Raw genomic sequence first — 57,139 nt, 5'->3', positions numbered from 1 at the left:
GGCGGGCGCCGTGGAGTTCGGCAGCGCCCGCGGGCGCCGCGTCGTCAACGTCGTGGCGACCGACGCGCAGTGACGCACCGCTGAGCCGCGCAGCGCTCAGCACCAGGAGCACCGACCGGGGAGGGTGGGCCGACGGCCCGCCCTCCCCGTTCGCGTACCACCCCGAGGAGGACCTGTGACCACGTTCGTCGACCGCGTCGTGCTGCACGTGGCGGCCGGTGACGGCGGTCCCGGCGTCGCGTCCGTGCACCGCGAGAAGTTCAAGCCGCTCGGCGGCCCCGACGGCGGCAACGGCGGGCGCGGCGGCGACGTCGTGCTCGTCGTCGACCCCAGCACCACGAGCCTGCTCGACTACCACCACGCCCCGCACCGGCGCGCGACGTCCGGTCGGCCGGGGCAGGGCTCGCACCGCAACGGCGCCGACGGCGCCGACGTCGTGCTGCCGGTGCCCAACGGCACCGTCGTCAAGGCGCCCGACGGCGAGGTCCTCGCCGACCTCGTCGGGCCGGGCACCCGCTTCACCGTCGCCCAGGGCGGGCGCGGCGGGCTCGGCAACGCCGCGCTGGCCTCGGCCAAGCGCAAGGCGCCCGGCTTCGCCCTGCTCGGCGAGCCCGGGGACAGCGGGGACGTCGTCCTCGAGCTCAAGACCGTCGCCGACGTGGCGCTCGTCGGCTTCCCGAGCGCGGGCAAGTCGAGCCTCGTGGCCGCCCTGTCCGCCGCGCGGCCCAAGATCGCCGACTACCCCTTCACCACGCTCGTGCCGAACCTCGGCGTCGTCGACGCCGAGGGGGTGCGCTTCACCGTGGCCGACGTGCCCGGGCTCATCCCGGGCGCGAGCCAGGGCAAGGGCCTGGGCCTGGAGTTCCTGCGCCACGTGGAGCGCTGCTCGGTGCTCGTGCACGTCCTGGACTGCGCGACGCTGGAGCCGGGACGCGACCCGCTGACCGACCTCGACGTCATCGAGGCCGAGCTGGCGGCGTACGGCGGCCTGCAGGACCGTCCCCGGCTCGTCGTGCTCAACAAGGTGGACGTGCCGGAGGCCCGCGACCTCGCCGACCTGGTGACGCCCGACCTCGAGGCCCGGGGCCTGCGCGTCATCCCGATCAGCGCCGCGAGCCACGAGGGCCTGCGGACGCTGCGCTTCGCGCTGTCCGAGGTCGTCAGCGCCGCGCGCGCCGCCGCCCCCGCGCCGGAGGCCACGCGGATCGTGCTGCGGCCGCGGGCCGTCGACGACGCCGGCTTCGAGGTGGTGCGCGAGGGCGAGGCGTTCCGGATCCTCGGCGAGAAGCCGCTGCGCTGGGTGCGCCAGACCGACTTCACCAACGACGAGGCCGTCGGCTACCTCGCCGACCGGCTGCACCGCCTGGGGGTCGAGGAGGCGCTGCTCAAGGCCGGGGCGGTCGAGGGCTCCGAGGTGCTCATCGGGCCGGGCGAGGACGCCGTGGTGTTCGACTGGGAGCCGACGGTGCAGGCCGGTGCCGAGCTGCTGCACGGCCGCCGCGGCACGGACCTGCGCCTCGAGGGCCGGTGAGCGGCGCCGCCGGGCTGCGCGACGACGTCGTCGCGGCCCGCCGGGTCGTGGTCAAGGTCGGCTCGTCCTCGCTGACCACCGCCGAGGGCGGCATCGACGACGCCCGGGTCGTCGCGCTCGTCGACGCCCTGGCCGAGCGCCGCGCCGCCGGCGCCGAGGTCGTGCTGGTGTCCTCCGGGGCCATCGCGGCCGGGCTGGCCCCGCTCGGGCTGGCCCGCCGCCCGCGCGACCTCGCCACGCAGCAGGCCGCGGCGAGCGTCGGGCAGGGCCTGCTGGTGCACCGCTACACCGAGGCGCTCGCCCGGCACGGGCTGACCGTCGGGCAGGTGCTCCTCACCGCCACCGACGTCGTGCGGCGCACGCACTACCGCAACGCCCAGCGCACCCTCTACCGCCTGCTCGCGATGGGCGCGCTGCCCGTCGTCAACGAGAACGACACCGTCGCCACCGACGAGATCCGCTTCGGCGACAACGACCGGCTCGCCGCGCTCGTCGCGCACCTCGTCGACGCCGACCTGCTCGTGCTGCTCTCCGACGTCGACGCGCTCTACGACGGCGACCCCCGGCGGCCGGGCACCCGGGCCCTCGACGAGGTGCGCGGCCCCGAGGACCTCGAGGGCGTGCAGGTGGGGCGGGCCGGCCGCTCCGGCGTCGGCACCGGCGGCATGGCGACCAAGGTCGAGGCCGCCTCCATCGCGACCGCCGCGGGTGTCCCGGTGGTCCTGACCTCCGCGGACCGGGCCGGGGCCGCCCTGACCGGCGCCCCCGTCGGCACGTACTTCCACGCCCGCGGCCGCCGCTCGTCGACCCGGCTGCTGTGGCTGGCGCACGCCACCTCCGCGCAGGGGCGCCTGCACCTGGACGCCGGCGCCGTCGCGGCGGTCGTCGGCCGGCGCACCTCGCTGCTGCCCGCGGGCGTGACCGGCGTCGACGGCGACTTCGTGGCGGGCGACCCGGTGGACCTCCTCGACGAAAACGGCCACGCCGTGGCCCGCGGGCTGGTCAACTACGACTCGGCAGAACTCCCCGGCCTGCTCGGCCGGTCCACCCGGGAGCTCGCCCGCGAGCTCGGCCCCTCGTACGAGCGCGAGGTCGTCCACCGCGACGACCTCGCCCTGCTCGGGACGCGCTGAGCCGCGGCGGGGCCCGCCCCGTCGAGGAGGACCCCGTGCCCGACCCGCGCCTCGTCCTCCTGCCGGAGGGCGAGCGGCCGCTGCTGTGGCACGTCACGCTCGTGGTCGGCGGGGCGCGCACGGGCGTCGAGGAGGTGCGCGCCGCGCTGGGCCGCCTCGCCGAGGAGCGGGCCTTCCTCATCTCCGCCCGCTACACCGACGAGCGCGCGGAGCTGCGGTACTGGGAGGAGGCGTCCTGCCTCGACGACGCCGCGGCGCTCGCGCTGCGGCTGTGGGGGGAGCACCGGCGCACCGCCGGCCTGCCCGCGTGGGCGGTGACCGGCCTCGAGGTGCTCGACCGGGGGACGTTCCACTGGCGGGCCGAGCAGGGCAGCGGCGCCGCGGCGCTCGTGGGCAGCGGGGGCATCCGGCCGTTCTGAGCCACGCCGGCGGCACCGGCGCCCGTACGATCGGGGCCATGGACGAGCGCACGACCGTGACCGACGACGCCGACGCGGTGCTCGAGGCCGCCCGACGCGCCCGGGAGGCCGCCGTCGCCCTCGCGCCCCTCACCCGGGCGCAGAAGGACGCCGCGCTCCTCGCGGCCGCCGACGCCCTCGAGGGCGCGGTCGACCGGGTCCTCGCGGCCAACGCGCAGGACGTCGAGCGGGCGCTCGCGGCGGGCACCTCGGCGGCGCTCGTCGACCGGCTGCGGCTCGACGCCGGCCGCGTCGCGGCGATGGCCCAGGGCCTGCGCGACGTCGCCGGCCTGCCCGACCCGGTCGGGGAGGTGGTGCGCGGCTCGCGCCTGCCCAACGGCCTGGAGCTGCGCCAGGTGCGGGTGCCGCTGGGCGTCGTCGGGATCGTGTACGAGGCCCGCCCCAACGTGACCGCCGACGCCGCCGGGCTGTGCCTGAAGTCGGGCAACGCGGTGCTGCTGCGGGGCTCGTCCTCGGCCCGCTCGTCCAACGCCGCGGTCGTCGAGGTGCTGCGCGGCGCCCTCGCGGGCACCGCCGTGCCGCCGGACGCGGTGCAACTCGTGCCGGGGGACTCCCGCGAGTCGGTGAAGCACCTCATGCGCGCCCGCGGGCTCGTCGACGTCCTCGTGCCGCGCGGCGGGGCCTCCCTCATCCGCTCGGTCGTCGAGGAGTCCACGGTGCCGGTCATCGAGACCGGCACCGGCACCTGCCACGTGTACGTCGACGCGGCCGCCGACCTCGACCAGGCCCTCGCGATCCTGCTCGACGCGAAGGCGAGCCGGCCCAGCGTGTGCAACGCCGCCGAGACCCTGCTGGTGCACCGCGAGGCCGCGCCCGCCTTCCTGGCCCGCGCGCTGCCCGCGCTGCGCGACGCGGGGGTCACCGTGCACGCCGACGCCGCGGTCACCGCCGAGGCGGAGCGGGCGGGCGTGGACGTCGTCCCGGCCACCGACGAGGACTGGGCGGAGGAGTACCTCTCGCTCGACATCGCCGCCGCCGTCGTCGAGGACCTCGAGGCCGCGCTGGCGCACATCCGCCGCTGGGGGAGCGGGCACACCGAGGCCGTCGTCAGCGCGGACCAGCGGGTGTGCCGGCGCTTCGTCGAGGGCGTCGACGCCGCCGCGGTCGCGGTCAACGCCTCGACCCGGTTCACCGACGGCGGGGAGTTCGGCTTCGGCGCCGAGATCGGCATCTCGACCCAGAAGCTGCACGCGCGCGGCCCGATGGGCCTGCCCGAGCTGACGTCGACGACCTGGGTCTACACCGGCGACGGGCACGTGCGCGGCTGAGCCGCCGCCCCGGCCGGTACCCTCCTGCCACGGCCGCCCGTCGGGCGGCGCCGACACCGAAGGACCGGTACGAGCATGCTGAGCGCGCTGTCCGCCGTCGCCGCCGAGAGCGAGGAGCACGTCAACGAGCTCCCCGCCGAGCCGCTCTGGCTCGGCATCGGGGCCTTCGGCGTCCTCCTCCTGCTCCTGCTGGTCACGCTGTCCTTCAACCGGCAGCGCTGAGCCGGGGGCTCAGCCGCCGAGGGCGCTCTCGACCGTCTGCAGCGACCAGCCCACCGCGCTGAGGTACGCCCGCGAGACGTCGAAGAGCGCCAGGCCGCTGTCCTCGACGCGGGCGACGTCGCCCTCCTCGTACGCGATGACGGCGGCGACGAGCTCGCCCAGCGGGCCCTCGCGCTTGGCCAGGGCGCCGGTGAGCTCGTCCGAGAGCGGCATCCGCTCGAGCAGGACGTCCATGGGCAGGCCGAGCACCATCTCCAGGCTCGAGAGCAGCCCGGCGATGAAGGCGGTGTCGGGCTTGACCCCCGGCAGGTCCGCGGCGACGAGCTCGCAGGTGCGCGCGCGGGTCATGGCGACCGACAGCTGCTCCTCGTTGCCCGTGCCGGCGTCGGCGAGGACCATGAGTAGCAGCCACGAGCGCAGCTGGCGCAGGCCGAGCATGACGAGCGCGTCGCGGATCGACTCGATGCGCCGCCGGGCGCCCGCGCCGACGGAGTTGGCCGCGCGCAGCACCCGGTAGTTGAGGGCGAGGTCCACCCGCACGATCGACTCGACCTCGGCGACGCCCATCGCGGGGTCCGAGAGCTGCGCGAGCAGCTGCAGGGCGGTGATCTGCGACGGCGAGATCGACGCGGCGGTCACGACGTCCGGGCGCACGAGGAAGTAGCCCTGGAAGTAGTCGAAGCCCAGGTCGCTCACGCGCTGCATGTCGTCGAGCGTCTCGACGCGCTCGGCGACGAGCTGCACGCCGTGCTCGCGGCAGCGCTCGACCCGGCGGGCGAGCACCTCGGGGTCGACGTCGAGGACGTCGAGCTTGACGAAGTCGCACAGCTCGAGGAACGGCACACGCTCGGGCTCGAAGACGAAGTCGTCGAGGGCCAGGCGGAAGCCCTGCTCGCGCAGGGCGCGGGCGCCGGCGAGCACGTCGGGCTCGGCGGGGACCGTCTCCAGGAGCTCGAGGACCGCGACCTCGGGGGAGAAGGGGACCGGCATCGCGCCGACGACGAACGGGCGCGTGACGTTGACGAAGGCCAGCCGGTTGCCGACGAGCCGCTCGAGGCCGAACTCGGTGAAGGTGTTGATGATGACCCGCGTCGTCGCGGAGTCGCCGGTCTCGCCGGCGCCGTGCGAGCCCTCGCCGCCGCGGAACAGCAGCTCGTAGCCGAGCACGCCCAGGGAGCGGTCGAAGATCGGCTGGCGGCCGACGTGGACGCGGCTCATCGTGCTCCTCGTACGGGTCGTGGGGCGGTCCTGCACCTCATCGGCGCGGCCGGGCCCGACCTGAACCACCCGGACCGGTCGTGCGCGACGGGAGCGCGCGGGCGCGGCCGCCGCGCCCCGCTAGGGTCGCCCGCGGCGGGCGCGCACCGGGCGGGCCGCGGGGAGGTGGCGCGTGGCGGACGGGGCAGGGGCGCTGCCGGGCGGTGCCGTGGCGCTGCCGGGCGGTGCCGCGGCGCGCGGCGCGGGGGCGCCGGCCGTGCGCCGGCTCGGCGTCATGGGCGGCACGTTCGACCCGGTGCACCACGGGCACCTCGTCGCCGCGGCGGAGGTCGCGAGCGAGTTCGGGCTCGACGAGGTCGTGTTCGTGCCCACCGGCCTGCCGTGGCAGAAGAGCCAGCGCGCGGTGTCGTCGGCCGAGCACCGCTACCTCATGACGGTCATCGCCACCGCGTCGAACCCCCGCTTCACGGTGAGCCGGGTCGACGTCGACCGGCGGGGGCCGACGTACACCATCGACACCCTGCGCGACCTGCACGCCGAGCGGCCCGAGAGCGAGCTGCTCTTCATCACCGGCGCCGACGCGCTCGCGGCCATCCTCACCTGGAAGGACGCCGCGGAGCTGTTCTCGCTGGCCCACTTCGTGGGCGTCACCCGCCCCGGGCACGAGCTGTCCATGGAGGGCCTGCCGACGGACCGGGTCAGCCTGCTCGAGGTGCCGGCCCTGGCGATCTCGTCCACGGACTGCCGCGAGCGCGCCGCCACCGGGCGCCCGCCGTGGTACCTGGTGCCCGACGGGGTGGTGCAGTACATCGCCAAGCACCGGCTCTACCGCGCGGGGACGGCCCCGGGCGACGCGCCCGACGTACCCTAGGTGCGGTCAGGACCACCGCCGAGAGGACCCCGTGCCCGCCACCGACCACGCCGTGGGGCTCGCGCTCACCGCAGCCCGCGCCGCCTCGGACAAGCTCGCCGACGACATCCTCGTCTTCGACGTCAGCGACCAGCTCGTCATCACCGACTGCTTCGTGCTCTGCTCGGCGCCGAACGACCGCCAGGTGCGCTCGATCGTCGACGAGGTCGAGGACCGGCTGCGCGCCGCGGGCGCCAAGCCCGTGCGGCGCGAGGGCGAGCGCGAGGGCCGGTGGGTCCTGCTGGACTACGCCGAGGTCGTCGTGCACGTGCAGCACGCCGAGGAGCGCGTCTACTACGCCCTCGAGCGGCTGTGGAAGGACTGCCCGGTCGTCGAGCTGCCCGCGGAGGTGCGCGCCCAGCAGGAGCAGCGCGCCGGTGCGCGCGCGGGCTCCGGCGCCGGCGCGGTGCACGGGACCGCGCTCTGAGCGCGCAGCCCACGGCGCTCGGCCGGGCGACCGGCGGGCGCCGCCTCGTGCTGTGGCGCCACGGGCGCACGACGTGGAACGCCGAGGGCCGGTTCCAGGGCCAGACCGACGTCGACCTCGACCCGACGGGCGTCGCCCAGGCCGAGCGCGCCGGGCCGATGCTCGCCGGGCTGGGCCCCGCGCGCGTCGTCGCCTCCGACCTGCGCCGGGCGCAGGGCACCGCCGCGCCCCTCGCGCGCGCCACCGGCCTCGAGGTGGCGCTGGACCCCGGGCTGCGCGAGACGCACGCCGGGCGCTGGCAGGGCCTGCGCATGGCGGAGATCCGCGAGCGCTTCCCCGACGAGGTCGCCCGCTGGGACGCCGGCGACCCGGACGTGCGCCCGGGCGGCGGGGAGTCCCGCCGCGACGTCGCCGCGCGGACCACCGCCGCGCTGCACCGCGCGCTCGAGGGCGTCCCCGACGGCGGCACCGTCGTCGCCGTGACCCACGGCGGCGCCGCGCGCATCGCCGTCTGCGCGATGCTCGGCTGGCCCACCGAGGTGTGGAACAGCCTCGCGGTGCTGTCGAACTGCTCCTGGTCGCTGCTGGCCGAGGGCGCGCACGGCTGGCGCCTCGTCGAGCACGGCGCGGGCACCCTGCCCGAGCCCGTCCTCAGCGAGGAGGGCTGAGCGCGGGCGCCGGGGTGCGCGGGGCCGGTTTCCGGTCGGGGGCGAGGACCCGCTAGAGTGGCGGAGCCCGCGAGGGCGGCGGGGCTGTAGCGCAGCTGGTAGCGCACCTCCATGGCATGGAGGGGGTCAGGGGTTCGAGTCCCCTCAGCTCCACAGGGGGTCGGCGGTCCGCGCGAGCGGGCCGCCGTCCGTCGTCTACGGGACCACGCACCCGGTCACAGCAGCATCACGGTCCCGGCGCTCGGCTCAAGGTGACGGCCCGACGTGACGAGGATGTGGCCATGGTGGAGCTCGCCCCGCGCGCCCGTGGACGCTACGACGCCGCGGTGGCCCGCTCGCTGCCCGGCCTGACCGCCGGCCTGTCGGTCACCTGCCTGGTGCTCGCCGGCCTGCTCGCCGCCGCGGGCGGCCCCGCCCGCTGGGTGGGCGCCGCGGCCGCCGCGGTCGTGGCGGTCCTCGCCGGCGCCCTGTCCCTCGTCGCCGCCCACCGCGGGCTGCCGCAGCGCCAGGGGCACCCGCTCGGGGCCGCGGCCCTGGTCCTCGCCGCGGTCGTCGTGCAGCTGCCCGTCGCGCTCGAGCAGGACGTGCGGTACGGCAGCGCCACGCTCCTCGTCGTCGCCGCCGCCGGTGCCGCGCTGCTCGACCCGCGGTGGCTCGCCGGCACCCTGGGGGCGGTGGCCGCCGTCGTGGCCGGCACGACCGCCGTCGCGGCGGCCGGTGCCGGCGACGCCGTCGCGGTCGCCGGTCCCTTCGTCGCCGCCTGCGCCCTGGCCAGCGCGCTGCACGTCGTGCGCCGCCGCGGCGTGGACGCGCTCGTCGACGTGCGGGCCGCGGTCCGGGAGGAGACCGTCCGCGACCACCTCACCGGCGCGGTCAACCACCGCGGCGTGACCCTGCTCGGCCGGCAGATGGTCGAGGCCGCCCGCCGCCAGGGCGACGCGGTGCACGTGGTCTTCGTCGGCGTGCACCGCCTCGAGGCGGTGCGCTCCGCCCTCGGCCAGGAGGCCGCCGACGAGGTGCTCATCAGCGTCGCCGACGCCATGCGCAGCTCGGTGCGCGCCACGGACGTGGTGGCCCGCTGGCACGGCGACGACTTCTGCGTCGTCGGGCCCGGTCCCGGGATGCCGCCGGTCGAGCTCGAGCGCCGGGTGCGCGACTACCTCAAGCGCCGCCCGCCGGTCGACCGCCGGGTCTGGGACCCGCGGGTCGACACCGGCGGCGCCATGCTCACGCCGTGGGACTCCGGCTCCGTCGAGGAGCTGCTCGAGCGGGGCGAGCGCGAGCTCGAGGTGCAGCGGGCCCTCGCCGCACCGGTGCCGCCGCCGGTGCCACCGCACCCCGGCGCGCGGGGGAGCGGGCTGCCCCACGACGCCGTCCCGCCCCCGGGCGTCGACCGCCGGGACTGACCCCGCGGCCCGGGCTCGTGCGGGCTGGCGCGGGCCGGTCACCGGCGCACGACCGCGGCGGGGCCGCTGCCGCCGCGCGCTAGGCTGGCGGCCGTGCGAGCCGCACCGCACCCCTGCCCCCGCCGGGAGGCGCCGCGCTGACGGGACCCCGTCGGGCGGTGGCCGGTGGTGGCCGGGTGGTGGCCGAGAGACGGCGGGGCGGCCCACCCGAGCGAGGGGACGTACCGACCGCATGACCGAGCACGGCACCACGGCGAGCCCGACGCAGGAGCGGGGGGACGACGTCCCGCCGCACCGCTACACCGCGGCCCTCGCCGCCGAGCTCGAGGCGCGGTGGCAGGACCGGTGGGAGCGCGAGGGGACCTTCGAGGCGCCCAACCCGAGCGGCCCGCTCGCCGGCGACCCCGAGGTCGTCGCCCGGCCCAAGCTCTTCGTCATGGACATGTTCCCGTACCCCTCGGGGTCGGGGCTGCACGTCGGGCACCCGCTGGGCTACATCGCGACGGACGTCTTCGCCCGCTTCCAGCGCATGGCCGGGCGCAACGTCCTGCACACCCTGGGCTACGACGCCTTCGGCCTGCCCGCCGAGCAGTACGCCGTGCAGACCGGCCAGCACCCGCGGGTCACGACCGAGCAGAACATCGCGACGATGCGCCGCCAGCTGCGCCGGCTCGGGCTGGGCCACGACCCGCGGCGCTCGGTGTCGACGATCGACCCGGACTACTACCGCTGGACGCAGTGGATCTTCCTGCAGGTCCACGGCTCCTGGTACGACGCCGAGGCCGGCCGCGCCCGCCCGGTCGCCGAGCTGGTGGCGGCGTACGAGAGCGGGGAGCGCCCCACGCCCGACGGGCGGCCCTGGTCGGCGCTGAGCGCGGCGGAGCGGCGCGACGTCGTCGACGGGCAGCGCCTGGCGTACCCGGCCGAGGCGCCGGTCAACTGGTGCCCGGGCCTGGGCACGGTGCTCGCCAACGAGGAGGTCACGGCCGAGGGCCGCTCCGAGCGCGGCGGGTTCCCCGTCTTCCAGCGCAACCTGCGCCAGTGGATGATGCGGATCACGGCGTACGCCGACCGCCTGGTCGACGACCTCGACCACCTGGACTGGCCCGAGCCGGTCAAGCTCATGCAGCGCAACTGGATCGGGCGCAGCCACGGCGCGCACGTCGACTTCCCCGTCGAGGGCCGCGAGGGCGCGCTGCGGGTGTTCACCACCCGCCCCGACACGCTGTTCGGCGCGACGTACATGGTCGTGGCGCCGGAGCACCCGCTCGTCGCGTCGGGCCTGCCGGGCACCTGGCCGCTGGGGACCAAGGCGGACTGGACCCGCGGGGCGAGGACGCCGCAGGAGGCGGTGGCGGCGTACCAGCGCTCCGCCGCGTCGCGCACGGACCTCGAGCGCCAGGAGGACCGGACGAAGACCGGCGTGTTCACCGGCCTCTTCGCGGTGAACCCGGTCAACGGCGCGCGCATCCCCGTGTTCGTCGCCGACTACGTGCTCATGGGCTACGGCACCGGCGCGATCATGGCCGTGCCCGCGCAGGACGAGCGCGACTTCGCGTTCGCGGAGAAGTACGACCTGCCGGTCGTGCGGACCGTGCAGCCCCCGGAGGGCTTCGAGGGCGGCGCGTTCACCGGCGACGGCCCCGCGGTCAACAGCGCCAACGACGAGGTGTCGCTCGACGGGCTCGGCGTCGAGGAGGCCAAGGCGCGGATCGTCGCCTGGCTGGAGGAGCGCGGCGCGGGGCGCGGCACGACGACGTACAAGCTGCGCGACTGGCTGTTCAGCCGCCAGCGCTACTGGGGCGAGCCGTTCCCGATCGTGTACGACGAGGACGGCGCGGCGCTGCCGCTGCCGGACTCGATGCTCCCGGTGGAGCTGCCGGAGGTCGACGACTACTCCCCGCGCACCTTCGCCCCCGACGACGCCGACTCCGACCCCGAGCCCCCGCTGGGCCGGGCGACGGACTGGGTCGAGGTCGAGCTCGACCTCGGCGACGGTCCGAAGCGCTACCGCCGCGAGACCAACACCATGCCCAACTGGGCGGGCTCGTGCTGGTACCACCTGCGCTACCTCGACCCGACGAACGCCGAGCGGCTCGTCGACCCGGAGGTCGACCGCTACTGGATGGGCCCGCGGGACCCGTCGGACCCGGACGACCTGGGCGGCGTGGACCTCTACGTCGGCGGCGTCGAGCACGCCGTGCTGCACCTGCTCTACGCGCGGTTCTGGCAGAAGGTGCTCTTCGACCTCGGGCACGTCGCGAGCCCCGAGCCGTACCACCGGCTCTTCAACCAGGGCTACATCCAGGCGTACGCCTTCCAGGACGCGCGCGAGGTGTACGTCCCCGCCGCCGACGTCGTGGAGCGCGACGGCGGCTGGTACTACCAGGACGAGCCGGTCACCCGCCGCTACGGGAAGATGGGCAAGTCGCTGAAGAACAGCGTCACGCCCGACGAGATGTCGGCCGAGTACGGCGCGGACACCCTGCGCGTCTACGAGATGTCGATGGGCCCGCTCGACGTGTCCCGGCCGTGGGAGACCAAGGCCGTCGTCGGCTCGTTCCGCTTCCTGCAGCGGCTGTGGCGCAACGTCGTCGACGAGGCGACCGGCGAGGTGCGGGTCATCGACGACGCCCCGCCGGCGGAGCTGCTGCGCCTGCTGCACCGGACGGTGGACGGGGTCCGCGGCGACTACGCCGGGCTCAAGCTCAACACGGCCGTGTCCAAGCTCATCGAGCTGAACAACGCGCTGGGCCGCGTCGGCGGCCCGCCGCCGCGCGCGGTCGCCGAGCCGCTGGTGCTCATGCTCGCCCCGCTCGCCCCGCACGTGGCCGAGGAGCTGTGGTACCGGCTCGGGCACGAGGGGTCGCTGGCCCGCGAGCCGTTCCCGGAGGCCGACCCGGCGCTGCTCGTCGAGGACACGGTGACCTGCGTGCTGCAGGTCAAGGGCAAGGTCCGCGGCCGGATCGAGGTCCCGGCGTCGGTCGGCGAGGACGAGCTGCGCGAGCTCGCGCTCGCCGACGCCGGCGTCCAGCGCGCCCTGGCCGGTGCGCCGGTGCGGACCGTCGTCGTGCGCGCGCCGCGCCTGGTCAACGTCGTCCCGGGGTGAGCGGTCGCGTCGCGGTCGTCACGGACTCGACGGCCGCCCTGCCGCCCGGCCTCGCCGGCGGGCTCGGCGTCCACGTCGTGGCCCTCGCGGTGCAGGTCGGCGACGAGGCGCACGCGGACGGCCCGGGCCTGGCGCCCGGCGCGGTGGCCGACGCGCTGCGCTCGGGCCTGCGCCTGCGCACCTCGCGCCCCTCGCCGGGCGACCTCGCGGCGACGTACGGGCGGGCGGCGGCCGAGGGGGCCGGCGCGGTCGTCGCGGTCCACCTCTCCGGCGCGCTGTCGGGCACCGCGGAGGCCGCGCTCGCCGCGGCCGGCTCGTCCCGGGTGCCGGTGACGGTCGTCGACTCGCGCAGCCTCGGGCTCGGGCTCGGGTACGCCGTCGCCGCGGCCGCCCGCGCCGCCGCTGCCGGCGCCGGCGCCCAGGAGGTCGCCGAGGCCGCACGGCGCACCGCGGCCGGCACGTCGGTCCTGTTCTCCGTCGCCTCGCTCGAGCCGCTGCGCCGCGGCGGGCGCGGGGGAGCGGCCGCCCGGCTCGTCGGCGCCGCGCTCGGCGCCCGCCCGCTCATGCGCCTGCACGACGGGGTCATCGTACCGGTGGAGAAGGTCCGCACCCCGTCGCGGGCGCTGGCCCGGCTCGAGGAGCTGGCCGTGGAGGCCGCCGCGGACCGGCCGGTCGACCTCGGCGTGCACCACCTCGCGGAGCCGGAGCGCGCCGCGGCCCTGCTCGAGCGGCTGCGCGCCCGGGTGCCGGGCGCCCGCGCCGCGCACGTGGCCGAGGTCGGTGCGGCGGTCGGCGCGCACGTCGGGCCGGGGGCGCTGGGCGTGGTCGTGGCGCCCGCCGGGCAGGAGGGGGCGTGATGGAGGACCTGCTGCGCCGGGCCGTCGCGCTCGAGCCCACCCACCGCGACGTCGGCGCCTCGCTGCGCCCCGCCCCCGAGGGCTGGGACGCCCTCGACGTGCGGGCGTACGTCGGCCACGGCCCCGCCGACCACGCCGCGGCCGCCGAGGCGGTCCTGGGCTGGCGGATGCACGAGGGCGCCGGGCTCGCCGTCGCCGCGTCGGACCCGGTCGCCCGGGGAGGCACCACCGTCGCCCTGGGCCTCGGCGCCGGGCCGCTGCGCGTGCGCTTCGCCTGCCGGGTCGTGGTCGTCGTCGACGAGCCGGGCGCGCGCGGCTTCGCCTACGCCACCCTGCCGGGGCACCCGGAGACCGGCGAGGAGTCGTTCGTCGTCCGGACCCTCCCGTCCGGCCTCGTCGTCCTCGACGTCCGCGCCGTCTCGCGCCCCGCCTGGGGCCTCGTCCGCCTCGCCGGCCCCCTCGGCCGGCTCGCCCAGCGCGCCGCCGTCCACGCGTACGCCCGCGCCGTCCGCCGCGCCGTCGTCGCCGCGCGCTGACGCGCCGCCGCCCCGCAACTCTCCTCCGCCGGCACCCCCGGCACCCCCGCCAGCCCTCCTGCCGCCGGGACCCTCCTCCGCCAGCCCCCAAACCCGCCGTGATCATGCGCTCATGGCGCTGCTGGGGGCATCCACAGGGACCGCGGGCGGTGCCTGTCCACAGCCCGCGCGGTGGCGGAGGGTCCGCACGACCGCCCGCTCGTAGCGTCGCGACGTGACCGACCCGACGACCCCGGACCCGCGTCCGCCGCGCACCGCCCGTCCCCGGACGGGTGGTGCGACGCCGGGCTGGGTGCCGCGCGACCCCGCCGCGGGCGAGCCCCCCGGCTGGGCGGTCCCGCCGTGGCGGTGGGAGGCGCCGGAGCCCGCCGCCGACCGGCCCTGGACGCCGTCGTCCCCGGGCGACCCGGACGACGACGGGGAGCCCGGCGGCCCGTGGCGGGCGAGGCGCCCGCTGCCGTGGGAGGAGGGCGCACCCCCGCCGCCGTCGCCCGGGCTGCTGCCGGCCACCCTCGCCGGCGGGCGCGTGGCCCTCGCCCCGCGGGCCGTCGTCGGGCTCGCGGTGGTCGCGCTGCTCGCGGCGCTGCTCGGGCTCGGCTACTGGTGGGCCGGGCGCGGGCAGGTCGAGCCGCTGGCGGTGGCGGAGCGCGCCAGGCCGGGGGGCGACGCGCTGCCGGGCACGACCGCGCCCCCGGCGCCCGGGGAGCCCGCCGGGGCGGCGGGGGCCGCCCCGGTGCCGGCGGTGGCACCCGGCGCCACCGCCGCGCCCGGCGCGCCGCAGCCGACGGCGGCGGCCGTCGAGGTCGTCGTGCACGTCACGGGGCGGGTCACCCGGCCCGGGGTGGTGCGCCTGCCCGCCGGTGCGCGGGTCGCCGACGCGCTGGAGCGGGCGGGCGGCCCGTCGCGCGGCGCCGACCTCACCGCGCTGAACCTCGCGCGGGTCCTCGCCGACGGCGAGCAGGTGCTGGTGCTCGCCCCGGGCGAGCTGCCGCCGACCACCGCCCCGCCCGCGCCCGGACCCGCCACGGGAGGTCCCACCGGCGGCACCGGCGCGACCGGCGGCACCGGCGCGGCCGGCTCCACCGACGGCCCGCTGGACCTCAACACCGCCACCGGTCCCGAGCTGGAGGAGCTGCCGGGCGTCGGGCCCGTGCTGGCGCAGCGCATCCTCGACTTCCGCGAGGAGCACGGGGGCTTCCGCGCGGTGGAGGAGCTGCAGGAGGTGTCGGGCGTCGGCCCGAGCACCTTCGCCGACCTGGCGCCCCTGGTGCGGGTGTGAGCGCCCGCCCCCCGGAGCGGCCCGACCTGCGCCTCGTCGCCCCCGCCGCCGCGGGCTGGGCCGGCGCCTGGCTGGCGCTCGGGATACCCCCGCGGCCCGTGCTGCTAGGCGCCGCCGGCAGCCTGGTACCGCTCCTGGCGCTGCTCGCGCTGGCGCGGCGGCCCGGCCCGCGCCGGTCCGCCGCCCTCGTCGCCGCGGCGGTCGTGGCCTGCGGCGCCGGCGGGGCCGCGGCGGCGGCCGTACGGGTCGACGCCGTGCGCGGCGGGGAGGTGGCGGCGCTCGGCGCGGTCCGGGCGCACGTCGTGGCCGACCTGGTCGTGACGGGCGACCCACGGGCGCACGCGGGAGGCCCCTCGCGCTCCGACCTCCTGCTCGTCCCGGCCCGCCTGGAGGGGCTGCGCTCCGACGGCCGCGGCGGGCTGCGGGCCCGGGTACCCGTCCTGGTCCTGGCCGACGACCCGGCCTGGCGGGGCGCGCTGCCGGGCCAGCGGGTCCGCGCCGAGGGCCGGCTGGGCCCGGCCCGGCCGGGCGACGCGCAGGCCGCCGTCCTGTCCGCGCGCGGCGGGCCGGAGCGCCTCGCCGCTGCCGGCGCCGTGCAGCGCACCGCCGGGGACCTGCGGGAGGGGCTCCGCACCGCGGTGTCCGGGCTGCCCGAGCGCGAGCGCGGCCTCGTGCCGGGCCTCGTGGTCGGCGACACGAGCGGGCTGCCCGCGGACCTGGAGGAGGACTTCCGGACGGCGGGGCTGACGCACCTCGTCGCGGTGAGCGGCGCGAACTGCGCGATCGTGCTCGGCGCCGTGCTGCTCGCGGCGCGGTGGGCGGGCGTGCGCGGTCGGGCGCTGCCGGTGCTGGGGGCGCTGGCCCTGCTCGGGTTCCTCGTGCTCGCTCGCCCGCAGCCCAGCGTGCTGCGGGCGACGGTGATGGGCCTCGTCGCGGTCGCCGCGCTCGCCTCCGGGCGGCGCCGGCTGGGCGTGCCCGCGCTGTGCGCCGCCGCGCTGGGACTCGTCCTGCTCGACCCGTGGCTGGCGCGGTCCTACGGCTACGCCCTCAGCGTGCTCGCCACCGCCGGCCTGCTCGTGCTCGCCGGTCCGCTCACCCGTCGGCTGGAGCGCCGGCTGCCGCGGTGGCTGGCCGCGGCGGTCGCGGTGCCCGTCGCGGCGCAGGCCGTGTGCGGGCCGGTCGTCGTGCTGCTCTCGTCCGAGGTCAGCCTCGTCGCCGTGCCGGCCAACCTGCTCGTCGCCCCGGCGGTGCCGCCCGCCACGGTCCTCGGCGTCCTGGCGGCCGTGCTCGCGCCGCTGGGGGACGGCCCCGCCGCCGTGGCGGGCACGCTCTCGGGGGCGCCGGCGTGGTGGATCGTCACGGTCGCGACCCGCGCGGCGGACGTGCCCGGGGCCGCCGTCGCGTGGCCGGGCGGCGTCCCCGGGGCGCTCCTGCTGGCGCTGGTCACGCTGGCGGGGGCGCTCGCGCTCGTACGCCTCCCGGCCGTCCTGCGCCGCCGCCCGCTGCCGGTCGCCCTCGCCGCCGCCGCCCTGCTGGTCCTCGTGGCGCCCTCGGCGGCCCGACGGGCGCCGTGGCCGCCCCCCGGCTGGGCGCTCGTCGCCTGCGACGTCGGTCAGGGCGACGCGCTCGTCCTCGCCGCCGGCCGCGGCACCGCGGTCGTCGTCGACGCGGGCCCCGACCCCGGGCCGGTGGACCGCTGCCTGCGCGACCTCGGGGTGCGGCGGGTGGCGGCGCTGGTCCTCACCCACCTGCACGCCGACCACGTCGACGGCCTCGCGGGCGTGCTGCGCCGCCCGGTCGGGGAGGTCGTCGTCGGACCGCTCGAGGAGCCCGCGGCGAGCCCCGCCGCGGTGCGCCGGCTGCGGGAGGCGCTCGACGCCGCCGGCGTCCCCCTGCGCCGCGCGGTGCTCGGCCAGCGCACCGCCCACGGCGCGGTCTCCTGGACGGTGCTCGGGCCGGACGGCGCGCCCGACGGGGCGTCGCCGGTCAACGACGCGAGCCTGGTCCTCGACGTGCGCGCGGGCGGGCTGCGCGCGCTGCTCACCGGCGACGTCGAGCCGGGCGGGCAGCTGCGCCTGCTGCGGCGGGTCGACGCCGACGGCGACGGCGCGGCGGACGGTGGGCCGTACGACGTCCTCAAGGTCCCGCACCACGGCTCCGCCGACCAGCTGCCGCTGCTCTTCGCGGTCGTCGCGGCCCGGCTCGCCGTGGTGTCCTCCGGCGCCGGGAACCCGTACGGCCACCCGGCGCCCTCCGCCCTGCGCCTGGCCGCCTCGACGGGGTCGCTCGTCGTGCGCACCGACGAGCGGGGCGACGTGGCCGTGCTCGGCCCCGCGGACCGGCTGCGCGTGCAGGGCCGGCGGTAGGCGCGGTGAGCGGGGCGGCCAGGTCGGGCCTCGGCGCGTCGTACCGGTCGGGCCGGCCGGTTAGGGTCGGACCCGTGCCCGCCGCCCCCGTCACGCTCGTCGTCGGGCCCGAGGAGCTGCTCGTCGACCGCGCGGTGCGCGCCGTGGTGCTCGCCGCCCGCGAGCAGGACCCCGAGGTCGAGGTCCACGACCTGCCGGCCGTCGGGCTGGACCCCGGGCGCGTCGTGGAGCTGTCGAGCCCGTCGCTGTTCGGCGAGCGCAAGGTCATCGTGGTCCGCGGCCTGCACGAGGCCGCGGACACCCTCGTCGAGGGCCTCAAGCAGCAGGTCGGCACCGTCCCCGACGAGGTGTCGCTGGTCCTCACCCACCGCGGCGGCCCCCGCGGCTCGGGCCTGCTCAAGGCGGCCCGGGCGGCCGGCGCCGCCGAGGTCGCCTGCGCGGAGGTGAAGAAGCGCAGCGACAAGCTGGCCTTCGTCGCGGGGGAGTTCAAGGCGCACCGGCGCCGCGCCGCCGGCGACGCCGTGGAGGCGCTGCTCGAGGCGGTCGGCGGCGACCTGCGGGCGCTGGCCGGCGCGGTCCACCAGCTGTGCTCCGACACCGAGGGCGCGATCGACGCCGAGGTCGTGCAGCGCTACTACCGCGGCCACGCCGAGGTCAGCGGCTTCGTCGTCGCCGACCGCGCCGTCGAGGGCCGGGTGGGCGAGGCGCTGCTCGCGCTGCGCCGCGCGGTGTCCTCGGGCACCGACCCGGTGCTCGTCGTGGCCGCCACGGCGATGGCGCTGCGCAGCATCGTCAAGGTCGCGACCGCCCCGCGGGGGCTGCGCGAGGGCGACCTCGCCCGCGACCTCGGCATGCCGCCGTGGAAGGTGCGCACGGTGCGCGGCCAGGTCAAGGGCTGGGACGGCGCCGGCATCACCCGCGCCCTGTCGGCGGTGGCCGCGGCCGACCTCGACCTCAAGTCCGGCGGCGGGGGCGACCCGCTCCACGTCCTGCAGCGGATGGTCGTCACGGTGGCCGGCTCGCGCGACCGGCGCTGACCCGCGCCGCGCACCGCTGAGCGGCGCCCACCGGCCCTCCGACGCACGGGAGCGCCGCACCCCTCGAGGGGTGCGGCGCTCCCGGTGGTCTGCGCGGCGGCCGCGCGGCGGAGCCGGTCGGCTCAGAGCGCGGAGAAGCGCTTCGCCAGGGCCGACTTGCGGTTGGCCGCCTGGTTCTTGTGGATGACGCCCTTGCTCACGGCCTTGTCGAGCTTCTTCGACGCCAGGCGGAGCAGGTCGGCCGCGGCCTCGGTGTTGCCGGCCTCGGCGGCCTCGCGGAACTTGCGCACCTGGGTCTTGAGCTCGCTCTTGACCGCCTTGTTGCGCTGCCGCGCCGCCTCGTTGGTCCTGATGCGCTTGATCTGGGACTTGATGTTCGCCACGTCGCAGCCTTCTTCGTCGCTTCGGTCGGTCTCGTTCGGTGGGGCACCGCACGGTCCGGGACCGGACGCGGAGCACTCGCAGCCGCACAGACTACCGGGCGGTCCTCCCCCCGGCCAAACCACGGGCCCGTCCGCGCGCGTGGGAGACTGGGGCCAGCCCGTGAGCCCGCACCGGCGCGACCCGCCGAGACCCCGAGACGGACCCTGAGTGCCCCTGAACACCGCCGCGCCGCAGCCGAGCCGGACCGACCCCGCGCTGATCCGGAACTTCTGCATCATCGCGCACATCGACCACGGCAAGTCGACGCTGGCCGACCGCATGCTCCAGCTCACCGGCGTGGTCGACGAGCGGAGCATGCGCGCGCAGTACCTCGACCGCATGGACATCGAGCGCGAGCGCGGCATCACGATCAAGAGCCAGGCGGTGCGGATGCCGTGGACGTCGCAGGACGGCACGACGTACGCGCTCAACATGATCGACACCCCGGGGCACGTCGACTTCACGTACGAGGTGTCCCGCTCGCTCGCCGCCTGCGAGGGCACGCTGCTGCTCGTCGACGCCGCGCAGGGCATCGAGGCGCAGACGCTGGCGAACCTCTACCTGGCGCTCGAGAACGACCTGCACATCATCCCGGTGCTCAACAAGATCGACCTGCCGGCGGCGCAGCCGGAGAAGTACGCCGAGGAGCTCGCCCGGATCATCGGCTGCGACCCGTCCGAGGTGCTGAGGGTCAGCGCCAAGACCGGCGAGGGCGTGCCGGACGTCCTCGAGGAGATCGTGCGCAGCGTCCCGGCGCCGGTCGGCGACCCCGACGGCCCGGCGCGCGCGATGATCTTCGACTCGGTGTACGACGCCTACCGCGGCGTGGTGACGTACGTCCGCGTGGTCGACGGGCACCTGTCCAAGCGCGAGCGCATCCTCATGATGTCGACCGGTGCGACCCACGAGATGCTCGAGGTCGGCGTCATCAGCCCCGAGCCGGTCCCCGGCGAGGGGCTCGGGGTGGGCGAGGTCGGCTACCTCATCACCGGCGTGAAGGACGTGCGCCAGTCCAAGGTCGGCGACACCGTCACGTCGGCGTCCACCCGCGCCACGGACATGCTCGGCGGCTACAAGGACCCGCGCCCCATGGTGTTCTCCGGGCTCTACCCGATCGACGGCGACCAGTACCCGGACCTGCGCGACGCCCTCGAGCGCCTGCAGCTCAACGACGCCGCCGTGGTGTGGGAGCCCGAGACGTCCGCCGCGCTGGGCTTCGGCTTCCGCTGCGGCTTCCTCGGCCTGCTGCACCTGGAGATCACCCGCGACCGCCTCGAGCGCGAGTTCGGCCTCGACCTCATCTCGACCGCGCCGAACGTCGTCTACCGCGTCGTCATGGAGGACGGCTCGGAGATCACCGTGACCAACCCGAGCGAGTTCCCGACGGGCAAGGTGGCCGAGGTCTGGGAGCCGGTCGTGCGCTCGACGATCCTCGCGCCGAGCGACTACGTGGGCGCGATCATGGACCTGTGCCAGTCCCGGCGCGGCACGCTGCTCGGGATGGACTACCTGTCCGAGGACCGCGTCGAGCTGCGCTACACGCTGCCGCTGGCCGAGATCGTGTTCGACTTCTTCGACAACCTGAAGTCGCGCACCCGCGGCTACGCCTCGCTGGACTACGAGCCCACGGGCGAGGAGCAGGGCCAGCTCGTCAAGGTCGACATCCTGCTGCAGGGCGAGACGGTCGACGCCTTCAGCGCCATCGTGCACAAGGACAAGGCCTACTCCTACGGCGTGCAGATGACCCAGCGCCTGCGCGAGCTCATCCCGCGCCAGCAGTTCGAGGTGCCGATCCAGGCCGCCATCGGCTCGCGGGTCATCGCCCGCGAGAACATCCGCGCCATCCGCAAGGACGTCCTCGCCAAGTGCTACGGCGGCGACATCTCCCGCAAGCGCAAGCTGCTGGAGAAGCAGAAGGAGGGCAAGAAGCGGATGAAGATGGTCGGCCGCGTCGAGGTCCCGCAGGAGGCCTTCATCGCCGCGCTCTCGACGAGCGACACCGGCGACAAGGCCAAGAAGTGAGCCGTACGGTCCCCGCCCCCCGCGCCGCGGGCGGCGCCGGGCCGGCGCGGGTGGTCTCGGTCAACGTGGCCCGCACGACCGTGCAGCTGCCGGCGCAGCGACGCCCCAGCGGCATCGCGAAGCTGCCGCAGGACGGCCCGGTCGTGCTCGCGCGCCTCGGCGCCGGGGGCGACCACGTGGTCAACACCAAGCACCACGGCGGGCCCGACAAGGCGGTCTACGCCTACGCCGCCGAGGACCTCGCGGCGTGGGCCGCGGAGCTGGGGCGCGACCTGCCGCCGGGCGCCTTCGGCGAGAACCTCACCACCGCCGGTGTCGACGTCACGGGAGCGGTGGTCGGGGAGCGCTGGCGGGTCGGGCTCGCCGTCCTCGAGGTCGCGCAGCCGCGCACGCCCTGCGTGACCTTCCAGCGGCGCCTCGGGGTGCCCGGCTGGGTGCGCCGCTTCGCGGAGCGCGGGTGGCCGGGGGCGTACCTGCGCGTCCTCGTCGAGGGCGAGGTGCGCGCCGGGGACGCGGTCGAGGTGCTCGACCGGCCGGCGCACGGGGTCACCGTCGGCGAGGCCGCCCGGGCGGGCGTGCCGGGCGCCGCGCCGGTCGACCCGGCGCGCGTACGTCTCCTGCTCGCGCAGGACCGCCTCGCGCCGTCGCTGCGACGCGTGCTCGAGCGCGTGCCGGTGCCGTCCTGAGCAGCAGGGGGCGGGAGGGCCCGCCGCCGGGTGCCCGGGTCTGGCACCATCGAGGCGTGACGACCGTGACGACGCGGGAGACCCTGCCGACCCGCCCGCCGTCGGTGGCGCGGATGTTCCTCGACCGGGTCGAGGCGACGCCCGAGCGCGAGGCGTTCCGCGGCAAGGACGCCGCGGGGCAGTGGCAGTCGCTCACCTGGCGCCAGGCGCGCGAGCTCGTGGAGGCCACCGCGGCCGGCCTCTTCGAGGTCGGGGTGCAGCGCGGCGACTCCGTCGCGGTCATCGGCGCCACCAGCGTGGAGTGGGTGCTCGTCGACACGGCGGTCCTGTGCGCCGGTGCGGCGACGACGGCCGTCTACCCGTCCACCGTGGCCGACGACGTGGCGTACATCCTGGGCGACGCGCGCTGCCGGGTCGTGCTCGCGGACCAGGACCAGGTCGCGAAGCTGCGCGAGCAGCGCGCGTCGCTGCCGCACGTGGAGCTCGTCGTCGCGCTGCAGGAGGGCGCCGACCACGGGGACGACGGCTGGGTCGTCGGGCTCGACGAGCTGCGCGCCCGCGGCCGCGCGCGCCTCGAGCGCGAGCCGTCAGCGGTGACCGACGTCGTCGACACCCTCGGGCCCGAGGACCTGGCGACGCTCATCTACACCTCGGGCACGACCGGGCGCCCCAAGGGCGTGCGCCTCGTGCACGACAACTGGACGTACGAGGCCGTGGCCATCGAGGCGCTGGGCCTGTTCGACGTCGACGACCTGCAGTACCTCTGGCTCCCGCTCTCGCACGTCTTCGGCAAGATCTGCACCTGCGCGCACTTCCGCATCGGCTTCGTCACCGCGGTGAACGGGGACGTGACCACGCTCGTCGACGACCTGGCGACGGTCCGCCCGACCTTCATGGCCGCGGCCCCGCGCATCTTCGAGAAGGTGCACAACCGGGTCGTGGGCCAGGTGACGCAGGCCGGCGGCGCGAAGGAGAAGCTCTTCCGCTGGGCGCTCGCGACCGGCCGCGAGGTGTCGCAGCGCCGCCAGCAGGGCCGGGCGCCGGGCCCGCTGCTCGCCGCGCAGCACGCGGTGGCCGACCGGCTCGTGCTGTCCAAGGTCCGCGGGCGCTTCGGCGGGCGGATGAAGTACTTCGTGTCCGGCAGCGCCGCGCTGAGCCAGGACGTCGCGGAGTTCTTCCACGCCATGGGCGTGCTCATCCTCGAGGGGTACGGCCTCACCGAGACCTCCGCCGCCATCTTCGCCAACCGTCCGGGCGCGTTCCGGTTCGGCACCGTCGGCAGGCCGCTGCCCGGCATGGAGATGCGCCTCGGCGAGGACGGCGAGCTGCAGGTGCGCGGGCCGGCCGTCATGCGCGGCTACCACCACCGCGAGGAGGAGACGGCGCAGGTCCTCGACGCCGACGGCTGGCTGCGCACCGGCGACATCGCCGAGCTCGACCCCGACGGGTTCCTGCGCATCACCGACCGCAAGAAGGACCTCATCAAGACGAGCAACGGCAAGTACGTCGCGCCGCAGGCCGTCGAGATCCGGCTCAAGGCGCTGTGCCCCTACCTGTCGCAGGTCGTCGTCCACGGGGACGGGCGCACGTTCTGCTCGGCCCTGCTCACCCTCGACGCGGACGAGATCCGCGGCTGGGCGAAGGCCAACGGCAAGGACGGCGCGTCGTACGAGGAGCTCACCCGCGACCCGCAGGTGCAGGCGATGCTGTCCGCGGCGGTCGACCAGCTCAACGCCTCGGTGGCCCGCCACGAGCAGGTCCGCCGCTTCGCGGTGCTGCCGCGCGACCTCGACGTGGAGCACGGCGAGCTGACGCCCAGCATGAAGGTCAAGCGCCGCTTCGTGGAGCGCGAGTTCCGGCCCACCCTCGACGCCTTCTACCAGGACGCCTGACCCCGCCCGTGCCGTCGACCCTCCCCGACGGCGACCCGGCTCCGGCCGACGGGTCGCTGCCGCCTGCCGCGCTGGACGAGCTCGCCGAGCGCCCGCTGTCGGTGTACGTGCACGTGCCGTTCTGCACGACGCGCTGCGGCTACTGCGACTTCAACACCTACACGGCCGAGGAGCTCGGCCCGCTGCCCGGGGCGAGCCGGGTGTCGTACGTGGACGCGGCCCTGCAGGAGGTGCGCCTCGCCGCGCGCGTCCTCGACGGGCGGCACTCCGGGGTGCCGACCGTCTTCCTCGGCGGCGGTACGCCCACCCTGCTGCCGGCGGAGGACCTGGCGCGCCTGCTGGCGGGCGTGCGCGACGCCCTGGGGCTCGACGCCGGCGCCGAGGTGACGACCGAGGCCAACCCCGACAGTGTGGACAGCGCTTACCTGCAGCGGCTGGCGGAGGCGGGCTACACCCGGGTGTCCTTCGGGATGCAGTCCGCCGTGCCGCACGTGCTGCGGGTCCTGGAGCGCACGCACGACCCCGAGCGGGTGCCCCGCGTCGTCGAGCAGGCCCGCGCGGCCGGGCTCGACGTGAGCCTCGACCTCATCTACGGCACGCCGGGGGAGAGCGCGCGGGACTGGCAGGCCTCGCTCGACGCGGTGCTGGCGGCGGCGCCGGACCACGTGTCCGCGTACGCCCTCATCGTGGAGGAGGGCACCCGCCTCGCCGCCCAGGTGCGGCGCGGCCTGCTGCCCGTGCCGGACGACGACGACCTCGCGGACAAGTACCTGCAGGCCGAGGAGGCGCTCGGCGGCGCGGGCTACGGCTGGTACGAGGTGAGCAACTGGGCCCGCGGCCCCGAGCACGCCTGCCGGCACAACGTCGCGTACTGGGAGGGTGCGGGCTGGTGGGGCGTCGGCCCCGGCGCCCACAGCCACGTCGGCGGGGTGCGCTGGTGGAACGTCAAGCACCCGGCGGCGTACAGCCGGCGGATGGCCGAGGGCGCCAGCCCGGCGCACGCGCGCGAGGTGCTGGACCGGGAGGACCGGCGGGTCGAGCGGGTGCTCCTCGAGCTGCGCCTCGCGCGCGGCGTGCCCCTCGAGGTGCTGCGCGCCGCCGGCCGCGCCGCCGCCCAGCGGCACGCGGACGCCGGGCTGCTCGACCGGCGGGCGCTCGGGGAGGGACGCGCCGTGCTCACGCTGCGGGGCCGGCTGCTCGCCGACGCGGTGGTGCGCGACCTCGTGGACTGACCCGGGGCCGCTGGGGCTTGGCCGCGCGGGCGGGGCCTGGAGGGGGGAGTCGGGCCCCGCCCGCGCGCGGGCGCGACGTTCGGTCCCGGCTCCGGCCTGGGGGGGTGACCGGCACCGTAGGGACGCCCCGTCGCGACAGGCGCGAGTCAACCGCACTTCGACCCGCAGCGGAAGGGGCTTTGCCGAACCTCGACCCGTCTTCGTCCTGCGTGTGGGTTTAGGGCATCGGGGACGAAGGGCGCGTCAGCGGACGAAGGGGATGCTCAGCGGGTAGCGGTACTCCTCGCCCTGCACGGCCCGGACGGTGGCCAGGACCATGACCACGAGGGCGAAGGCGACGTACGCCAGCGCTGCGGGCAGCACGACGATGAGCGCCAGGCCCAGGGTGAGGACCGTGACGGCGATGCCGGCGAGCCCGCCGACGACGGCCACGAGCAGCGCGGTGAGCTGGAAGTTGAGGGCGGCGGACGCGTGGCGGCGCACGTACGGGGAGTCCTGCCCGCGGGCGAGCAGGACGGTGATCGGCGCGACGACGCCGAACAGGCCGCCGGCGAGGACGCCGGCGAGGGCGCCGCCGTGCGCGGCCCCCGCCCAGGTGCGGTCCTCCTCGGTGGGGCGCGCGAGCGGGGCGCGCAGGTCGTGGGTCGGGTACGGGGTCTCGGTGCCGGTCATGGGGTGTGCTCCTCTCTCGGTGCTCCCATGCTCGGCGCGCGGGCACCCAGGGCGCATCGGGTGCGCACCCCGGTCGTCCCCTGACCCCGGACCCCGACGGCGCGTCAGGGTCGCGCGGCCGTGGGCGTCGCGGCCCCGCTCAGCGGACGATGCGCCAGGACAGGCCGTAGCGGTAGTCGCGCCCGCTGCTCGCCCGCACCGTGGCGCGGACCGTCGCGACGAGCGCGTACACCAGCACGACCACGCCGATCGGCAGCACGACGAGCAGGCCGACGCCGAGCGTGACGATGGCGAGCACGGACGCCACGACGGTGAGCAGGAGCAGGGTGAGCTGGAAGTTCAGCGCCTCCGTCGCGTGCCGGCGCACGAAGGGCGAGCGGCCCCCCTGCACCGCGAGCACGACGAGCGGGCCGAGGAAGCCCAGCGCGAGCCAGGCGGCGAGGACCCCGGACAGGTGCGCGACCGCGCCCCAGGTGCGCTCGTCCTCCGGGCGCATCGCGCCCTGCCCGAGCGGCGACGGCTCGCGGCCGTAGGGGGACGACGGTCCGTACGGGTGGCCCACGGGTGCCTCCTGCTCGGCGCGGCGCTGGTCCCCGCCAGGCTAGGCGCCGCCGGGCCCCGGCGCGGTGACGAAGTCGATGAGCTCCTCGACCCGGCCGAGCAGGGCGGGCTCGAGGTCGGCGTACGAGTCGACGGCGGCGAGGACCCGCTTCCACGCCTCCCACGTCGGCACGCCCCAGCCCAGGGCCGCGACGACGCCCTCCTTCCAGTCGGTGCCGCGCGGCACCTGCGGCCACGCGGCGATCCCGAGCGAGGACGGCTTCACCGCCTGCCAGACGTCGACGAAGGGGTGCCCCACGACGAGGACGTCGCCGCCGTGCCGCCCGCGGGCCACCTCGTCGGCGATCCGCTGCTCCTTCGAGCCGGGCACGAGGTGGTCCACGAGCACCCCGAGGCGCCGGCCGGGGCCCGGCCGGAAGTCGCGCACCACCGCGGGCAGGTCGTCGACGCCGCCGAGGTGCTCCACAACGACGCCCTCGATGCGCAGGTCGTCGCCCCACACCCGCTCCACGAGCTCGGCGTCGTGCTTGCCCTCGACGTAGATCCGGCTCTCGCGCGCCACCCGCGCCCGCACCCCGGCCACCGCCACCGAGCCCGAGGCGGTGCGCGCCGGCGCGGCGGGCGCCTGCTGCTGCGGGCGGGGCCGGACGAGGACCACCGGGCGGCCGTCGAGCAGGAACCCCGGCCCGAGCGGGAAGCTGCGCACCTTCCCCCGCCGGTCCTCCAGCGTCACCGTCATCCCGAGCGGCACCTTCTCCACCCGCACGACCGCGCCGCAGAACCCGGTCTCGACGTCCTCCACCACCAGCCCGTGCTCGGCCTGCACCTCCGGCGCCGGGGGCTTGCGGCGGGCCGCGGTGAGGTCGCTGAGGGAGGTGGGGCCGTAGGTCACCGCAGGACGCTAGCCCGCGCCCGGGCGCTGCCGGGGGAGGCACGCCCCACCCGGGCGCGATCATGCACGAGGGGGGCGGTCAGCCGCCGACCCCGTGCAGGAGCATGTCCTTCGCGTCCGTGCGGGACGGCCCGAAGAGCCTGGTGGGTCCGTCGGACCAGCGGTCGCCGCCGGTGCGCAGGGCGCCGGGGGAGTCCTGGGCGAGGTAGCGGGCGACGCCGCCCGTGCCGCCGGAGAGCAGGCCGAACCAGTACGCGCCGGCGGGCAGCTCGACCGGGACGTCGAACCGCAGGGCCCGCCACCCCGCCGGCGCACCCGCTCCCACCGCGACCGGGTTCGTCGTGCCCACGAGCGTGCCGGGCTCGCCGCCCGCGTCGCGGTAGACGACGCCGCGCAGCACCTGCCGCCCCGCGCGGGCGCCCCGGCCGTCGAGGTACGCCGACAGCGCGGCCAGCTCGAGCGGCTCCCCGGTCGTGCGCCGGCTTGCGCGCTTCGCCTCGGCCGTCAGCGGCGTCCAGTCCGTCCCGGCGCTGTACGTCGTGAGCGTCCCGGGGATGCCGGGCTTGCGCGACGCCTCCCTCAGGCTGACGGCGTCGACGAGGAAGGCATGACCGGCAACGGCACCCGACTGCTCGAGGCGGAGGCTCAGCGAGCTGCCGCCCCGCGACGCCACGGCCGCCACCGCCACCCGGCGCCACCCCGTCGTGAGAGCGACGTCACGGCGCGTCTCACGCAGCACCGCGCCGCCCGGCGCGCGCTCCGTCAGCATCAGCCCCAGTCGAGCGCCGGCGCTGCTGGCCGCTGCGGCGGCCACCCGCGCGGAGGCGACGTAGGTGGCGCCGCCGTTGGTCGCCACCACCGTGGGCGCGCTGCCCGCGAACCCGTACGCGGCGCCTGCGGTGCGAGCGACGCGCGCCACCTGCTCGCCGTCGCGGGCGCCCGCGTGCCGCACCTGTGCCATCGAGGCGCCGGTGGTGCGCCAGCCCACGAGGTCGCGCTCGAAGGACGGGTTCAGCACCAGCTCACGGCTCGCCGTGGCCCCCTCGGCGGTGACGGTGATCGTGGAGGTAGCTGAGCTGGGGCCCCACCCAGGGCCCATGTCCCGCCCCATGTAGCTGTCGCTGGGCGGCACCTCCGCGCGGACCTGGTGCCGCCCCGGTGCCAGGATGGCCCCCACCAGAGCGGGATCGTCGAGCCAGTCGTCGGACACGCCCTCGCCGAGGAGGACCCCGCCTTCGTAGAACCTGACGCCGCCGTTGTGGACGTCGTCGTAGTAGCCGCAGCTCCAGTGCCGGCCGCCGTCCGCGTCACCGACGAGCACCGCAGTGCCGAACCACAGGTCCGGCTGCACGTCGAGCGTCAGTTGCGTCGGGAGCAGGACGGGCAGCATCCGGATCGGGACGTCCGCACCGGACGGCTGGTACGTCTCCGTCCCCTCGAAGCGCACGTGCACCTTGCGGTCCTCGAACGTCACCATGCTCACGCTGGCGGTCGCCCGGCCGGACCCGTCGACGGGCCGGAGCTCACCGTGGCACGACAGGGCGTCATCGCCGACCAGGAACCAGACCCGACCGCTCGTGACGGCCTCCCCCGCCTCCGTCGTCACCGTGGCGGTGACCCGGACCTCCCCGCCCTCCTGCACCGTGGTGGGGGTCGCGACGGCGGTCACGCGGGTGGGAACGGGCTCCACGGCCACCGCCGGCGGTGCGGCGACCCCGGCAGTCACCAGGGCCAGCAGGGCCAGCAGCAGGACGGTGCGGACGACGCGTCGGGGCATGGCAGCCTCCTCGCTGCGGCGAGGCGGCGCGGACGACGCCGCCTTGCCGCAGACCGTAGGCCGGTCGCCGTGGTCGCGTGGGCCGTACGGGTGAAGCCGTCGCGTCCTGTCCCGGGCCGCTCAGCCGAAGAGGAGGCAGAACGGGTGCCCCGCCGGGTCGGCGAACACCCGGAAGCCCTCCTCGCGCTCGGCGGGCAGTCGCCGCGCACCGAGCGCGAGCACCGAGCGCTCCGCCGCGTCCACGTCGTCGACCCGGACGTCGAGGTGCTCCTGCTGCGGGTGCCCGGGGTGGGGCCAGTCCGGCGGGTCGTACGGCTCCGCCCGCTGGAACGCCAGGTCGCGGTCGCCGGGGCGGCGCCCGAGCACCACCCAGTCCGGGGAGTCCTCGGTGACCCGCATCCCGAGCACCTCGGCGTAGAACGCCGCCAGCGCCCGCGGGTCGGGGCAGTCGAGCACCGTCTTCTCGAGCCGTCCGATCATGGGCGCAGTGTCCTCCTCCGAGCCCGTCCCGTGCCCGACTGCTGCCCCTGGCGGCCGGGCGGCAGCAGGAGCACCGTGCTGGAGCAGCGCTACGGCGCGGGGGTGCACGGGCTGCGCGCGCTCGACATCGGCTGCGGCTTCCTCGCCGAGGAGTTCGCCCGCCTCGGCCTCCGGGTGACCGGCGTCGACCCGTCGGCGGTGTCGGTCGCGACGGCGCGCCGGCACGCGGAGGCGTCGGGGCTCGCGATCGACGACCGGGTGGGCGCGGGGGAGTCGCTGCCGGTGGAGGAACGCGGCTTCGACGTCGTGTACTGCTGCGACGTCCTGGAGCACGTCGACGACCTGCCCCGGGTGGTGGCGGAGACGGCGCGCGTCCCGGCGCGCGGGGGCACGTACCTCTTCGACACGGTCGACCGCACCCGCACCAGCCGGCTGCCGGGGGGTCGAGGTCGTGCAGGAGTGGTCCTAGACGCGGGTGTCCGAGGACGCCCTGCACGGCTGGTCGATGTCCATCACGCCGGACGAGTCGCGCGGCGCCTGCTCCGGGAGCACGGCGTCGAGGTGCGCGAGGTGGTCGGGCCGGGCCCGTGCTGCGGCGCGCTCCGCTTGGTCGCGGACGTCGTGCGCGCCCGCCGCGGCCGGACCACGTACGGCGAGCTCGCCCGCCGGCTGGACTTCGGCCGCACGCGCAGCACGGCCGTGTCGTCGATGGGCTGGGCGACGCCCCCCCGGCCCGGTAGCGCAGAAGGCGCCCTTGTCGCGGACCTAGCGCGACAGGGGCGCCTTCTGCGCTACCCGTGGTGGGCGATCAGGCGGCGTCGGCCCGCGGTCGGCGCGGACCCCGGTGCTCGCTGCGCTCGCCCCGCTCGCCGCGGTCGCTGCGCTCGCCCCGGTAGCGCCCGCCCGGGCGGCGGGGGCCGGAGCGGCGCGGGCCGGAGGACCGGCGCGGCTCCTCCTTGACGACGACCGGCTCGCCGGACTCGGCGAGCTCGCGGACGAGCTCGTCGCCGGGGGCGACGTACCGCATGTCGGCCTCGACGCCGGCCCGGTCGAACAGCTGGGCGGCGGTGCGGCGCTGCCCCGGCAGCAGGATCGACAGGACGACGCCCGCGGTGCCCGCGCGCGCCGTGCGGCCGGAGCGGTGCAGGTAGTCCTTGTGGTCCGCCGGCGGGTCCACGTGCACGACGAGGTCGAGCTCGTCGACGTGGATGCCGCGCGCGGCGACGTCCGTGGCGACGAGCACGCGGCTGCGGCCCGCGGCGAAGGCGCCGAGCGCGCGCTGGCGCGCGCCCTGCGGCAGGTCGCCGTGGATCGCCGTCGCCGGCACGCCCGCCTCGACGAGCTGGTCGGCGAGGCGCTGGGCGCCCTGCTTGGTCCGCGCGAAGAACAGCGTGCGCGCCGGGCGCTGGGCGATCTCGGCGAGGACGGCGAGCTTCTCGTGCGGGCGCACGACGTACGCCCGGTGCTCCATGTTCTCGACGTGCGACGTGGCGTCGGCGACCGCGTGAGCCGCCGGGTCGCGCAGGTACGCGGTGACGAGCCGGCGCACGCCGCTGTCCAGCGTGGCCGAGAAGAGCAGGCGCTGCGTGCCCGCGGGGGTGAGGTCGAGGATCTGCGTGACCGCGGGCAGGAAGCCCAGGTCCGCCATGTAGTCGGCCTCGTCGAGCACGGTGACCTCGACGGCGTCGAGGCGCACCTCGCCGCGGTCGAGCAGGTCGATGAGCCGGCCCGGGGTGGCGACGAGCACGTCGACGCCGCGGCGCAGCTGCTCGATCTGCCGGCTGTACGGGGCGCCGCCGACGACGACGCCGAGGCGCAGGTCGAGCGCGTGCCCCAGCGGGCCGAGCGCGTCGCGGACCTGGTTGGCCAGCTCGCGGGTCGGGACGAGGACGAGGCCCCGCGGGCGGCGGCTCTCGCGGGTGCCGCCGGCCAGGCGGGTCAGCATCGGCAGGCCGAAGCCGAGCGTCTTGCCGGAGCCGGTCTGGGCGCGGCCGAGGACGTCCCGCCCGGCGAGCGCGTCGGGCATGACGCGGGCCTGGATGGCGAACGGCGCGTGCATGCCGCGCCGCTCCAGCGCGGTGACGAGCGGCTGCGGCAGGCCGAGGTCGTGGAACGAGGGCAGCTCCGCGGTCGCGTCGAAGGCCTCGGCCGACGCGGTGAACAGCTGCTCGAGCGGGTCCGGACCGGTCGGGCGGGGCGCGGGGCGCCGGCCGTACGTGGTCCGCGCTGCGGCCGGGCGGTGCTGCGGCCGGGCGGTGCTGCGGGGGGTGGGGCGGGTCGTGCCGGACGTGCTGGTGGTGCCGTGGGGCATGGAGCTCCGATGCGTGCTGAGGCCGCGTCGGCAGGGCAGCCCGGTGCGGGCCGGGGTACGGCCCTGGTGTCGGGATGCGCGTCGCGCCTGCGACCTGGCGGGCGGTCCGCCCGCGGGAGGGGCGACGTGGTGCCGCCCGGGAACCCGTCCAGGCTACCCGCCGGCCCGCCGCCCGGCGGGGTTCCCGGGTGTGAGCGTCGGCACCCCGGGCGCGGGCGTGGACGGCTCGCCGGCCCCGGAACAGCCCGTGCCGCCGCGGGGTTCCCCCTGCGCAAACCGCCCCGCCCACCCGGAGGACCCGTGCCCACCTACGCCGTCACCGGCGCCACCGGCCACCTCGGCCGCCTCGTGATCCACGCGCTGCTCGAGCGCGGCGCGCCCGCCGGAGAGGTCGCGGCCCTGGTGCGCGCCCCGGAGCGGGCCGGGGACGTGGCCGCGCTGGGCGTCGAGGTGCGCGAGGCCGACTACGACCGGCCCGGCACCCTGGGGGCCGCCCTGTCCGGGGTGCGCCGCCTGCTGCTCGTCAGCGGGAGCGAGCCGGGCCGCCGGGTGCCGCAGCACCGCGCGGTCGTCGACGCGGCCCGCGAGGCGGGCGTGGAGCTGCTGGCGTACACGAGCATCCTCGGCGCGGGGCGCACCTCGAACCCGCTGGCCCCGGACCACGAGGCGACCGAGGAGCTGCTCGCCGCGTCCGGCGTCCCGCACGCGCTGCTGCGCAACGGCTGGTACACCGAGAACTACGCCGCCCAGCTCGGCACCTGGGCCGCGACGGGCACCCTCCTCGGAGCGGCGGGGGACGCCGGCGTCTCCGTCGCCGCACGCGCCGACTACGCCGCTGCCGCCGCGGCCGTGCTCGCCGAGGGGCGACCGGGCGACGTGCACGAGCTCGGCGGCCCCGCCGTCGACTTCGCGGCGATCGCGCGCGCGGCGAGCGCCGTGACCGGCGTGGACGTCGCCTACCGCTCGCTGCCGCCGCAGGACTACGTCGCGGCCCTCACCGCCGCCGGCGTCGACGAGGGCACGGCGGGCTTCCTCGCCGCCCTCGAGGCGACCACCGCGCGCGGCGAGCTCGCCACGACGAGCACCGACCTGGAGCGGCTCGCCGGGCGCCCGGTCACGCCCGTCGAGGACGTGCTGCGCGCGGCCTGGGCGGAGCAGCGCCCCGCCGCCTGACGGCCCGTACGGCACCGGCCGCGCCGCCCGGGAGGGCGGCGCGGCCGGCGCGGGTGCAGCGGACCCCTGCGTCAGCGGCCGTCCTGCGCGTCGTCGCGGGCGATGCGCACGAGCTCGACGAGGCCCTCGGCGTACTCCATGGCCTCCTCGTGCGCCTCCTCGTACGGCGGCTGGAAGCCGACGGCCTGCCACTCCTGCTCCTCCGGGTCCCAGAGGTCGTTGCCGACCTCGAAGTCCCAGGCGGTGATGTCCAGGTCGTAGTAGAGCTGGTCCGCGGAGTTGCCGGCCGCGGAGTAGAGGACGTCGACGACCGGGCCGGTGTTCGACGGCCAGGTCACGGTGCCGCGGTGGCGGGCGATCGCGCCGACGATGCGCTTGGCGTCGGAGAGGAACGACGCGGCGGTCTCGATCGACGGGCGGGGGAGCGTCACGCGACCCTCGGCCTTGTACGCCCCCGGGGACCACATGAAGTAGCCGCCGTAGCTGTGGACGTTGAGCGCGTAGCGGATGCTCGGGTTGGCCCGGGCCAGGTCGATGACGTTGCGGCTCTCCGGCTCCGACAGCTCCGCCGGGCCCGCGGCGGTCCCGGACAGGCAGTCCAGGCTGCCGCCCGCGTAGCCGTCGTACACCGACCCCGTCGCGTAGTTCCGGTTGATGTCGACGCCGATCCGGGAGGCGTTCGCGGGGTCGCGCTGGGCGCCCTCGCACCAGTCGTCGAGGTTCTTGCGCTGGAAGTTCTCGTCGTAGAACGAGTAGTTGGCGCCGTCCGGGTTGACGGTCGGGATGACGAAGACCTCGGTCTCCTCGAGGAGCTCGCGCGTCCCCTCGTCCGTACGGGCGTTGGCCAGCAGCCGCTCGGCGAACTCGAGCGTGACGAGCGGGGTGGCCCACTCGCGCGCGTGCTCCTGCGAGTACGCGAGCACGCCCGGCCGCGACCCGTCGCGGTGGTAGCCGATGCGCAGCGCCTGCACGGTCCACGGGCGGCGGCTCACGCCGGCGGGCGCGTCGAGCCCGTCGTCGAGCCGTGCGGCCGCCGAGGGCTGCACGACGCCGGCGCCCTGCCCGGCCCGGGCGAAGGCCCGGAACACGTTCGGGAAGCGCTTGCTCACGAGCTCGGCCACGTCGTCCGCCGTGCTGTAGACGGCTCCGTCCGCGCCGGTGGCCAGCTGCACGGTGAGGACCCGGTCGCGGTAGCGGGCGGTGAGCGGACGGTTCCGCCGGCCCGGGTCCACGGCCTGGACGACGACGCCGTTCATGCCCTGGTCGCCGAACTTGACCGACTCCACGACCACGGCCGCGGTCGCCGGGTCGCCCAGGTACGCCGTCGCCGTCCGCCGGTAGCCCTGCGTCCGGTGCGGCAGGTCGACGACGGTCACGAGGTCGCGGTACTGGCGCCCAAGCCGGGCGATGCGGGCCTTGACCTCGGTGGGCGCCATGTACGCGTCGATGAAGTCGCTCTGGTAGCCCTCGGGCAGGTCCGGCGGCGTCGTGCCGGGCCAGGCGCTCGGGCGCGCGGTCTTCGTGCCGCCGAGGCTCGACGCGGCGGTGAGCGCGACGGGCTGCCCCGGCACCGGCACGGGCAGCGCGTAGTGGAACTGGTACTCGCCCGCGTCGACGAAGCGCACGAGCGGGAACGTGCCGCTCCGCCCGTCCGCCGTCCTCCAGGTGACCTCGACCTCCAGGTCCGGGTCGTCGGTCGCGGAGGTGCCCACCTGCACCTGCGCGAAGGTCTGGCCCTTCGACGTCCACCAGTACGCCTGGCCGAAGGCCAGGACGTCGGGGTTCGCGACGTCGGCGGCGCCCGCGCGGGCCGCGGCGGTCCGCTGCGGCCCCCGCGCTGCCGCGGCGGCGGCGCGGGCGGAGGCGGCGTACCGGGCGGTGCCCTGCCCCTCGCGCTGCACCACCTGCACCAGGCGGGCACCGGCGCGCTGCTGCGCGGCCAGCTCGCGCCCGGTGAGGACCACGTCGACGGTCACGACGCCGCCGCGCCGGCTGGGGCCTGCCGCCACGTCGGCCCCGGAGGCGACCAGGCGGTCGGCCGCGGCGCGGTCCGGCACCGCCAGGCGGACGAGCGCGGTCTCGCCGGGGGCGAGCCGCTCGCCGGACGCGACGACCGCGGCGACGCCGCTGCTCGCCGGGCCCGCGGCGGTCGCGCCCGGGGTGGTGACGGCGAGGGCGGCGGCGAGCAGGGTCCCTGTCCCGGCTGCTGCCCATCTGCGGCGGTGCGTCATCGGACCTCCACGTGCTGTGTTGGGAAGCACAGGCAACTGCCGCGGGAGGTCCGCCGTCAAGGGGTGCGGGGCGGCACCTCCCCGCCGGGCAGGAAGAAGTCCGTCGCCAGGTCCTCCTCGCGCGCACCGGGCGCGAGGTAGCGCGACAGGTCGCTCGTCCCGGCCGCGCGCAGCACGTCCTCGTCGACGTGGAAGCCGCCCGTGGACCAGCCGGGGCGGGTGAGCAGCTCCCAGGCGGCGTCGGCGACCACCTCCGGGGTCCGGCTGCGGCGCAGGGCGGCCTCCCCGCCGAGCAGGTTCGCGACCGCCGCGGTCGCGATCGTCGTGCGCGGCCACAGCGAGTCCACGGCGACCCCCGCGCCGGCGAGCTGGCGGGCGAAGCCGATCGTGCACATGCTCATCCCGTACTTCGCCATGGCGTACGCCGTCATCGGGTCGAACCAGCGCGGGTCCAGGTCGATCGGCGGCGAGAGCGTGAGCACGTGCGGGCGGCGCCCGGCCCGCGCGCTCTCCTCGAGGTGCGGCACGCAGGTGGCCGTCAGCAGGTACGTCCCCCGCGCGTCGACGTCCTGCAGCAGGTCGTAGCGCTTCATGGGCAGGTCGCGGACGCCGGACAGGTCGATCGCGCTGGCGTTGTTGACGACGACGTCGACGCCGCCGAACCGCTGCACGGCCGCGGCCACCGCGCGCGCCACGTCCTCGTCGGACCGCACGTCGCCGGTGACCGGCAGGGCCCGCCCGCCGGCCTCCTCCACCGCGGCGGCCGCCGTGGCGAGCGTGCCCTCGAGCCGGGGGTGCGGCGCCGCCGTCTTGGCGAGCAGGACGACGTCGCCGCCGCCGCGGGCCCAGCGCACCGCGATCGCCAGGCCGATGCCGCGGCTCCCGCCGGACAGGACCATGACGTGGCCCGTCCGGTCGACGGGCTGGTCGCGGGGCTGGTCGCGGGGCTGGTCGCGGGGCTGGTCGCGGGGCTGGTCGACCGGACGGTCGGTGGGCTCGTGGGCGGGCTCTGGCTCGGCGGCGGCGCTCACGGGCCGTACCGTAGCCGCGGAGCGGCCGCACCGGAGCGGCCGCGGACGCCGCAGGAGGACCCCGTGCCCGTCGAGCGCCTGCTCCCCACCGAGGAGGCCGCCGAGCTCCTCGACCTCGTGCGCGAGATCGCCCGCGACGAGCTGGCGCCGCGGGTCGCCCAGGACGAGCGGGACGAGCGCTTCCCCCGCGACGTCTTCGCCCTGCTGGGCAAGAGCGGCCTGCTCGGGCTGCCGTACCCCGAGGAGCAGGGCGGTGCGGGGCAGCCGTACGAGGTCTACCTGCAGGTGCTCGAGGAGCTCGGCGCCGTCTGGGCGAGCGTGGCGGTGGGCGTCAGCGTCCACGGGCTGACCTGCTTCCCGCTCGCCACGGCCGGGACGCCGGAGCAGCAGGAGCGGTGGCTGCCGGACCTGCTCGCGGGCGACCTGCTGGGGGCGTACTGCCTGTCGGAGAGCCACGCGGGCTCGGACCCGGCGGCGATGCGGGCGACCGCGCGGCGCGACGGCGACGCGTACGTCCTGGACGGCGCCAAGGCGTGGGTCACCCACGGCGGGCACGCCGACTCCTACACGGCGTTCCTGCGGACCTCCGACGACCGGTCCCGCGGGGTCTCGTGCTTCCTCGTGCCGGGCGACGCCGCGGGGCTGAGCGCGGCGCCGCCGGAGCAGAAGATGGGCCTCACCGGGTCGACGACCGCGACGATGTGGTTCGACGGCGTCCGCGTCGACGCGGACCGGCGCCTCGGCGAGGAGGGGCAGGGGCTGCCCATCGCGCTCTCCGCGCTCGACTCGGGCCGGCTCGGGATCGCGGCGGTCGCCGTCGGGCTGGCGCAGGGCGCGCTCGACGACGCGGTGGCGTACGCGAAGGAGCGCCAGGCGTTCGGCAAGGCGATCATCGACCACCAGGGCCTCGGCTTCCTGCTCGCGGACATGGCCGCGGCCGTCGAGTCCGCGCGCGCCACGGTGCTCGACGCGGCCCGGCGCAAGGACGCGGGGAAGCCGTACTCGCGGCAGGCCAGCATCGCCAAGCTCGTCGCCACCGACGCGGCGATGCGGGTGACCACCGACGCGGTGCAGGTGCTCGGCGGTGCCGGCTACACGCGGGACTTCCCCGTCGAGCGGTACATGCGCGAGGCCAAGGTCATGCAGATCTTCGAGGGCACGAACCAGATCCAGCGCATGGTCATCGCCCGGCACCTCGCGCGGGGGTAGGCGCCCGCCCCGAGACGCCGGCGGCGGCCGGTCCGTCCTCAGTCCTGCCGTGGTCATGCGCGGATGGCGCGGCGGTGCCGGTGCCGTCCTCGGCCGGCGGCCCGTGCGGCGCGGGGGTGCGCCCTCCGCGCATGATCACGGCGGGGAGGGGTGCGACGTCCGCGCCGAGGGCCGCCGCGCCACGGCGTCTCGGGGGGTCAGCCCCGGCGGCGCCGCTCGGCGCGGCGCGCCTTGCGCACCTGCGGGTCCCACTCGGTGCCCTCGAGGGGGCTGCGGCGGCGCACCGAGGGGTCGAGGTCGGGCGGGCCCCAGACGGTGAGCAGCGCGCGGTCGACGAGCCCGCGCAGGCCCCCGCGGCGCGGCCGCCCGGACCCGCCGTCCTGCTGCTCCGCCACCACGCACGCCCCCGCGGGTCCCGGCCCGGCCGACCCGGCGCCACCTCCGCCGAGGCTACCCGTGCCCCCGGCGGGTCGGTCCGGGCGCGGGCCGCGTCACCCCAGCCGGTACACCGCCGCCCGGCGCACCCCGGCGTTCTCCAGGACCGGGTCGCCGACGATGTCGTATCGCGCCACCTCGACGAGCCCCGGCGGCAGGAACGCGCGCCCGGGGTCGCCGACCAGCACGTCGCACCCGGCGTCGTGGCAGCGCCGCAGCCACGCGTACATCCGCGAGGCCATGCCCCGCTCGTAGCTCACGTCCCCGGCCAGCACCACGTCGGCCGTCGCGGGCGGCCCGTCGAGCAGGTCGGCGAGGACCGGCTCCACCGAGACGCCGTTGAGGAGGCAGTTCTCCCGCAGCGCCGCGACCGCCCACGGGTCGACGTCGACGCCCGTGACGTGCCGCGCCCCGGCCAGCGCCGCGGCGACCGCGCAGAGCCCGGACCCGGTGGCGAGGTCGAGCACCGTGCGGCCCCGCACCACCTCCGGGGCGTCCAGCACGTGCCGGGCGACGGCCTGCCCGCCCGCCCAGGCGGCGGCCCAGTACGGCGGCTCGGTGCCGGTGGCCCCCGTCTCGCGCTCCATGCGCTGCCACAGCAGCGTCATGTCGTCGGCGAGGTGCAGGCGCACCTCGGGGACGTAGCGCGGCACCTGGACGCTCGTGGCCGCGAGGACGAGGTCGCGCGCGGCCCCCGCGCTCAGAGCCGCTCCACGAGCATCGCGTTGGCCGTGCCGCCGCCCTCGCAGACCGCCTGCAGCCCCCAGCGCCCGCCGGACGCCTCGAGCCCGTGCACCAGCGTCGCGAGCAGGCGCACGCCGGTCGCCCCGAGCGGGTGGCCCAGGGCGATCGCGCCGCCGCAGGGGTTGAGCCGCTGCGGGTCGGCGCCGAGGTCGCGCGCCCAGGCGAGGGGGACCGGTGCGAACGCCTCGTTGACCTCGTAGCGGTCGACCTCGTCGAGGGTGCGCCCCGCGCGGGCGAGGAGCCTGCGCGTCGCCGGCAGCACGCCGGTCAGCATGAGCACCGGGTCGTCCGCGGCGACGGCGCACGCGGCGACGCGCGCCCGGGGGCGCAGGCCGAGCCGCTCGGCCGTACGGGCGCCGACGAGCAGCGCCGCCGCGGCGCCGTCCGTGAGGGGCGAGGAGCTGCCGGCCGTCACGTGCCAGCCCGCCTCCGGGTGCGCCGCGGCCAGCTCGTCCGTGCGGAACGCCGGCGGCAGGGCGGCCAGCGCCCCGACGGTGGTGCCCGGGCGCACGGTCTCGTCGGCGACGAGCCCGCCGGCGGGCACCAGCTCGGCGTCGAAGCCCCCCGCGGCGGCCGTGGCGGCCGCGAGGCGGTGGGAGCGGGCGGCGTACGCGTCGAGCTCCTCGCGCCCGAGCCCCCAGCGCGCCGCGACGAGCTCGGCGGCGACGCCCTGGTGGACCAGCCCCGGGTAGCGGGCGCGCAGGAGGGGGCCGTACGGGTCGGCGCCGGCGACCGAGGAGCCCAGCGGCACCCGCGACATCGACTCGACGCCGCAGGCGACGGCGACGTCGTACGCGCCCGCGGCGATGCCCTGGGCCGCGAAGTGCACCGCCTGCTGGCCCGAGCCGCACTGCCGGTCGACGGTGACGGCCGGCACGGACGCGGGCAGGCCGGCGGCGAGCACGGCCGAGCGCACCACGTTGGACGCCTGCTCGCCGACCTGGGAGACGCAGCCGCCGACCACGTCGTCGACGAGGGCGGGGTCGAGGCCGGTGCGCTCGAGGAGCGCGCGCAGGGTGCCGGCGAGCAGGTCGACGGGGTGGACCCCGGACAGCGCGCCGCCGGGCCGCCCGCGCCCCGAGGGGGTGCGGACCGCGTCCACGACGACGGCCTCCTCCACCCGGCGAGCCTAGCCGCGGGGAGGGGCAGGAGGGGGGTCGCCGCCGTACACTTGGCACTCCGACGCGCGGAGTGCCAGGCGCGCCGGGAGGGGGCCCGCGCGGGCGGGCCGGCGACGAGGGAGGGGTGCAGTGGTCGAGGACCGTCGGCTGGCCGTCCTGCGCGCCATCGTCGAGGACTACGTGTCGACCGAGGAGCCCGTCGGCTCGAAGTCGCTCGTGGAGCGGCACAACCTCGGGGTCTCCCCGGCGACCATCCGCAACGACATGGCCGCGCTGGAGGAGGAGGGCTACATCGCCCAGCCCCACACCAGCGCCGGCCGGGTGCCGACCGACAAGGGCTACCGGCTCTTCGTCGACCGGCTCTCCACCGTCAAGCCGCTCACGGCGGCCGAGCGCCGCGCCATCCAGAGCTTCCTGGACTGCGCCGTCGACCTCGACGACGTCGTCCTGCGCACGGTGCGCCTGCTCGCGCAGCTGACGCGCCAGGTCGCCGTCGTGCAGTACCCCTCGCTGACCCGCTCGACGGTGCGCCACGTCGAGGTGGTCCCGCTGGGCGGGACCCGCGTCATGCTCGTGCTCATCACCGACACCGGCCGGGTCGAGCAGCGGGTCGTCGAGTGCCGGCAGGTCCCCGGGGAGCAGCTGCTCGCCGACCTGCGGTCCCGGCTCAACGCGGCCGTCGACGGCCGGCGCCTCACCGACGTCCCCGACCTCGTCGCCGACCTCGCCGACCGCTTCGAGCCCGCCGAGCGGCCCGTCGTCGACACCCTCCTCGCGGTGCTGCTCGAGGCCCTGCTCGAGCAGAGCGAGGAGCGGGTGGTGCTCGCGGGCACCGCCAACCTGGCCCGCTTCGGGCAGGACTTCCCCCTCACCATCCGGCCCGTCCTCGAGGCGCTGGAGGAGCACGTCGTGCTCCTGCGCCTGCTCGGCGAGGCCAGCGACCCCTCGACCCTCACCGTGCGCATCGGCTCGGAGATCCAGCACGAGGGGCTCTCGAGCACCTCGCTGGTGTCCACCGGCTACGGTTCGGGCGCCGAGGCGGTCGCGAAGCTCGGAGTGCTCGGACCGACGCGCATGGACTACCCGTCGACGATGGGTGCGGTGCGCGCGGTGGCCCGTTACGTCGGACAGATCCTCGCGGAGAGCTAGTGCCCACGCAGAACACGGACCACTACGCCACCCTGGGCGTGGCGCGCGACGCGTCGCCGGACCAGATCAAGAAGGCGTACCGCCGCCTCGCCCGCGAGCTGCACCCGGACGTCAACCCCGACCCGGAGACGCAGGAGCGGTTCAAGCAGGTCACGGCCGCCTACGAGGTGCTCGCCGACCCGCAGAAGCGCGAGATGTACGACCTCGGCGGCGACCCCTCCGCCGGCGGCTTCCCCGGCGGCGCCGGCTTCGGGTTCAACGACATCATGGACGCGTTCTTCGGCGGCGCGGCCGGCGGCGGGCGCGGCCCGCGCCCCCGCTCGCGCCGCGGCCAGGACGCGCTCATCCGCCTCGAGGTCGACCTCGCCGAGGCCGCGTTCGGCGCGACCCGCGACCTCAAGGTCGACACCGCGGTCACCTGCCCCACCTGCCACGGCGGAGGTGCCGCGCCCGGGACGTCGCCGCGCACCTGCGACATCTGCAAGGGCCGCGGCGAGGTGCAGCAGGTCGCGCGCTCGTTCCTGGGGCAGGTCATGACCTCCAGGCCGTGCCCGAACTGCCAGGGGTACGGCACGGTCGTCCCCAACCCCTGCGGGGAGTGCGGCGGCGACGGGCGCGTGCGCACCCGGCGCGACCTCACCGTCAAGATCCCGGCCGGCGTCGACACCGGCACCCGCATCCAGCTCGCCGGCGAGGGCGAGGTCGGCCCCGGCGGCGGCCCGCCCGGCGACCTCTACATCGAGGTGTCCGAGCGCCCGCACCCGGTCTTCACCCGCCGCGGCGACGACCTGCACTGCACCGTCAAGCTCCCCATGACGGCGGCGGCGCTCGGCACGACGCTGACGCTCGACACCCTCGACGGCACCGAGGACGTCGAGGTGCGCTCGGGCACCCAGTCCGGGCAGGTCGTCACCCTCCACGAGCGCGGCGTGCAGCACCTGCGCGCGCCCGGGCGCGGCGACCTGCACGTGCACGTCGACGTGCAGACCCCGACCCGCCTCGACGACGAGCAGGAGCAGCTGCTGCGCCGGCTCGCCCAGCTGCGCGGCGAGGAGACCCCCTCCGGGCAGTTCGGCCGCGAGGGCGAGCACGGGTTCTTCTCGCGCCTGCGCGACGCGTTCCGCTGAGCGCCGGCCCTCGCGCGTGACCCCGCCCGTCTTCCTCGTCGAGCCCGGGACGCTGCCCCCGAGGGGGCGGCTCGTGCTCGACGGCGCCGAGGGCCGGCACGCCGCCGCGGTGCGGCGCCTGCAGCCCGGCGAGGCGCTCGTGCTCGCCGACGGCGCGGGCGAGGTGGCGGACTGCGTCGTCGCGGTCGCGCACCGCGACTCCCTGGAGCTCGAGGTCGTCGCGCGGCGGGCGCTGCCGGCGCCGAGCCCCCGGCTCGTCGTCGTGCAGGCGCTGGCCAAGGGCGACCGGGGCGAGACCGCCGTCGAGACGATGACCGAGGTCGGCGTCGACGCCGTCGTGCCGTGGGCCGCCGCCCGCTCCGTCGTGCAGTGGCGCGGCGACCGCGGTGCCCGGGCGCTCGGCAAGTGGCGGGCGACCGCCCGCGAGGCCGCCAAGCAGTCCCGCCGCGCACGCGTCCCCGAGGTCCTCCCGCTCGCGACCACCGCCGAGGTGGCGGCGCTGGCGGGGGCCGGGACGGCGTACGTGCTCCACGAGGAGGCCGAGGAGCCCCTCGCCACGGCGCCGCTCCCCGACGGCGGCGACCTCGTGCTCGTCGTCGGCCCCGAGGGCGGGGTCGCGCCCGACGAGCTCGACGCCCTCGCGGCCGCCGGGGCCCGCCCGGTGCGGCTCGGCGCCGAGGTGCTGCGCACCTCCACCGCCGGTACCGCCGCCCTCGCGGTCCTGCAGGTGCGCACCGGCCGCTGGGGCTGAGCACCCGCCCGGCGCGGCTGCGGCAGGATGGCGGGGCAGCAGCGAGGTCGAGGAGGACCGGTGCCCAGCGACGTCACGATCGTCGAGGTCAGCCCGCGCGACGGGCTCCAGAACGAGGCCGTGCACCTGAGCACCGCCGACAAGGTCGAGCTCGTCACCCGGCTCGTCGAGGCCGGCGCCCGGCGGGTGGAGGCGGTGTCGTTCGCGCACCCGCGGGTGGTGCCGGCGATGGCGGACGCCGAGGCGGTCATGGCCGCCGCGCCGCGGCGGGACGGGGTCTCGTACATCGGGCTGGTGCTCAACCGGCGCGGCCTGGACCGGGCCCTCGACGCGGGGGTCGACGAGGTCAACGCGGTGGTCGCGGTGAGCGACGCGTTCAGCCGCCGCAACCAGGGCACGGGCACCGAGGAGGCCGTACGGGTCGCCGCCGAGGTCGTCGCGGCGGCGCGGTCGGCGGGGCTGCGCACGACCGTCACCCTGGCGACCGCCTTCGGCTGCCCCTTCGAGGGCGAGGTGCACCCGGACCGGGTGGCCGACGTCGCCGCCCGCGCCGCGGAGGGCGCCGACGAGCTGTGCCTCGGCGACACCATCGGGGTCGGGGTGCCGACGCAGGTGCGCGACCTGGCCGACGCCGTGCGCGGGCGGGTCGGCGACGCGCTGCCGCTGCGCTGGCACTTCCACAACACCCGCAACACCGGCTACGCCAACGCGGTGGCGGCCCTGGGCACCGGCTCGACGGTGCTCGACGCGAGCGCCGGCGGCATCGGCGGCTGCCCCTTCGCGCCGGCGGCCACGGGGAACGTCGCGACCGAGGACCTCGCGTACCTGCTGGAGCGGATGGGCCACCGCACCGGCCTCGACCTGCCGGCCCTGCTCCCCACCGCGGCCTTCCTCGCCGACCGGCTGGGGCACCCCGTACCGGCGCTGCTGCCGCGCGCGGGCACGTTCCCGGGGTGATCAGCGGGGGCCGGGGGTAGGCCCCCGCCCTGTGAGGATCACCGACACCAGCGACCTGTGGTGGAAGACCGCCGTCGTCTACTGCCTCGACGTCGAGACGTACCTCGACACCGACGGGGACGGCACCGGCGACCTCGTCGGGGTCAGCGAGCGCGTCGACCACCTGGCCGAGCTGGGCGTGACCTGCCTGTGGCTCATGCCGTTCTACCCGACCCCGGACCGCGACGACGGCTACGACATCACGGACTTCTACGGCGTCGACCCGCGCCTGGGCACGCACGGCGACCTCGTCGAGCTCGTCCGCACCGCCCGCGACCGCGGCATCCGGGTCATCGTCGACCTCGTCGTCAACCACACCTCCGACCAGCACCCCTGGTTCCGCAGCGCGGTCGCGAGCAAGGACTCGCCGTACCGGGACTTCTACGTGTGGCGCTCGGACCCGCCGCCGGACACCAGCGACCAGGTGGTCTTCCCCGACCAGGAGGACTCGCTGTGGGAGTACAGCGAGCCGACGGGGGAGTGGTACCTGCACCGGTTCTACAAGCACCAGCCCGACCTCGACGTCGAGAACCCGCGGGTCCGCGACGAGGTCGCGAAGGTCATGTGCTTCTGGCTGCAGCTCGGGATCAGCGGGTTCCGGGTCGACGCGGTGCCGTTCTTCCTCGAGGTGCAGGCCGGGAGCGAGGACTTCCCCGACCCGCACCGGTACCTGCGCGCGCTGCGCCAGCTCCTCGGCCGGCGCACCGGCGACGGCGTGCTCCTCGGCGAGGTGAACCTGCCGTACGAGGAGCAGGTGCGCTTCTTCGGCGGGGAGGACGGCGACGAGCTGACGATGCTCTTCGACTTCGTCGGGATGCAGCAGCTCTACCTGTCCCTGGCCCGGCAGGACGCGCGCCCGCTGTCCGCGGCGCTCGCCGCCCGCCCCGCCGTGTCGCCGGACTCGCAGTGGGCCACCTTCGTGCGCAACCACGACGAGCTCACCCTCGACAAGCTCACCGAGGACGAGCGCGCCGAGGTCTTCGCCGCCTTCGGGCCCGAGGAGGAGATGCAGGTGTACGGCCGCGGCCTGCGCCGCCGGCTCCCGCCGATGCTCGACGGGGACCCGCGGCGGGTCCGCATGGTCTACAGCCTGCTGTTCTCGCTGCCCGGCACGCCGGTGCTGTTCTACGGCGAGGAGATCGGGATGGGCGAGGACCTCGACGCGCCCGGCCGGCTGGCGGTACGCACCCCGATGCAGTGGACGGGCGGGCGCAACGGCGGCTTCTCCACGGCCGACCCGTCGGCGCTGCCCGGCCCGGTCGTCACCGGCGGCTTCGCCCCGGAGCACGTCAACGTGCAGGACCAGCGCCGCGACCCGGGCTCGCTGCTCGCGTTCGTCACCCTGCTCGCGCAGCGCTACCGGGAGTGCCCCGAGCTGGGGTGGGCGTCGTACGAGCCCCTGGAGCAGCCGCACGCGAGCGTCCTGGCCCACCGGGCCACCTGGGCCGAGGCGTCGCTCGTCGCGCTGCACAACCTCGCGCCGGAGCCGCGGACGGTCCCGCTGCAGCTGGCCGGCTGCGGCGAGGACGCGGTGCTCGTCGACCTGCTGCAGCCCGGCGAGACCCCGGTGGGCGCGGGCGGGGCGGTCGAGCTGCGGCTGGAGGGCTACGGCTACCGCTGGCTGCGCGTGGTCCGCCCGGGGGACCGCCGGCTGGTGTGACCGTGGGCGGGCGGCCCGCTCAGAGCACGAAGCGGAAGAGCGGGTCGTCCGGCTCGATGCGCCGCGCGGTGAGCGGGGAGGACCCCATGCGCCGCAGCAGCGGGTCGAGGTCGGCCGCCGTCGCGAGCTCGACGCCGACCAGCGCCGGGCCGAACTCGCGGTTGTTGCGCTTGGTGTACTCGAACAGGGTGATGTCGTCGTCGGGGCCGAGCACCTCGTCGAGGAAGCGGCGCAGCGCGCCGGGCTCCTGGGGGAACTCGACGAGGAAGTAGTGCTTGAGCCCCTCGTGCACGAGCGAGCGCTCGACGATCTCCGCGTAGCGGCTCACGTCGTTGTTGCCGCCGGAGAGCACGACGACGGTGGTCGTGCCGGGCTCGGGCCGCACGGCGTCGCCGAGGGCCGCGGCGGCGAGGGCGCCGGCCGGCTCGGCGATGATCCCGTCGGACTGGTAGAGCCGGAGCATCTCGCTGCACACCCGGCCCTCGTCGACGCTCACGACGGCGTCGACGTGGTCGCGCACGAGGGGGTAGGTCACGCTGCCCGCGGTGCGCACCGCGGCGCCGTCGACGAACCCGTCGAGGGCGGCCAGCGGCACCGGGGCGCCCGCCTCCAGCGCCGCCGCCATCGACGCGGCGCCGGCCGGCTCGACGCCCACCACGCGGGTCGACGGGTGCCGCTCGGCGAGCCAGGTGGCCACGCCGGCCGCGAGGCCGCCGCCGCCGACGGGGACGACGACGAGGTCGGGGGCCCGGCCCAGCTGGTCGACCAGCTCGACCGCGACCGTGCCCTGGCCCGCGACGGTCCGCGGGTCGTCGAAGGCCGGCACCATGAGCGCGCCGCTCGTCGCGGCGTCGAGCAGCGCGCGCTCCTGCGCCTCGTCGTACGTCTCGCCGACCACCACGGTCTCGACGAGCGGGCCGCCGACGGCGGCGATCCGCTCGCGCTTCTGGCGGGGGGTCGTGCCGGGGACGTAGATGCGCCCGCGCAGGCCGAGGGCCCGGCAGGCGAAGGCGACGCCCTGGGCGTGGTTGCCGGCGCTCGCCGCGACCACGCCCGCCTGCGCCGCGCGCGAGCGCTCCTGCACCACGAGGTTGTACGCACCGCGCAGCTTGTAGGAGCGGACGGCCTGCAGGTCCTCGCGCTTGAGGTGCACCTCGCCGCCCACGAGGTCGCCGAGCCGCTCGCTCGGCTCCAGGGGGGTGCGGCGCACGACGCCGGCGAGGCGCGCCGCGGCCTCGTCGACCGCCCCCGCGTCGACCGCCCGCGCGTCGACCCGCTGCCCGGCGCGCGCCCCGGCGCGTGCCCCGGCCAGGGTCCCGCCGCTGCCGCCCACCGGCCCTCCTCGCGCTGCCTCCCGCACGGGTCCCATGCTCGCACCGCATCCGCCCCTCGGGACGCTCCGTCCGTCAGGTGGACGGGCGGGGACCGGGGGTACGGTGCCCGCCATGGCCGACGCCCGCGCGCCCGAGGACACCACCGCCACGCCGCCGGACTGCCTCTTCTGCCGGCTCGTCGCCGGGGAGGTGCCCGCCGACGTCGTCGTCGAGGGCGGGCGCACCCTGGCCTTCCGCGACATCGACCCGCAGGCGCCGACCCACGTGCTCGTGGTCCCGCGCGAGCACCACGCCGACGTGGGCGCGCTCGCGGCGGTCGACGCCGACCTGCTCGCGGAGGTCGTGCGGACCGCGGGCGAGGCGGCGGCGGTCGACGGGCTCACCGACCACCGGCTGGTCTTCAACACCGGGCCCGGCGCCGGGCAGTCGGTGTTCCACGTCCACGCGCACGTCCTCGGCGGGCGGCGCCTGGCCTGGCCGCCCGGGTGAGCGGGCACCCGCTCGGCGCCCGGGTCGCCGCGCTGCAGCGCAGCGCCCGCCTGCCCCAGCTCACCGCCGCCCTGGCCCGCGACGGCGAGGTCGTCGCCGAGGCCGCCGCCGGCGTGCCCGAGCCGGCGCCGGACGTGCAGTTCCGCATCGGCTCCATCACCAAGACCTTCACGGCGGTGCTGGTGCTCCAGCTGCGCGACGAGGGCCGGCTGGCGCTGGAGGACCCCCTCGGCCGGCACCTGCCGGGCCTGCCGGCTGCGGTCGCCGACGCCCGCGCCGGCGACCTGCTCGCCCACGTGTCCGGGCTGGCCCGCGAGCCGGGGGGCGACTTCTGGGAGGCCGTGCCCGGCCCCGACGCGCAGGGCCTGCTCGGCCTGCTGCCCGACCCGGCCCGGGTCCTGCCGGCGGGCTCGCGCTGGCACTACTCCAACCTCGCGTACGCCCTCCTCGGCCGCCTCGTCGAGGAGCTGCGCGGCGCCGACCTGCCGACGGTGCTCCGGGAGCGGCTGCTCGGGCCGCTGGGCCTGGAGCGCACCTCGTGGCTCCCGGAGCCGCCGCACGCCCAGGGCTGGCGCCTGCACCCCTTCGCCGACCTCGTGGAGCCGGAGCCGCACGCCGACACCGCCGCCATGGGCGCGGCCGGCCAGCTCTGGAGCACCCCGCGCGACCTGTGCCGCTGGGGCGCCTTCCTGCTCGACCCCGACCCGGCGCTGCTGGCCCCGGCCACCGCCGCGCAGATGCGCCGCCCGGTCGTGGTCGTCGACGACGCCTGGACCCAGGCGCACGGCCTGGGGCTCCAGCTCGTGCGGCGCGGCGAGCGGGTGCTCGCCGGGCACGGCGGGTCGATGCCCGGCTTCCTCGCCGGGCTGGTCGTGCTGCCCGGCGAGGGCCTCGTGGCCGCGGCGTGCGCGAACGCCTGGCAGGTCGCCGACCCGGTCGGGCTGTGCGTCGACGCCGTCCTCGACGAGGCGGGGCGCGCGCCGCGCCGGCCCCGGGCCTGGGCGCCGTCGCCGGTCCCCGACGCCGTGCGCGAGCTGCTGGGGGAGTGGTACTACCGGGGCGCGCCGGTGCGGCTCGTGTGCCGCGAGGGGCTGCTCGTGCTCGACAGCGGGCGGCGCCGGGAGCGCTTCGAGCCCGCGGGCCCCGACCTGTTCCGCGGCCTGGACGCCTGGCAGGGCGGCGAGCCGCTGCGGGTCCGGCGCGGGGACGACGGCCGCCCGGCGGTGCTCGACCTGGCGACCTGGCTGCTCGTGCGGGACCCGGAGGACCCGCGGGGGCTCCCCTGAGCGCGCCCGGGCGGGGGTGACCCGCGCGCTGCGGGGAAGGTCGCGGGGGACGGCGCCGTTAGCATGGAGCGTCACGACACCCGACCCCGGAGGGCGATCAGGCCGCGAGGCCGAGCCATGGCACAGACCCCACAGGCCCAGACCACCATCGTCGTCCCCGCGAGCCAGTCGATGGTCGCGCTCCTCGGACCGGGTGACGAGCTGCTCCGGGTGGTCGAGAGCGCCTTCCCGCTGACCGAGGTCCACGTCCGCGGCAACGAGATCAAGCTGTCCGGCGACCCGGGCGAGGTGGCCCTGGTCGAGCGGCTCGTCGGCGAGCTCGTCGCCGTCCTGCGCACCGGCCAGGGGCTCACCCCCGACGCCGTCCAGCGCAGCATCGGCATGCTCCGCTCGGAGACCCGCGAGCGCCCGGCCGAGGTGCTCACGCTGAGCATCCTGTCGAGCCGCGGGCGCACGATCCGGCCCAAGACGCTCAACCAGAAGCACTACGTCGAGGCCATCGACCGGCACACCGTGGTCTTCGGCCTCGGCCCGGCCGGCACCGGCAAGACGTACCTCGCGGTCGCCAAGGCCGTGCAGGCGCTGCAGGCCAAGCAGGTGAGCCGCATCATCCTGACCCGCCCGGCCGTCGAGGCCGGCGAGCGGCTCGGCTTCCTGCCGGGCAGCCTGTCGGAGAAGATCGACCCCTACCTGCGCCCGCTCTACGACGCGCTGCACGACATGCTCGACCCGGCGACGATCCCGCGGCTCATGACCGAGGGGACGATCGAGGTCGCCCCGCTGGCGTACATGCGCGGGCGCACGCTCAACGACGCCTTCATCATCCTCGACGAGGCCCAGAACACCTCGCCGGAGCAGATGAAGATGTTCCTGACGCGCCTCGGCTTCGGCTCGAGGATGGTCGTCACCGGCGACACCACGCAGGTCGACCTGCCGAGCGGCACCAAGAGCGGGCTCGCCGTGGTCCAGCAGATCCTCGAGGGCATCGACGACGTGTCGTTCAACCGCCTGAGCAGCGCGGACGTCGTCCGGCACCGGCTCGTCAGCGACATCGTGGAGGCGTACGCCCGGCACGACGCCGACGAGGCGCAGCGCCCCGGGCGCGGCGACCGCGCCGCGGGGGAGGGCCGCCGCGACCGGCGGGACCGCGCCCGGTGAGCGTCGACGTCAACAACGAGTCGGGGACGCCGGTCGACGAGGACGTCCTCGTCGACCTCGCCCGGCACGTGCTCGAGCGCCTGCGCATCCACCCGCTGGCCGAGCTCTCGGTCCTCGTCGTCGACGAGGGCACGATGGAGCGCCTGCACGTGCAGTACATGGACGAGCCGGGCCCGACCGACGTCCTGTCCTTCCCCATGGACGAGCTGCGCCCCGGCAGCGAGGACAAGGAGCCCGTGCCCGGCCTGCTCGGCGACGTCGTGCTCTGCCCGGCGGTCGCCGCGGCGCAGGCGCGCACGGCGGGGCACTCGACGCAGGACGAGCTCAACCTCCTGCTGACGCACGGGATCCTGCACCTGCTCGGCTACGACCACGCCGAGCCCGACGAGGAGCGCGAGATGTTCGGCCTCCAGCGCGAGCTGCTGACCTCGTACGCGGGGGGCGGGACGCGCCGGTGAGCACCACCGACACCTGGCTCGCCGTCCTGGCCGGCGTGCTCGTCGTCCTCGCGGCGGGCTTCGCCTCCGTCGAGTCCGCGCTGTCGCGGGTCTCCCGCGTCCGGGTCGACGAGCTGCTGCGCGAGGGGCGCAGGCGGGCGGACGTCCTCAAGGACGTCATCTCCGACCCCGCGCGCTACCTCAACGTCCTCACCCTGCTGCGGGTCGCCTGCGAGCTCGTCGCGACCGTGCTCGTGGCCGCCGTGTGCCTCGCCGTGCTGCCCGAGCGCTGGCAGGCGGTCCTCGTGGCCGCCGCCGTCATGGTGGTCGTGTCCTACATCGCCGTCGGCGTCTCGCCGCGCACCGTCGGGCTCCAGCACGCCGACGGGCTGGCGCTGGCCACCGCCGGGCTCGTGCGGGGCACCGCCCGCGTGCTCGGCCCGGTGCCGCAGCTGCTCATCCTGCTCGGCAACGCGCTCACCCCCGGTCGCGGCTTCCGCGACGGCCCCTTCGCCTCCGAGGCCGAGCTGCGCGACCTCGTCGACCAGGCGCAGGAGAGCCGGCTCATCGAGGACGAGGAGCGGGCCATGATCCACTCCGTCTTCGAGCTCGGCGACACGATCGTGCGCGAGGTCATGGTCCCGCGCACCGACATCGTCTACCTCGAGCGGCACAAGACCCTGCGCCAGGCGCTGAGCCTCGCGCTGCGCAGCGGGTTCTCGCGCATCCCCGTGGTCGGCGACGGCGGCCTGGACGACGTCGTCGGCATGGTCTACGTCAAGGACCTCGTGCGGCGCACCCACGAGTACCGCGAGGGCGAGACGACCGAGCGCGTCGACAGCGTCATGCGCGAGGCGAGCTTCGTGCCGGAGAGCAAGCCGGTCGACGCGCTGCTGCGCGAGATGCAGCAGGACCAGACGCACATCGCGGTCGTCGTCGACGAGTACGGCGGCACCGCCGGCATCGTCACCATCGAGGACGTCCTCGAGGAGATCGTGGGCGACATCGCCGACGAGTACGACCGCGAGGCCCCCCAGGTCGAGCAGCTCGCCGACGGCGGCGTGCGGGTCTCGACCCGCCTGCACGTGGACGAGCTCGGCGAGCTCTTCGGGGTCGACCTCGAGGACGACGACGTCGACACGGTCGGCGGCCTGCTCGCCAAGCACCTCGGCATGGTGCCGATCCCGGGCTCGCGCACGGTCGTCGAGGGCCTGGAGCTCACCGCCGAGGCCGCGACGGGCCGGCGCAACCGCGTGGGCACGCTCGTCGTGCGCCGCGCCGAGGAGGCGCTCGGCGAGCGCGCGGACAGCGGGGAGCGCGTGGATGCCTGAGCAGCAGCCGGCGAGCGGGGCCGAGGGCCTGGCGGCCGAGGACCAGAAGCTCGTCACCCTCGCGCGCGCGGCCCGCGCGCGGCTCGGGGTGCCGGACGGCGCGGCCGTGCGCGACGGCACCGGCCGCACGTACGTCGCCGGCACCGTCGCGCTGGCCGCGCTGCGGCTGTCCGCGCTCGAGGCCGCCGTCGCGGCCGCGGTGTCCAGCGGCGCCGACGCCCTCGAGGGGGCCGCGGTGGTCGGCGCCGCGGGCGCGGAGCAGGCGCCCGCGGGGGTCGCCGCCGTGTCCGAGCTCGCGGTCGACGGCGCGGCCGTCGTGCTCGCGGGACCGGACGGCGCCGTCCTGCGGGTCCTCCCCGCCGGCCCGGCGGGCCGGGCGTGAGCGCGGGCGGCGGGTTCCGCAGCGGCTTCGCCTGCTTCGTCGGGCGGCCCAACGCCGGCAAGTCGACGCTGACCAACGCGCTCGTCGGGGAGAAGGTCGCGATCACCTCCTCGCGGCCGCAGACGACCCGGCACAGCGTGCGGGGCATCCTGCACCGCGCCGACGGCCAGCTCGTGCTCGTCGACACCCCCGGGCTGCACCGCCCGCGCACCCTGCTCGGCGAGCGGCTCAACGACGTTGTGCGCACCACCTGGGCCGAGGTCGACGCCGTCGCGCTGTGCATCCCGGCCGACCAGCCGGTGGGCCCGGGCGACCGGTTCATCGCCGGCGAGCTCGCGTCCCTGGGGCGCACCCCGCGCCTGGCGGTCGTCACCAAGACCGACCTGGTGCCCCGCGACCGGCTCGCCGAGCAGCTCGTGGCCGTCGCCCGGCTCGGCGAGGAGTCCGGCACCCCGTGGGACGAGGTCGTGCCGGTCTCGGCGGCGCGCGGGGAGCAGGTGGACCTGCTCGCCGACCTGCTGCTCGCCCGCATGCCGGAGGGGCCGGCGCTCTACCCGGAGGGCGAGCTCACCGACGAGCCCGAGGCCGTCATGGTCGCCGAGCTCATCCGCGAGGCGGCCCTGGAGGGCGTGCGCGACGAGCTGCCGCACTCGCTGGCCGTGCTGGTCGAGGAGATGCTCCCGCGCGAGGACCGGCCCGAGGACCGCCCGCTGCTCGACGTGCGCGCGGACGTGTACGTCGAGCGGCCCAGCCAGAAGGCCATCGTCATCGGCAAGGGCGGCACCCGGCTGCGCGACGTCGGCACCCGGGCCCGGCGCCAGATCGAGGCGCTCCTCGGCACCCAGGTCCACCTCGACCTGCACGTGCGCGTCGCCAAGGACTGGCAGCGCGACCCCAAGCAGCTGCGCCGGCTCGGCTTCTGAGGGGGCCGTCGTCGCGGGGTGGCGCGGGGGCGTCGTACGCTGGCCCGCGATGACGGGCGTGCGACTCCTCCTCGGTCGCCGCGGCGGGACCCCCTAGGCCGGTCTCCCGCCGCGGGGGACGCACCTGCCTGCCGGCCGCCCACCCCGAGATCCACCCGAGGTCCCCATGCGCAACGAGCAGCGCCCGTCCGGCATGCCGATCCACCGCTACGCCCCGTTCACCCCGATCGACCTGCCCGACCGCACCTGGCCGGGCCGCACCGCCACGCAGGCGCCGCAGTGGTGCGCCGTCGACCTGCGCGACGGCAACCAGGCCCTCATCGACCCCATGAGCCCCGCGCGCAAGCTGCGCATGTTCGAGCTCCTCGTGCAGATGGGCTACAAGGAGATCGAGGTCGGCTTCCCGTCGGCGAGCCAGACCGACTTCGACTTCGTCCGCCAGCTCGTCGAGCAGGACCTCATCCCCGACGACGTCGTCATCCAGGTGCTGACCCAGTCCCGCGAGGCGCTCATCGAGCGGACGTTCGAGGCGATCAAGGGGGCGCAGCAGGCGGTCGTGCACCTCTACAACTCGACCTCCACCCTGCAGCGGCGCGTGGTCTTCGGCCTCGACGAGGACGGCATCGTCGACATCGCGCTGCAGGGCGCCCGGCTGTGCCAGAAGCTCGTCGACAGCGTCCCGGGCACCGACGTGTCCTTCGAGTACTCGCCGGAGTCGTTCACCGGCACCGAGCTGCCGTTCGCGGCGCGGGTGTGCAACGAGGTCATGGAGGTCTGGCAGCCCTCGCCGGACCACAAGGTCATCATCAACCTGCCGGCGACCGTCGAGATGGCCACGCCGAACGTCTACGCGGACTCCATCGAGTGGATGCACCGCAACCTCGCGCACCGCGAGAGCGTCGTGCTGTCGCTGCACCCGCACAACGACCGCGGCACGGCCGTCGCGGCCGCCGAGCTCGGCTACCTCGCGGGCGCGGACCGCATCGAGGGCTGCCTCTTCGGCAACGGTGAGCGCACCGGCAACGTCTGCCTGGTGACCCTCGGGATGAACCTGTTCTCCCAGGGCGTCGACCCGATGATCGACTTCTCCGACATCGACCACGTGCGGCGCACCGTCGAGTACTGCAACCAGCTGCCGGTGCACGAGCGGCACCCGTACGGCGGCGACCTCGTCTACACCGCCTTCTCCGGCTCGCACCAGGACGCGATCAAGAAGGGCTTCGAGCACCTCGAGCGCGACGCGGCCGCGGCGGGCGTCCCCGTCGAGCAGCACGCCTGGGCGGTGCCCTACCTGCCCATCGACCCCAAGGACGTGGGGCGCTCGTACGAGGCCGTCATCCGGGTCAACAGCCAGTCCGGCAAGGGCGGCGTCGCCTACGTCATGCGCACCGAGCACCACCTCGACCTGCCGCGCCGGCTGCAGATCGAGTTCAGCCAGGTCGTGCAGGCGCGCACCGACGCGCAGGGCGGCGAGGTCACCCCGGCGCAGATGTACGACGCCTTCGTCGACGAGTACCTGCCCAACCCCGACGCCCCGTGGGGCCGGTTCGTGCTGCGCGGCCTGCGCCAGGCGTCGGAGGTCGAGGGCCGCGACGCGCTCACCGTCGACCTCGTCGACGCCGGGGAGCACACGACGCTCGAGGGCAGCGGCAACGGCCCGATCGCCGCGTTCTGCTCCGCCCTGGAGGGCGTCGGCGTGGACGTGCGGGTCCTCGACTACGCCGAGCACGCGCTCTCGGCCGGCGGCGACGCCCGGGCCGCGGCGTACGTCGAGTGCGCCGTCGGCGGGCGGGTGCTGTGGGGCGTCGGCATCGACGCGAACATCGTCGTCGCCTCGCTCAAGGCGGTCGTCTCGGCCGTCAACCGCGGCCTGCGGTGAGCGAGCGCCCTCCCCGTCCCCGCCGCGGGCGGCGGGCCGGGCTGGTGCTGGCCGTCGTGGCCGCGGTGGCGGGCGCGGGAGCGCCGGCGCCCGCCACCGCGGCCGCGGCCGGCGACCCGGTGGGCCTGCTCCAGCGGATGACGGAGGCGCAGCGCGTCGGCCAGCTCTTCATGGTGGGGACCCCGGCGACGGGGCTGGACGCGCGCACCGCCGCCGCGGTGCGGGAGCGGCACGTGGGCAGCGCCATCCTGACCGGCCGCAGCGCCGCGGGCGTCGACGCGACCGCTCGGCTCACCCGCGGGCTGCGCGCGCTCGGCACGCGTCCGGCCACCGCCGGTGCCGCCACGCTCGTGGCCACGGACCAGGAGGGCGGCGCGGTGCAGGTCCTGTCCGGGCCCGGCTTCTCCGCCATCCCCAGCGCGCTGGCGCAGAGCCGGCTCGGGCCCGCCGAGGTGCGGCGGCGCGCGGGGTACTGGGGGCGCCAGCTGCGGCGCGCCGGGGTGCACGTGGACCTGGCCCCGGTCCTCGACACGGTGGGGAGCCCGGCGGCTGCCGCGGCGAACCCGCCGATCGGGCGCTACGCGCGCAACTACGGCTACGGCGCCGCCTCCGCCGCCCGCGGCGGAGGGGCCTTCGCGCAGGGCCTGGCGGACGCCGGCGTCGCCGCGACCGGCAAGCACTTCCCCGGCCTGGGCCGGGTCACGGCCAACACCGACACGACCGCCGGCGTCGTCGACACGGTCACGGGGCGGGCCGACCCCTCCCTGGAGCCGTTCCGCGGCGCGGTCCGCGCCGGCCTGCCGATGCTCATGCTCTCGTCCGCGACCTACGCGCGCATCGACCGGTACCGCCCGGCCGTCCTGTCCCCGGCCGTCGTGCGCGGCATGGTCCGCGGCGACCTCGGGTTCGACGGCGTCGTGGTCTCCGACGACCTGGGTCGCGCCGCCCAGGTCCAACGGTGGGACCCCGCGACCAGGGCCAGGTCGGCGCTGCTCGCCGGCGGGGACCTCGTCCTCACCGTCGACCCCGGCGTGCTCCCGGCCATGTACGACGCCGTGCTCTCCAGGGCCGCCGCCGACGCGGCGTTCAGCCGCTCGGTGTCCGCCTCGGCGCTGCGGGTGCTGCGGCTCAAGCAGCGGCTGGGGCTGCTGCCCCCCGCCGTCGGGCCCACCTACCTCCTCGACGACGAGCTCGGCCCGTCGCCGGTGCGCGAGGTGCGCTACGGGCGGGCGGTCGACGAGACCCTGGTCGGGGACTGGGACGGCGACGGGGTCGACACGCTGGGGGTGCGCACGGGCGACCGGTACCTGCTGACGGACGGGCCGACCGGGCCGGCCACGCGCGACCTGCGCATCGGGCGCCCCGGCGACCAGGCGCTCGTCGGCGACTGGGACGGCGACGGCGCCGACAGCATCGCGCTGCGCCGGGGCGACCTGGTCTTCGTGCGGGACGGTCTCGAGGGACCGTTCCGGGCGCCGTTCCGCTTCGGCCGGGCCGCCGACGAGGTCGTCGCGGGGCGCTGGGCGCCGGGCGGACGGGACTCCCTCGCCCTGCGCCGCGGGGACGTCGTGTCGGTGACCGACCGGCTGGGCGGGCCGGTGACGAGCAGCCGGAGCTTCGGTCGGGCCGGTGACGACCTGCTCGTCGGCGACTGGGACGGCGACGGGCAGGACACCCTGGGGGTCCGCAGGGGCCCGCGCACCTTCCTGCAGGCGGCCCCGGGCGGCCCTGCGACGACGACCGTGACCGCCGGGGTCAGCAGCGACCTGCCGCTCGTCGGCGACTGGGACGGTGACGGGAGCGACGGCCTGGGGCTGCGCCGCTGACCCCCTCCGGTCCCGTCCGCGGCCAGGTGCGCCGCCGCCGGGACCTGGGGCCGGGAGCCCGTCAGCGCGGGTCGGGCGCGCCCTCGTCGAGGGTGCGCTGGGCGAGCTGGCGGGTGCGCTCGTCGAGGGCGGCGTCGGGCACCACGGTGCGGGCGTCGCCGACCTCGATGGTCCAGACGTAGGCGTCGCGCAGCGCCGGGTCGGCAGGCTCCGCCGGCCCGGCGGCGGCGAGCTCGGCCAGCGGCTGCCAGGCGCCGCCGTCGCTACCAGGGTCCACGTCGAGCACCCCGCGCCGGACCAGCCCCGCGAACCCGCCGCTGCGGCTCACCGCGATCCGCACCGCACACCTCCCGACCGCGGCGCGCCGCGCGGGCCCACCGCTCACCGCACCTCGAGGCCCACCCCCGCCCAGCCGGCGCGGACGGCCTCCTGCTCGGGCGAGCCGGCGCCGTACCGCGCCCCGGCCGCGGCCGCGGTCGCCGCCGCGAAGGCCGCGAAGTCCGCGTCGCGGGCGAGGGACCCGCCCGTGAGGGTGTCGTACCACACCTGGCCCGCCCGCTCCCAGGCGGAGCCGCCGAGCGCGGTCGCGGTGAGGTGGAACGCCCGGTTCGGGATGCCGGAGTTGATGTGGACGCCGCCGTCGTCCTCGTCGGTCTCGACGTAGTCGTCCATGTGCCCCGGCTGCGGGTCGCGCCCGAGGCGCGGGTCGTCGTACGCCGTGCCGGGGGCCGCCATGTCGCGCAGGGCCCGGCCCTGCACGCCGGGCAGGAAGAGCCCCTCGCCGATGAGCCAGCTCGCCGACGCCGCGTCCTGCCCGCGCAGGCGCTGCTCGACCAGCGCGCCCACCACGTCGGACACCGACTCGTTGAGCGCCCCGGGCTGGCCGCGGTAGACGAGGTCGGCGGTCTCCTGGACCAGGCCGTGGGCGAGCTCGTGGCCGATGACGCTCGGCACGTCGGTGAACCCCCGGAAGACGATGCCGTCGCCGTCGCCGAACACCATGCGCTCGCCGTCCCAGAACGCGTTGTCGTAGCGCTGCCCGTAGTGCACCGTCGCGTCGAGCCCGCTGCCGG

52 protein-coding genes, 1 tRNA gene and 1 pseudogene (2 of these 54 running past the window's edge) are annotated in these 57,139 nt (G+C 76.8%); 38 read left to right on the top strand and 16 right to left on the bottom strand.

Translation table 11 applies throughout. The annotated features are described in order from the left end of the window. The 6 genes from rpmA to D5H78_RS19280 all read left to right on the top strand — a co-directional run. A protein-coding gene (rpmA, locus tag D5H78_RS07625; protein WP_119949792.1) for a 50S ribosomal protein L27 crosses the window boundary here: on the top strand, positions 1 to 73 show its 3' portion. The gene continues 188 nt to the left of window position 1, outside the view; only the last 73 of its 261 coding nucleotides appear in the window; its start codon lies off the left edge, out of view; its stop codon occupies positions 71 to 73. Between the two features lie 102 nt (positions 74 to 175). Continuing rightward, positions 176 to 1,531 (top strand): GTPase ObgE, encoded by a 1,356-nt coding sequence (gene obgE, locus D5H78_RS07620; RefSeq protein WP_119949791.1) that lies wholly within the window; start codon positions 176 to 178, stop codon positions 1,529 to 1,531. Next, positions 1,528 to 2,664: a glutamate 5-kinase gene (gene proB, locus D5H78_RS07615; RefSeq protein ID WP_177891161.1), complete on the top strand. Its 1,137-nt coding sequence runs from the start codon at positions 1,528 to 1,530 to the stop codon at positions 2,662 to 2,664. The genes obgE and proB overlap by 4 nt, the downstream gene beginning before the upstream one ends. Before the next feature lie 35 nt (positions 2,665 to 2,699). Further along, positions 2,700 to 3,083: a hypothetical protein gene (locus D5H78_RS07610; RefSeq protein WP_119949790.1), complete on the top strand. Its 384-nt coding sequence runs from the start codon at positions 2,700 to 2,702 to the stop codon at positions 3,081 to 3,083. 38 nt (positions 3,084 to 3,121) lie between these two features. Further along, entirely contained in the window at positions 3,122 to 4,411 is a 1,290-nt protein-coding gene (locus D5H78_RS07605; protein WP_119949789.1) for a glutamate-5-semialdehyde dehydrogenase, read from the top strand. Positions 4,412 to 4,486: 75 nt separating this feature from the next. After that, positions 4,487 to 4,633, top strand: a complete 147-nt coding sequence (locus D5H78_RS19280) for a hypothetical protein (RefSeq protein ID WP_165865645.1) — start codon at positions 4,487 to 4,489, stop codon at positions 4,631 to 4,633. 9 nt (positions 4,634 to 4,642) lie between these two features. Here D5H78_RS19280 and D5H78_RS07600 read toward each other — a convergent pair whose 3' ends face one another. Next, entirely contained in the window at positions 4,643 to 5,851 is a 1,209-nt protein-coding gene (locus tag D5H78_RS07600) for an EAL and HDOD domain-containing protein (RefSeq protein ID WP_119949788.1), read from the bottom strand. A 274-nt stretch (positions 5,852 to 6,125) separates the two neighbouring features. Here D5H78_RS07600 and nadD point away from each other — a divergent pair, with 274 nt between their 5' ends. From nadD to holA, 11 genes are all read left to right on the top strand, one after another. Beyond that, complete coding sequence (nadD, locus tag D5H78_RS07595; RefSeq protein ID WP_119949956.1) at positions 6,126 to 6,722, top strand: nicotinate-nucleotide adenylyltransferase; 597 nt, start codon at positions 6,126 to 6,128, stop codon at positions 6,720 to 6,722. A gap of 31 nt (positions 6,723 to 6,753) precedes the next feature. Further along, entirely contained in the window at positions 6,754 to 7,188 is a 435-nt protein-coding gene (gene rsfS, locus D5H78_RS07590; protein WP_119949787.1) for a ribosome silencing factor, read from the top strand. Beyond that, entirely contained in the window at positions 7,185 to 7,856 is a 672-nt protein-coding gene (locus D5H78_RS07585) for a histidine phosphatase family protein (RefSeq protein ID WP_425472928.1), read from the top strand. Before rsfS ends, D5H78_RS07585 begins: the two co-directional genes overlap by 4 nt. 80 nt (positions 7,857 to 7,936) lie before the next feature. Next, positions 7,937 to 8,009 (top strand) — tRNA-Ala (locus D5H78_RS07580). A 128-nt stretch (positions 8,010 to 8,137) separates the two neighbouring features. Further along, a complete protein-coding gene (locus D5H78_RS07575; protein WP_119949785.1) occupies positions 8,138 to 9,262 on the top strand; it encodes a diguanylate cyclase domain-containing protein in 1,125 nt (374 codons plus the stop codon). Positions 9,263 to 9,494: 232 nt separating this feature from the next. Further along, positions 9,495 to 12,371, top strand: a complete 2,877-nt coding sequence (gene leuS, locus D5H78_RS07570) for a leucine--tRNA ligase (RefSeq protein WP_119949784.1) — start codon at positions 9,495 to 9,497, stop codon at positions 12,369 to 12,371. Then, positions 12,368 to 13,228, top strand: coding sequence for a DegV family protein (locus tag D5H78_RS07565; protein ID WP_119949783.1), 861 nt, complete (start codon positions 12,368 to 12,370; stop codon positions 13,226 to 13,228). Before leuS ends, D5H78_RS07565 begins: the two co-directional genes overlap by 4 nt. After that, positions 13,228 to 13,764: a DUF1990 domain-containing protein gene (locus tag D5H78_RS07560; protein ID WP_119949782.1), complete on the top strand. Its 537-nt coding sequence runs from the start codon at positions 13,228 to 13,230 to the stop codon at positions 13,762 to 13,764. The genes D5H78_RS07565 and D5H78_RS07560 overlap by 1 nt, the downstream gene beginning before the upstream one ends. A gap of 214 nt (positions 13,765 to 13,978) precedes the next feature. Further along, positions 13,979 to 15,043: a ComEA family DNA-binding protein gene (locus tag D5H78_RS07555; RefSeq protein ID WP_119949781.1), complete on the top strand. Its 1,065-nt coding sequence runs from the start codon at positions 13,979 to 13,981 to the stop codon at positions 15,041 to 15,043. Beyond that, a complete protein-coding gene (locus D5H78_RS07550) occupies positions 15,040 to 17,409 on the top strand; it encodes a ComEC/Rec2 family competence protein (protein ID WP_119949780.1) in 2,370 nt (789 codons plus the stop codon). The genes D5H78_RS07555 and D5H78_RS07550 overlap by 4 nt, the downstream gene beginning before the upstream one ends. Before the next feature lie 74 nt (positions 17,410 to 17,483). Further along, entirely contained in the window at positions 17,484 to 18,446 is a 963-nt protein-coding gene (gene holA, locus D5H78_RS07545) for a DNA polymerase III subunit delta (RefSeq protein WP_119949779.1), read from the top strand. 122 nt (positions 18,447 to 18,568) lie between these two features. On the opposite strand, the gene rpsT is transcribed toward holA, so the two are convergent. Continuing rightward, complete coding sequence (gene rpsT / locus D5H78_RS07540) at positions 18,569 to 18,829, bottom strand: 30S ribosomal protein S20 (RefSeq protein WP_119949778.1); 261 nt, start codon at positions 18,827 to 18,829, stop codon at positions 18,569 to 18,571. A gap of 214 nt (positions 18,830 to 19,043) precedes the next feature. Between rpsT and lepA the strand changes: the two genes are divergently transcribed. The 4 genes from lepA (at position 19,044) to hemW (ending at position 24,701) form a co-directional block, all read left to right on the top strand. Next, a complete protein-coding gene (gene lepA / locus D5H78_RS07535; protein WP_119949955.1) occupies positions 19,044 to 20,891 on the top strand; it encodes a translation elongation factor 4 in 1,848 nt (615 codons plus the stop codon). Then, positions 20,888 to 21,577 carry an MOSC domain-containing protein gene (locus tag D5H78_RS07530; RefSeq protein ID WP_218566341.1) on the top strand — a complete coding sequence of 230 codons (690 nt, stop codon included), beginning with the start codon at positions 20,888 to 20,890 and terminating at the stop codon, positions 21,575 to 21,577. The genes lepA and D5H78_RS07530 overlap by 4 nt, the downstream gene beginning before the upstream one ends. Before the next feature lie 113 nt (positions 21,578 to 21,690). Further along, complete coding sequence (locus tag D5H78_RS07525; RefSeq protein WP_119949953.1) at positions 21,691 to 23,469, top strand: AMP-dependent synthetase/ligase; 1,779 nt, start codon at positions 21,691 to 21,693, stop codon at positions 23,467 to 23,469. Positions 23,470 to 23,477: 8 nt separating this feature from the next. Then, a complete protein-coding gene (gene hemW, locus D5H78_RS07520; RefSeq protein WP_119949777.1) occupies positions 23,478 to 24,701 on the top strand; it encodes a radical SAM family heme chaperone HemW in 1,224 nt (407 codons plus the stop codon). A 243-nt stretch (positions 24,702 to 24,944) separates the two neighbouring features. On the opposite strand, the gene D5H78_RS07515 is transcribed toward hemW, so the two are convergent. The 5 genes from D5H78_RS07515 to D5H78_RS07495 all read right to left on the bottom strand — a co-directional run bounded on the left by D5H78_RS07515 (position 24,945) and on the right by D5H78_RS07495 (position 29,083). After that, a complete protein-coding gene (locus tag D5H78_RS07515) occupies positions 24,945 to 25,373 on the bottom strand; it encodes a DUF4870 domain-containing protein (protein WP_165865644.1) in 429 nt (142 codons plus the stop codon). A gap of 139 nt (positions 25,374 to 25,512) precedes the next feature. Beyond that, entirely contained in the window at positions 25,513 to 25,935 is a 423-nt protein-coding gene (locus D5H78_RS07510; RefSeq protein ID WP_218566339.1) for a DUF4870 domain-containing protein, read from the bottom strand. 39 nt (positions 25,936 to 25,974) lie between these two features. After that, entirely contained in the window at positions 25,975 to 26,826 is an 852-nt protein-coding gene (locus D5H78_RS07505) for a DUF3097 domain-containing protein (protein ID WP_119949775.1), read from the bottom strand. 79 nt (positions 26,827 to 26,905) lie between these two features. After that, a complete protein-coding gene (locus tag D5H78_RS07500; RefSeq protein ID WP_119949774.1) occupies positions 26,906 to 28,603 on the bottom strand; it encodes an Ig-like domain-containing protein in 1,698 nt (565 codons plus the stop codon). Positions 28,604 to 28,723: 120 nt separating this feature from the next. Continuing rightward, positions 28,724 to 29,083 (bottom strand): VOC family protein, encoded by a 360-nt coding sequence (locus D5H78_RS07495; RefSeq protein ID WP_119949773.1) that lies wholly within the window; start codon positions 29,081 to 29,083, stop codon positions 28,724 to 28,726. Positions 29,084 to 29,113: 30 nt separating this feature from the next. Between D5H78_RS07495 and D5H78_RS20530 the strand changes: the two are divergent. Further along, a pseudogene (locus D5H78_RS20530) lies at positions 29,114 to 29,494 on the top strand (class I SAM-dependent methyltransferase); the annotation flags it as partial. A gap of 397 nt (positions 29,495 to 29,891) precedes the next feature. Here D5H78_RS20530 and D5H78_RS07485 read toward each other — a convergent pair. Further along, positions 29,892 to 31,394, bottom strand: a complete 1,503-nt coding sequence (locus D5H78_RS07485; protein WP_119949771.1) for a DEAD/DEAH box helicase — start codon at positions 31,392 to 31,394, stop codon at positions 29,892 to 29,894. Positions 31,395 to 31,694: 300 nt separating this feature from the next. Between D5H78_RS07485 and D5H78_RS07480 the strand changes: the two genes are divergently transcribed. Then, positions 31,695 to 32,567, top strand: coding sequence for an NAD(P)H-binding protein (locus D5H78_RS07480; protein WP_119949770.1), 873 nt, complete (start codon positions 31,695 to 31,697; stop codon positions 32,565 to 32,567). Positions 32,568 to 32,638: 71 nt separating this feature from the next. Here D5H78_RS07480 and D5H78_RS07475 read toward each other — a convergent pair whose 3' ends face one another. Together D5H78_RS07475 and D5H78_RS07470 are read right to left on the bottom strand one after the other, a co-directional pair. Further along, the gene (locus D5H78_RS07475) at positions 32,639 to 34,798 is read right to left on the bottom strand and encodes a M14 family zinc carboxypeptidase (RefSeq protein WP_119949769.1); all 2,160 of its coding nucleotides are present in this window, start codon (positions 34,796 to 34,798) and stop codon (positions 32,639 to 32,641) included. A gap of 56 nt (positions 34,799 to 34,854) precedes the next feature. Next, a complete protein-coding gene (locus tag D5H78_RS07470) occupies positions 34,855 to 35,697 on the bottom strand; it encodes an SDR family oxidoreductase (protein WP_119949768.1) in 843 nt (280 codons plus the stop codon). A 195-nt stretch (positions 35,698 to 35,892) separates the two neighbouring features. Between D5H78_RS07470 and D5H78_RS07465 the strand changes: the two genes are divergently transcribed. Continuing rightward, a complete protein-coding gene (locus tag D5H78_RS07465) occupies positions 35,893 to 37,038 on the top strand; it encodes an acyl-CoA dehydrogenase family protein (protein ID WP_119949951.1) in 1,146 nt (381 codons plus the stop codon). A gap of 197 nt (positions 37,039 to 37,235) precedes the next feature. Here D5H78_RS07465 and D5H78_RS07460 read toward each other — a convergent pair whose 3' ends face one another. The 3 genes from D5H78_RS07460 to D5H78_RS07450 all read right to left on the bottom strand — a co-directional run bounded on the left by D5H78_RS07460 (position 37,236) and on the right by D5H78_RS07450 (position 39,337). Continuing rightward, positions 37,236 to 37,433 carry a hypothetical protein gene (locus tag D5H78_RS07460; RefSeq protein WP_119949767.1) on the bottom strand — a complete coding sequence of 66 codons (198 nt, stop codon included), beginning with the start codon at positions 37,431 to 37,433 and terminating at the stop codon, positions 37,236 to 37,238. 96 nt (positions 37,434 to 37,529) lie between these two features. Continuing rightward, positions 37,530 to 38,126, bottom strand: coding sequence for a class I SAM-dependent methyltransferase (locus D5H78_RS07455; RefSeq protein WP_218566337.1), 597 nt, complete (start codon positions 38,124 to 38,126; stop codon positions 37,530 to 37,532). Positions 38,127 to 38,173: 47 nt separating this feature from the next. Then, positions 38,174 to 39,337 (bottom strand): thiolase family protein, encoded by a 1,164-nt coding sequence (locus D5H78_RS07450; protein WP_119949766.1) that lies wholly within the window; start codon positions 39,335 to 39,337, stop codon positions 38,174 to 38,176. A gap of 130 nt (positions 39,338 to 39,467) precedes the next feature. Here D5H78_RS07450 and hrcA point away from each other — a divergent pair, with 130 nt between their 5' ends. The 5 genes from hrcA to D5H78_RS07425 are packed head-to-tail and all read left to right on the top strand — an operon-like array spanning position 39,468 to position 45,021. Next, complete coding sequence (hrcA, locus tag D5H78_RS07445; RefSeq protein WP_119949765.1) at positions 39,468 to 40,487, top strand: heat-inducible transcriptional repressor HrcA; 1,020 nt, start codon at positions 39,468 to 39,470, stop codon at positions 40,485 to 40,487. Beyond that, the gene (gene dnaJ, locus D5H78_RS07440) at positions 40,487 to 41,614 is read left to right on the top strand and encodes a molecular chaperone DnaJ (protein WP_119949764.1); all 1,128 of its coding nucleotides are present in this window, start codon (positions 40,487 to 40,489) and stop codon (positions 41,612 to 41,614) included. Before hrcA ends, dnaJ begins: the two co-directional genes overlap by 1 nt. Before the next feature lie 16 nt (positions 41,615 to 41,630). Beyond that, entirely contained in the window at positions 41,631 to 42,365 is a 735-nt protein-coding gene (locus tag D5H78_RS07435) for a 16S rRNA (uracil(1498)-N(3))-methyltransferase (RefSeq protein WP_119949763.1), read from the top strand. Positions 42,366 to 42,425: 60 nt separating this feature from the next. Continuing rightward, entirely contained in the window at positions 42,426 to 43,322 is an 897-nt protein-coding gene (locus D5H78_RS07430; RefSeq protein ID WP_218566336.1) for a hydroxymethylglutaryl-CoA lyase, read from the top strand. Positions 43,323 to 43,353: 31 nt separating this feature from the next. Beyond that, positions 43,354 to 45,021 carry an alpha-amylase family protein gene (locus tag D5H78_RS07425; RefSeq protein WP_119949761.1) on the top strand — a complete coding sequence of 556 codons (1,668 nt, stop codon included), beginning with the start codon at positions 43,354 to 43,356 and terminating at the stop codon, positions 45,019 to 45,021. 19 nt (positions 45,022 to 45,040) lie between these two features. On the opposite strand, the gene ilvA is transcribed toward D5H78_RS07425, so the two are convergent. Next, positions 45,041 to 46,333: a threonine ammonia-lyase IlvA gene (ilvA, locus tag D5H78_RS07420; RefSeq protein ID WP_342782436.1), complete on the bottom strand. Its 1,293-nt coding sequence runs from the start codon at positions 46,331 to 46,333 to the stop codon at positions 45,041 to 45,043. 133 nt (positions 46,334 to 46,466) lie between these two features. Here ilvA and D5H78_RS07415 point away from each other — a divergent pair, with 133 nt between their 5' ends. The 9 genes from D5H78_RS07415 to D5H78_RS07375 all read left to right on the top strand — a co-directional run bounded on the left by D5H78_RS07415 (position 46,467) and on the right by D5H78_RS07375 (position 56,066). Further along, positions 46,467 to 46,844, top strand: a complete 378-nt coding sequence (locus tag D5H78_RS07415; protein WP_119949759.1) for a histidine triad nucleotide-binding protein — start codon at positions 46,467 to 46,469, stop codon at positions 46,842 to 46,844. Beyond that, positions 46,841 to 48,130 (top strand): serine hydrolase domain-containing protein, encoded by a 1,290-nt coding sequence (locus tag D5H78_RS07410; RefSeq protein WP_165865643.1) that lies wholly within the window; start codon positions 46,841 to 46,843, stop codon positions 48,128 to 48,130. Before D5H78_RS07415 ends, D5H78_RS07410 begins: the two co-directional genes overlap by 4 nt. Positions 48,131 to 48,247: 117 nt before the next feature. Continuing rightward, on the top strand, positions 48,248 to 49,288 hold the full coding sequence (locus D5H78_RS07405) for a PhoH family protein (protein ID WP_119949758.1): 1,041 nt from the start codon (positions 48,248 to 48,250) through the stop codon (positions 49,286 to 49,288). Further along, on the top strand, positions 49,285 to 49,746 hold the full coding sequence (gene ybeY, locus D5H78_RS07400; RefSeq protein WP_119949757.1) for an rRNA maturation RNase YbeY: 462 nt from the start codon (positions 49,285 to 49,287) through the stop codon (positions 49,744 to 49,746). Before D5H78_RS07405 ends, ybeY begins: the two co-directional genes overlap by 4 nt. Further along, positions 49,743 to 51,056: a hemolysin family protein gene (locus tag D5H78_RS07395; RefSeq protein WP_119949756.1), complete on the top strand. Its 1,314-nt coding sequence runs from the start codon at positions 49,743 to 49,745 to the stop codon at positions 51,054 to 51,056. The genes ybeY and D5H78_RS07395 overlap by 4 nt, the downstream gene beginning before the upstream one ends. Next, entirely contained in the window at positions 51,049 to 51,438 is a 390-nt protein-coding gene (locus D5H78_RS07390) for a cytidine deaminase (protein ID WP_119949755.1), read from the top strand. Before D5H78_RS07395 ends, D5H78_RS07390 begins: the two co-directional genes overlap by 8 nt. Further along, entirely contained in the window at positions 51,435 to 52,361 is a 927-nt protein-coding gene (gene era / locus D5H78_RS07385; RefSeq protein WP_119949754.1) for a GTPase Era, read from the top strand. The genes D5H78_RS07390 and era overlap by 4 nt, the downstream gene beginning before the upstream one ends. Positions 52,362 to 52,527: 166 nt before the next feature. After that, a complete protein-coding gene (gene leuA / locus D5H78_RS07380; protein ID WP_119949753.1) occupies positions 52,528 to 54,240 on the top strand; it encodes a 2-isopropylmalate synthase in 1,713 nt (570 codons plus the stop codon). Next, entirely contained in the window at positions 54,237 to 56,066 is a 1,830-nt protein-coding gene (locus tag D5H78_RS07375; RefSeq protein ID WP_119949752.1) for a glycoside hydrolase family 3 N-terminal domain-containing protein, read from the top strand. Before leuA ends, D5H78_RS07375 begins: the two co-directional genes overlap by 4 nt. A gap of 61 nt (positions 56,067 to 56,127) precedes the next feature. Here the strand turns inward: D5H78_RS07375 and D5H78_RS07370 are convergent, their stop codons facing one another. Together D5H78_RS07370 and D5H78_RS07365 are read right to left on the bottom strand one after the other, a co-directional pair. After that, complete coding sequence (locus tag D5H78_RS07370) at positions 56,128 to 56,394, bottom strand: protealysin inhibitor emfourin (protein WP_133412018.1); 267 nt, start codon at positions 56,392 to 56,394, stop codon at positions 56,128 to 56,130. Positions 56,395 to 56,447: 53 nt separating this feature from the next. Next, positions 56,448 to 57,139: the 3' portion of a M4 family metallopeptidase gene (locus D5H78_RS07365; RefSeq protein ID WP_119949750.1), read on the bottom strand. Its footprint extends 370 nt past the window's final position; the window shows 692 of its 1,062 coding nt (coding positions 371-1,062); its start codon lies beyond the right edge, outside the window; it ends in the stop codon at positions 56,448 to 56,450.

It is taken from the genome of Vallicoccus soli (assembly GCF_003594885.1).
Taxonomy (GTDB): Bacteria; Actinomycetota; Actinomycetes; order Motilibacterales; family Motilibacteraceae; genus Vallicoccus; species Vallicoccus soli.
The sequence above is the reverse complement of the archived record's forward strand: the minus strand, read 5'-3'. Positions and strand labels throughout refer to the sequence as shown.

Bases quoted from the DNA above. Each gene is read 5' to 3' on its own strand.
- D5H78_RS07605 (WP_119949789.1), top strand. From the start codon at position 3,122: ATGGACGAGCGCACGACCGTGACCGACGACGCCGACGCGGTGCTCGAG.
- D5H78_RS19280 (WP_165865645.1), top strand. From the start codon at position 4,487: ATGCTGAGCGCGCTGTCCGCCGTCGCCGCCGAGAGCGAGGAGCACGTC.
- D5H78_RS07600 (WP_119949788.1), bottom strand. From the start codon at position 5,851: ATGAGCCGCGTCCACGTCGGCCGCCAGCCGATCTTCGACCGCTCCCTG.
- nadD (WP_119949956.1), top strand. From the start codon at position 6,126: ATGGGCGGCACGTTCGACCCGGTGCACCACGGGCACCTCGTCGCCGCG.
- D5H78_RS07575 (WP_119949785.1), top strand. From the start codon at position 8,138: ATGGTGGAGCTCGCCCCGCGCGCCCGTGGACGCTACGACGCCGCGGTG.
- leuS (WP_119949784.1), top strand. From the start codon at position 9,495: ATGACCGAGCACGGCACCACGGCGAGCCCGACGCAGGAGCGGGGGGAC.
- D5H78_RS07560 (WP_119949782.1), top strand. From the start codon at position 13,228: ATGGAGGACCTGCTGCGCCGGGCCGTCGCGCTCGAGCCCACCCACCGC.
- D5H78_RS07525 (WP_119949953.1), top strand. From the start codon at position 21,691: ATGTTCCTCGACCGGGTCGAGGCGACGCCCGAGCGCGAGGCGTTCCGC.
- D5H78_RS07515 (WP_165865644.1), bottom strand. From the start codon at position 25,373: ATGACCGGCACCGAGACCCCGTACCCGACCCACGACCTGCGCGCCCCG.
- D5H78_RS07500 (WP_119949774.1), bottom strand. From the start codon at position 28,603: ATGCCCCGACGCGTCGTCCGCACCGTCCTGCTGCTGGCCCTGCTGGCC.
- D5H78_RS07495 (WP_119949773.1), bottom strand. From the start codon at position 29,083: ATGATCGGACGGCTCGAGAAGACGGTGCTCGACTGCCCCGACCCGCGG.
- D5H78_RS07485 (WP_119949771.1), bottom strand. From the start codon at position 31,394: ATGCCCCACGGCACCACCAGCACGTCCGGCACGACCCGCCCCACCCCC.
- D5H78_RS07475 (WP_119949769.1), bottom strand. From the start codon at position 34,798: ATGACGCACCGCCGCAGATGGGCAGCAGCCGGGACAGGGACCCTGCTC.
- D5H78_RS07470 (WP_119949768.1), bottom strand. From the start codon at position 35,697: ATGGTCCTGTCCGGCGGGAGCCGCGGCATCGGCCTGGCGATCGCGGTG.
- D5H78_RS07415 (WP_119949759.1), top strand. From the start codon at position 46,467: ATGGCCGACGCCCGCGCGCCCGAGGACACCACCGCCACGCCGCCGGAC.
- D5H78_RS07405 (WP_119949758.1), top strand. From the start codon at position 48,248: ATGGCACAGACCCCACAGGCCCAGACCACCATCGTCGTCCCCGCGAGC.
- D5H78_RS07390 (WP_119949755.1), top strand. From the start codon at position 51,049: ATGCCTGAGCAGCAGCCGGCGAGCGGGGCCGAGGGCCTGGCGGCCGAG.
- leuA (WP_119949753.1), top strand. From the start codon at position 52,528: ATGCGCAACGAGCAGCGCCCGTCCGGCATGCCGATCCACCGCTACGCC.